Annotated in this window: 50 protein-coding genes and 1 tRNA gene (2 of these 51 running past the window's edge); 26 read left to right on the top strand and 25 right to left on the bottom strand. The window is 58.7% G+C overall.

The annotated features are described in order from the left end of the window. The 3 genes in view from AC0IYH_RS07560 to AC0IYH_RS07570 are tightly spaced (at most 23 nt apart) and all read left to right on the top strand, a layout consistent with a single transcriptional unit that may run on beyond the window. Positions 1-431, top strand: the final stretch of a protein-coding gene (locus tag AC0IYH_RS07560; protein WP_471833674.1) for a vWA domain-containing protein. It extends 1,216 nt beyond the left edge of the window; 431 of the gene's 1,647 nt are visible here — the last part of the coding sequence; its start codon lies off the left edge, out of view; the stop codon is at positions 429-431. A 23-nt stretch (positions 432-454) separates the two neighbouring features. Next, a complete protein-coding gene (locus AC0IYH_RS07565) occupies positions 455-1,027 on the top strand; it encodes an RNA polymerase sigma factor (protein ID WP_471833676.1) in 573 nt (190 codons plus the stop codon). Further along, entirely contained in the window at positions 1,024-1,599 is a 576-nt protein-coding gene (locus AC0IYH_RS07570; RefSeq protein ID WP_471833678.1) for a hypothetical protein, read from the top strand. The genes AC0IYH_RS07565 and AC0IYH_RS07570 overlap by 4 nt, the downstream gene beginning before the upstream one ends. A 19-nt stretch (positions 1,600-1,618) precedes the next feature. On the opposite strand, the gene AC0IYH_RS07575 is transcribed toward AC0IYH_RS07570, so the two are convergent. From AC0IYH_RS07575 to AC0IYH_RS07595, 5 genes are all read right to left on the bottom strand, one after another. After that, complete coding sequence (locus AC0IYH_RS07575) at positions 1,619-2,383, bottom strand: fimbrial biogenesis chaperone (RefSeq protein ID WP_471833679.1); 765 nt, start codon at positions 2,381-2,383, stop codon at positions 1,619-1,621. Continuing rightward, entirely contained in the window at positions 2,380-3,693 is a 1,314-nt protein-coding gene (locus AC0IYH_RS07580) for a fimbrial protein (protein WP_122774983.1), read from the bottom strand. The genes AC0IYH_RS07575 and AC0IYH_RS07580 overlap by 4 nt, the downstream gene beginning before the upstream one ends. 24 nt (positions 3,694-3,717) lie before the next feature. Next, the gene (locus AC0IYH_RS07585; RefSeq protein WP_471833681.1) at positions 3,718-6,252 is read right to left on the bottom strand and encodes a fimbria/pilus outer membrane usher protein; all 2,535 of its coding nucleotides are present in this window, start codon (positions 6,250-6,252) and stop codon (positions 3,718-3,720) included. Between the two features lie 124 nt (positions 6,253-6,376). Then, positions 6,377-7,102 (bottom strand): fimbrial biogenesis chaperone, encoded by a 726-nt coding sequence (locus AC0IYH_RS07590; protein ID WP_471833683.1) that lies wholly within the window; start codon positions 7,100-7,102, stop codon positions 6,377-6,379. An 88-nt stretch (positions 7,103-7,190) separates the two neighbouring features. Then, entirely contained in the window at positions 7,191-7,718 is a 528-nt protein-coding gene (locus AC0IYH_RS07595) for a fimbrial protein (protein WP_116627628.1), read from the bottom strand. 247 nt (positions 7,719-7,965) lie between these two features. On the opposite strand from AC0IYH_RS07595, the gene AC0IYH_RS07600 reads away from it, so the two are divergent. From AC0IYH_RS07600 to AC0IYH_RS07615, 4 genes are all read left to right on the top strand, one after another. Continuing rightward, a complete protein-coding gene (locus tag AC0IYH_RS07600; RefSeq protein WP_116627627.1) occupies positions 7,966-10,773 on the top strand; it encodes an ATP-binding protein in 2,808 nt (935 codons plus the stop codon). Then, complete coding sequence (gene pvrR, locus AC0IYH_RS07605) at positions 10,770-11,966, top strand: response regulator cyclic di-GMP phosphodiesterase PvrR (protein WP_116627626.1); 1,197 nt, start codon at positions 10,770-10,772, stop codon at positions 11,964-11,966. The genes AC0IYH_RS07600 and pvrR overlap by 4 nt, the downstream gene beginning before the upstream one ends. A 91-nt stretch (positions 11,967-12,057) precedes the next feature. Beyond that, the gene (locus tag AC0IYH_RS07610; protein WP_471833685.1) at positions 12,058-15,303 is read left to right on the top strand and encodes a hybrid sensor histidine kinase/response regulator; all 3,246 of its coding nucleotides are present in this window, start codon (positions 12,058-12,060) and stop codon (positions 15,301-15,303) included. 2 nt (positions 15,304-15,305) lie between these two features. Further along, positions 15,306-15,953, top strand: a complete 648-nt coding sequence (locus AC0IYH_RS07615) for a response regulator (RefSeq protein ID WP_116627624.1) — start codon at positions 15,306-15,308, stop codon at positions 15,951-15,953. Between the two features lie 71 nt (positions 15,954-16,024). On the opposite strand, the gene AC0IYH_RS07620 is transcribed toward AC0IYH_RS07615, so the two are convergent. The 3 genes from AC0IYH_RS07620 to AC0IYH_RS07630 all read right to left on the bottom strand — a co-directional run bounded on the left by AC0IYH_RS07620 (position 16,025) and on the right by AC0IYH_RS07630 (position 17,824). Beyond that, complete coding sequence (locus tag AC0IYH_RS07620) at positions 16,025-16,273, bottom strand: hypothetical protein (RefSeq protein WP_471833687.1); 249 nt, start codon at positions 16,271-16,273, stop codon at positions 16,025-16,027. A 468-nt stretch (positions 16,274-16,741) separates the two neighbouring features. Beyond that, positions 16,742-16,963 carry a hypothetical protein gene (locus AC0IYH_RS07625; RefSeq protein ID WP_060767852.1) on the bottom strand — a complete coding sequence of 74 codons (222 nt, stop codon included), beginning with the start codon at positions 16,961-16,963 and terminating at the stop codon, positions 16,742-16,744. Positions 16,964-17,086: 123 nt separating this feature from the next. Further along, on the bottom strand, positions 17,087-17,824 hold the full coding sequence (locus AC0IYH_RS07630) for a hypothetical protein (RefSeq protein WP_457409260.1): 738 nt from the start codon (positions 17,822-17,824) through the stop codon (positions 17,087-17,089). A gap of 1,835 nt (positions 17,825-19,659) precedes the next feature. Here AC0IYH_RS07630 and AC0IYH_RS07635 point away from each other — a divergent pair. The 3 genes from AC0IYH_RS07635 to AC0IYH_RS07645 all read left to right on the top strand — a co-directional run bounded on the left by AC0IYH_RS07635 (position 19,660) and on the right by AC0IYH_RS07645 (position 23,820). Then, the gene (locus tag AC0IYH_RS07635) at positions 19,660-19,920 is read left to right on the top strand and encodes a DUF3630 family protein (RefSeq protein WP_471833689.1); all 261 of its coding nucleotides are present in this window, start codon (positions 19,660-19,662) and stop codon (positions 19,918-19,920) included. A 544-nt stretch (positions 19,921-20,464) separates the two neighbouring features. Continuing rightward, positions 20,465-21,565, top strand: coding sequence for a metallophosphoesterase family protein (locus tag AC0IYH_RS07640; RefSeq protein ID WP_457409257.1), 1,101 nt, complete (start codon positions 20,465-20,467; stop codon positions 21,563-21,565). A 101-nt stretch (positions 21,566-21,666) separates the two neighbouring features. Further along, entirely contained in the window at positions 21,667-23,820 is a 2,154-nt protein-coding gene (locus tag AC0IYH_RS07645) for a hypothetical protein (protein ID WP_457409254.1), read from the top strand. A gap of 351 nt (positions 23,821-24,171) precedes the next feature. Here AC0IYH_RS07645 and AC0IYH_RS07650 read toward each other — a convergent pair whose 3' ends face one another. The 11 genes from AC0IYH_RS07650 to AC0IYH_RS07700 form a co-directional block, all read right to left on the bottom strand. Next, entirely contained in the window at positions 24,172-25,911 is a 1,740-nt protein-coding gene (locus AC0IYH_RS07650) for an ATP-dependent nuclease (protein WP_471833691.1), read from the bottom strand. 462 nt (positions 25,912-26,373) lie between these two features. Further along, on the bottom strand, positions 26,374-26,553 hold the full coding sequence (locus AC0IYH_RS07655) for a hypothetical protein (RefSeq protein ID WP_457409318.1): 180 nt from the start codon (positions 26,551-26,553) through the stop codon (positions 26,374-26,376). 94 nt (positions 26,554-26,647) lie between these two features. Next, entirely contained in the window at positions 26,648-27,490 is an 843-nt protein-coding gene (locus AC0IYH_RS07660) for a coiled-coil domain-containing protein (RefSeq protein ID WP_457409249.1), read from the bottom strand. Positions 27,491-27,588: 98 nt separating this feature from the next. Beyond that, positions 27,589-30,477: a DUF927 domain-containing protein gene (locus tag AC0IYH_RS07665; RefSeq protein WP_471833693.1), complete on the bottom strand. Its 2,889-nt coding sequence runs from the start codon at positions 30,475-30,477 to the stop codon at positions 27,589-27,591. Next, the gene (locus AC0IYH_RS07670) at positions 30,474-30,746 is read right to left on the bottom strand and encodes a DUF3077 domain-containing protein (RefSeq protein ID WP_471833694.1); all 273 of its coding nucleotides are present in this window, start codon (positions 30,744-30,746) and stop codon (positions 30,474-30,476) included. Before AC0IYH_RS07670 ends, AC0IYH_RS07665 begins: the two co-directional genes overlap by 4 nt. After that, positions 30,743-31,027 (bottom strand): hypothetical protein, encoded by a 285-nt coding sequence (locus tag AC0IYH_RS07675; protein ID WP_471833696.1) that lies wholly within the window; start codon positions 31,025-31,027, stop codon positions 30,743-30,745. The genes AC0IYH_RS07670 and AC0IYH_RS07675 overlap by 4 nt, the downstream gene beginning before the upstream one ends. Positions 31,028-31,554: 527 nt before the next feature. After that, positions 31,555-31,860: a hypothetical protein gene (locus AC0IYH_RS07680; protein WP_457409245.1), complete on the bottom strand. Its 306-nt coding sequence runs from the start codon at positions 31,858-31,860 to the stop codon at positions 31,555-31,557. Beyond that, positions 31,857-32,117 (bottom strand): helix-turn-helix transcriptional regulator, encoded by a 261-nt coding sequence (locus AC0IYH_RS07685; RefSeq protein WP_457409242.1) that lies wholly within the window; start codon positions 32,115-32,117, stop codon positions 31,857-31,859. The genes AC0IYH_RS07680 and AC0IYH_RS07685 overlap by 4 nt, the downstream gene beginning before the upstream one ends. A 92-nt stretch (positions 32,118-32,209) precedes the next feature. Next, positions 32,210-32,458, bottom strand: a complete 249-nt coding sequence (locus AC0IYH_RS07690; RefSeq protein ID WP_116079674.1) for a helix-turn-helix domain-containing protein — start codon at positions 32,456-32,458, stop codon at positions 32,210-32,212. Between the two features lie 490 nt (positions 32,459-32,948). After that, positions 32,949-34,184, bottom strand: coding sequence for a tyrosine-type recombinase/integrase (locus AC0IYH_RS07695; protein ID WP_122737031.1), 1,236 nt, complete (start codon positions 34,182-34,184; stop codon positions 32,949-32,951). Positions 34,185-34,351: 167 nt separating this feature from the next. Beyond that, a tRNA-Arg gene (locus AC0IYH_RS07700) sits at positions 34,352-34,428 on the bottom strand. Between the two features lie 371 nt (positions 34,429-34,799). Between AC0IYH_RS07700 and gabD the strand changes: the two genes are divergently transcribed. From gabD to AC0IYH_RS07715, 3 genes are all read left to right on the top strand, one after another. Continuing rightward, the gene (gabD, locus tag AC0IYH_RS07705; protein WP_122757712.1) at positions 34,800-36,242 is read left to right on the top strand and encodes an NADP-dependent succinate-semialdehyde dehydrogenase; all 1,443 of its coding nucleotides are present in this window, start codon (positions 34,800-34,802) and stop codon (positions 36,240-36,242) included. A 182-nt stretch (positions 36,243-36,424) separates the two neighbouring features. Beyond that, a complete protein-coding gene (gene gabT, locus AC0IYH_RS07710; protein WP_471833699.1) occupies positions 36,425-37,702 on the top strand; it encodes a 4-aminobutyrate--2-oxoglutarate transaminase in 1,278 nt (425 codons plus the stop codon). Between the two features lie 139 nt (positions 37,703-37,841). Continuing rightward, complete coding sequence (locus AC0IYH_RS07715) at positions 37,842-39,050, top strand: HDOD domain-containing protein (protein ID WP_471833701.1); 1,209 nt, start codon at positions 37,842-37,844, stop codon at positions 39,048-39,050. A 39-nt stretch (positions 39,051-39,089) separates the two neighbouring features. On the opposite strand, the gene AC0IYH_RS07720 is transcribed toward AC0IYH_RS07715, so the two are convergent. After that, positions 39,090-40,091, bottom strand: coding sequence for a sensor domain-containing diguanylate cyclase (locus tag AC0IYH_RS07720; protein WP_471833703.1), 1,002 nt, complete (start codon positions 40,089-40,091; stop codon positions 39,090-39,092). 188 nt (positions 40,092-40,279) lie between these two features. Beyond that, the gene (gene desA, locus AC0IYH_RS07725; RefSeq protein WP_116627618.1) at positions 40,280-41,464 is read right to left on the bottom strand and encodes a delta-9 fatty acid desaturase DesA; all 1,185 of its coding nucleotides are present in this window, start codon (positions 41,462-41,464) and stop codon (positions 40,280-40,282) included. Positions 41,465-41,630: 166 nt separating this feature from the next. Between desA and dibA the strand changes: the two genes are divergently transcribed. The 6 genes from dibA (at position 41,631) to AC0IYH_RS07755 (ending at position 47,817) form a co-directional block, all read left to right on the top strand. Next, positions 41,631-43,544 (top strand): phosphodiesterase DibA, encoded by a 1,914-nt coding sequence (gene dibA / locus AC0IYH_RS07730; RefSeq protein ID WP_471833705.1) that lies wholly within the window; start codon positions 41,631-41,633, stop codon positions 43,542-43,544. 238 nt (positions 43,545-43,782) lie between these two features. Next, entirely contained in the window at positions 43,783-43,965 is a 183-nt protein-coding gene (gene oscA / locus AC0IYH_RS07735; RefSeq protein ID WP_010565387.1) for a sulfur starvation response protein OscA, read from the top strand. Between the two features lie 76 nt (positions 43,966-44,041). After that, a complete protein-coding gene (locus AC0IYH_RS07740; protein ID WP_053137687.1) occupies positions 44,042-45,052 on the top strand; it encodes a sulfate ABC transporter substrate-binding protein in 1,011 nt (336 codons plus the stop codon). Between the two features lie 76 nt (positions 45,053-45,128). Continuing rightward, a complete protein-coding gene (gene cysT / locus AC0IYH_RS07745) occupies positions 45,129-45,947 on the top strand; it encodes a sulfate ABC transporter permease subunit CysT (protein ID WP_064450147.1) in 819 nt (272 codons plus the stop codon). 13 nt (positions 45,948-45,960) lie between these two features. Further along, positions 45,961-46,833, top strand: a complete 873-nt coding sequence (gene cysW, locus AC0IYH_RS07750; protein ID WP_116627616.1) for a sulfate ABC transporter permease subunit CysW — start codon at positions 45,961-45,963, stop codon at positions 46,831-46,833. A gap of 3 nt (positions 46,834-46,836) precedes the next feature. After that, positions 46,837-47,817: a sulfate ABC transporter ATP-binding protein gene (locus AC0IYH_RS07755; protein ID WP_116627615.1), complete on the top strand. Its 981-nt coding sequence runs from the start codon at positions 46,837-46,839 to the stop codon at positions 47,815-47,817. A 64-nt stretch (positions 47,818-47,881) separates the two neighbouring features. Here the strand turns inward: AC0IYH_RS07755 and AC0IYH_RS07760 are convergent, their stop codons facing one another. Next, complete coding sequence (locus AC0IYH_RS07760; RefSeq protein ID WP_471833709.1) at positions 47,882-48,409, bottom strand: Mpo1 family 2-hydroxy fatty acid dioxygenase; 528 nt, start codon at positions 48,407-48,409, stop codon at positions 47,882-47,884. 83 nt (positions 48,410-48,492) lie between these two features. Here AC0IYH_RS07760 and AC0IYH_RS07765 point away from each other — a divergent pair, with 83 nt between their 5' ends. Beyond that, the gene (locus AC0IYH_RS07765; RefSeq protein ID WP_471833711.1) at positions 48,493-49,179 is read left to right on the top strand and encodes a Crp/Fnr family transcriptional regulator; all 687 of its coding nucleotides are present in this window, start codon (positions 48,493-48,495) and stop codon (positions 49,177-49,179) included. Between the two features lie 38 nt (positions 49,180-49,217). Next, complete coding sequence (locus AC0IYH_RS07770; protein WP_116627612.1) at positions 49,218-49,583, top strand: response regulator; 366 nt, start codon at positions 49,218-49,220, stop codon at positions 49,581-49,583. Between the two features lie 116 nt (positions 49,584-49,699). Here AC0IYH_RS07770 and AC0IYH_RS07775 read toward each other — a convergent pair whose 3' ends face one another. Then, on the bottom strand, positions 49,700-50,704 hold the full coding sequence (locus AC0IYH_RS07775; protein ID WP_116627611.1) for an AraC family transcriptional regulator: 1,005 nt from the start codon (positions 50,702-50,704) through the stop codon (positions 49,700-49,702). A 100-nt stretch (positions 50,705-50,804) separates the two neighbouring features. On the opposite strand from AC0IYH_RS07775, the gene AC0IYH_RS07780 reads away from it, so the two are divergent. Beyond that, positions 50,805-51,899 carry a fatty acid desaturase gene (locus tag AC0IYH_RS07780; RefSeq protein WP_471833713.1) on the top strand — a complete coding sequence of 365 codons (1,095 nt, stop codon included), beginning with the start codon at positions 50,805-50,807 and terminating at the stop codon, positions 51,897-51,899. On the opposite strand, the gene AC0IYH_RS07785 is transcribed toward AC0IYH_RS07780, so the two are convergent. Beyond that, positions 51,790-52,725 (bottom strand): LysR family transcriptional regulator, encoded by a 936-nt coding sequence (locus AC0IYH_RS07785; RefSeq protein WP_471833715.1) that lies wholly within the window; start codon positions 52,723-52,725, stop codon positions 51,790-51,792. The genes AC0IYH_RS07780 and AC0IYH_RS07785 overlap by 110 nt on opposite strands. 97 nt (positions 52,726-52,822) lie before the next feature. Continuing rightward, on the bottom strand, positions 52,823-53,992 hold the full coding sequence (locus AC0IYH_RS07790) for a CynX/NimT family MFS transporter (RefSeq protein WP_471833717.1): 1,170 nt from the start codon (positions 53,990-53,992) through the stop codon (positions 52,823-52,825). 102 nt (positions 53,993-54,094) lie between these two features. Here AC0IYH_RS07790 and AC0IYH_RS07795 point away from each other — a divergent pair, with 102 nt between their 5' ends. The 4 genes from AC0IYH_RS07795 to AC0IYH_RS07810 form a co-directional block, all read left to right on the top strand. Then, positions 54,095-54,946, top strand: a complete 852-nt coding sequence (locus AC0IYH_RS07795) for a LysR family transcriptional regulator (RefSeq protein WP_116627607.1) — start codon at positions 54,095-54,097, stop codon at positions 54,944-54,946. A 240-nt stretch (positions 54,947-55,186) separates the two neighbouring features. Further along, on the top strand, positions 55,187-55,996 hold the full coding sequence (locus AC0IYH_RS07800; RefSeq protein WP_122774955.1) for an energy transducer TonB: 810 nt from the start codon (positions 55,187-55,189) through the stop codon (positions 55,994-55,996). A 52-nt stretch (positions 55,997-56,048) separates the two neighbouring features. Next, positions 56,049-56,768, top strand: coding sequence for a MotA/TolQ/ExbB proton channel family protein (locus AC0IYH_RS07805; RefSeq protein ID WP_122774954.1), 720 nt, complete (start codon positions 56,049-56,051; stop codon positions 56,766-56,768). A gap of 1 nt (position 56,769) precedes the next feature. Further along, positions 56,770-56,922, top strand: partial view of an ExbD/TolR family protein gene (locus AC0IYH_RS07810; protein WP_010565408.1) — the beginning only. Its footprint extends 249 nt past the window's final position; 153 of the gene's 402 nt are visible here — the first part of the coding sequence; it begins with the start codon at positions 56,770-56,772; its stop codon lies beyond the right edge, outside the window.

Genomic DNA, 56,922 nt, shown 5'->3' on the forward strand with positions numbered 1-56,922 from the left:
ACAAGGTCGACGCCGGTGAGATTGGCGCAGGACACACTGTGACCGCACTGTACGAAATTGTGCCCAAGGGCCAGAAAGGCTGGTTGGAGCCTTTGCGCTACGCCTCCGAACCTGCTTCGGGGAGTACGTCCTCGGAGCTGGCGATGTTACGCGTGCGCTACAAACCTGCGGCGGGCGGCGACAGCCAACTGATCGAGCGGCCCATCGGCAACCAGGCCACCAACGCCAGCGACGACCTGCGTTTCTCGGCCGCCGTGGCAGCCTTCGCCCAACAGCTCAAGGGGGATGGCCGCTACACTGGCAGCATGCGCTTGCAGGACACCGCCGCACTGGCCCGTTCGGCCCGAGGGGATGACCCGTTCGGCCTGCGCAATGAGTTTGTGCAACTGGTGGAGTTGGCACAGAGCCTCAAGGCGCCAACCCAACACTGAAATAAAGGGAGTTTGCCATCGACATGCCCGCTCCAAACGACCCACCCAGCGACGAAGCGCTGCTGACCCGCTACCGCACCGGCGACGCAGCCGCGTTCGAAGCCCTGTACGCGCGCCATCGCCAAGGCCTTTACCGGTTCCTGGTAGCCCTGAGCAACAAGGCCGAACTGGCCGAGGAAATCTACCAGGAGACCTGGCTCAGCCTGATCCGCAGCAGCACCCAGCCACAGGGGCGGGCGAGTTTTCGTACGTGGCTGTTCCAGATTGCCCGCAATCGTCTGATCGACTACTGGCGCAAGCACGGCATCCACAACCCGTTGCACGACAGCTACGACGAGCAACTGCACGCCCAGCCCGACGATAGTGCCGGCCCCGAGCAACAACTGAGCCTGAGCCGCGACCAGGCGCGCCTCGACGCCGCGTTGCAAGGCTTGCCCGAAGACCAGCGCGAAGTCTTCCTGCTGCGCCTGCACGGCGACCTCGAGGTGCCGCAAATCGCCGCCCTCACCGGCGCCCCGCTGGAAACCGTAAAAAGCCGCCTGCGTTACGCCCAGCAGAAACTGCGCCGCCTGCTGGCCGAGGAGATCCCCGTATGACCGATTCCCGACATACCCCCGACGACGACCTGCTCCAGCATTTGCGTCAACACAGCACCGGCGAACCGCCGGCGTCTCTGGACGCCTTCATCCTCAACACCGCCCGCCGCGAAGCCCCGGCGCCGCAGCCGAGCCTGTTGCAGCGCTGGCTGCACGCCTGCCAACAACCACGCTGGCAAATGGCATTCGCCACCGTCGCCGGTGTAGCGCTGATGATCGGCGTGGTCATGCGTGAGCCTGTGCCGCAGCAAGAGATATCCACGGCGACCTTCTCTGCGGCCCCACCGCCGCAAGCGTTTTCCGCACCCGCCCCGGCGCCCATGGCCAGGATGGCTGTTGCGCCCAAGGCAGACCGTGCGCCGCTACAAGCTGAGATGGCCGATACTTCCGCGGCGAAACTGAGCAAGCGCGCGCCGGTGGCGTTGCCTTCGTTGGAGGAGGGGTTGCAGGAGATTCTCGACCTGCGTGCAGCGGGTCAAACCCAAGCCGCCGACGAGAAGCTGCTGGCGCTGTATAAACGCTTTCCCAACGACGATTTGCCGGCAAGGTTGGAGGCGTTGCACAAGCGCTGATGCGCACCCACGCTGCTTATTACGGCAGCTGATGCACGGCGGCGGTGGCGCGGCCATCGAGGTAGTGGCCGCCGTCGTCGATCAGCGTATAGCTGACGGGGATATTGGCGTCGGCGCCGAGGCTGAAATTGCCCAGCGGGTAGGCTTTTTCGCTGAGGGGCGGGGCCATCATGTCGAGGGTCTTAGCAACGGCTCGTTCACGCCCTTGAGCACCCACGCGCAAAGAAGAAAAAGACGCGTGATAGGGGCTAGGGTTATGGCACACCAGTACCCAGGTGCCTGCCTGCCGTTCGATGCGAAAGGTCAGGGCGCCGGCCATTTCCTCGGGCGCGCTGGGCAGGTGAGCGGGGCGGTAGAAGATTTTCATCTGGGTGTTCATGGCCACCGCGACGCGCGTCGAAAGCGCTGGCGCATCGGCTTTGGCGGGCGGGATCTCGTACAAGTTCAGCCAACTCACGGACTCGCGGTCCTTGGGCAGCGCACTGCCGTCGTAAACAATGCGCAGGCCCTGCAACGCCTGGGGTTGCAGGCGAAATACCGAGGGCAGGGCGATCATCGCCGAGGCTGAGTTTTCCGGCGCGCGGTTGCCTTCACCGTTGTCGACCCAGGTTTGTACCACTACGGGGTAGGGGTTGGTGTTGGCCAGCATCAGCGAGCGTTGGGCCTGGCCCTCGTGGAAGATCAAGCGGGTCTGTTCGGGCATTAGCCCGGCGCGGGCAATCGAAGACGCGCTCATCGCCGCGCACACCCACACCATCACCGAGTAGAAAGCCAGCCGGATCATTGGACTTTCACCAGTACGTAGGCGGTGGCGTTGACCTTGCCCGGCGTGGCGGTTTTGCCCGGCAGGGTGCTGAGGGTCGCGGTAATCGTCTGCAGGTAGCTGGTGTAGCCGGACGCGTTGCTGCCGGCGCTGCTGGCACCTGCCAGTACCGGGTACCAGCCGCCGGTGGCGCCCGTGCCGCTGCCTGACCATCCCAGAAAATTCATGGCGCTGCCGTTGCTGGCGTTACGCAAGCTGATACCGACGCCCGTGGCCACCGAAGGGTCGCTGCCGTAGCCGTTGGACACCAGGTACGACACCCCGCCGCCACTGGTCAACAGGCCCAGGGACTGCGCTTGGGTATACGCGCTGTAGGCCACCTGAATACCCAGCGCGGTCTGGTTGCTGGCGGTGCCAGAGTTGGCGGTGTTGCTGCATTCCAGCCCGATGGTGAAGTCACTGCTGCGCGTCATGCCCTGGTTGAGCTCACTGGCGGTAATCGGCAGGAAACTCACCACTGGCGTGACGTTGCGGGCCACGCAGGTGGCGGTGTAACTGATAGACGCCGCCGAGCGCATGCCGAACGCAATGCCGTTGCCCGCGCCCCAGAAGTTGTAGTGGGTATTGGAGTCCGTGCCCACCGCGTCCGAGGCGATACCCCCGCCGCGAAACTGCACATAGGCATTGGGCTGGGTGCAGGTATAGCTGTAGGTGCCACTGCCGCTGGAGGCTGCCTGGCCCCCGCAATAGTTACTGCCCGAGCCCGACGTGGGCGGGAGGCTGGACACGCGAGCGAGGTCGCCCTGGATCATGCTCAAGTGTTTGGCCTTGATCTGGATCTTGCTGCCGACCGTGTCGTATTGGGTGATTTTGGCGTCCTGCCAATAGCGTGTGAGCACTTTGCCGGAGTTCAGGTGCGTCAATTTGATCCCGACATAGGGGAACCACGTGGCGTAGTAACCGGGCAAGCCATCGTTGACCGAGGCCCCTGAACCGTTGCCGATTTCCCAATACCCACCGACACGGTCGTCACCGTTGGTGGCGAACACCTCGTAAATACTGTCCGCGTCGCTCAGGTCGCATTGCCACAGCACGGTCTCGCTGGTGAGCCCGGGCGCCGTTGCGGGCGAGACCACCACGGAGCCCAAATGCGTACCCACCGGTTGCAGGTAGGTCGAGGTCAGGTTAACCCGGCCAAATGTCAGTTGTGCCGAGTTGCCGTCATACACTTGACTGCCGTTGTAGACGCGCGTGCAGGTGGCCTGGGCATCCGCAGCAACACCGACGCCGAGGCTCAGTAGCAGTGTGAAGAGAGGGCGAAAAAACGTCATGGTGAGCTCCGTTATGAAAAGGGTTCAGGGGCGGCGGCAGGCGCTGTTGAGTTTGATCAGCGCCTGGCTGACATCCTGTTGCGTCAGGTCGAACTGCATCGCGCACTGCTCGTCTGCGCCTTCGCCCCAACGGACGGTCAGGCGGCCCTTGAGTTTCTCGGTGCGCAGGTAAGCCTGGCTGCCTTGGCCGACCATCCCGATGACACTGGCGTTTTCGTCCAGTACATCAGCGCCCATGGGGACCGCTTCGCCGCCGGGGCGCACGGCTTTGACCAGGATGGCGTTGCCGACACGGGTCTTGAATTCAACCTTCACGGCCGCGCCGGCATAGGGCGCGACGCGGCGCTGGCCGTCGTCGAGTTCGGCCTTTTCACTCATGCCCTCAGGGTTGATGGCCACCGTGTTATAGCGGTAAGGCGTCAGTGACGGCACCAGCGCGTAGCCGTCGCTGTCGATGGTTGCGCCCATGCCGTTCATGACTTTCGCACCGCTGGCGCCCTTGGCTTCAATCAGGGCGAAGGTGTCGCCCAGGTAAGGCCCGAACGTTACGCCGCCGCCGTGCACGGCCAAGGCCCCGCGAGCGCTGCCGGAGGCTTGCCAGTAATCCTGCCCTTTGGACGCGCTGGCGCTGACCGAGGCGCTGGGCAGGTATTTCTGCAGGTTGGCGCTCCACACGTTCTGTTTCTGTTCGGCGTCGCGGGACACGTCAAGGCTGTAGCTCAAGGTCTGATCAGCCCCCTGGGTGCCCGACAGCGAGGTTTGATACAGGTCGCCGGAGGTCGAGCTGTGCGTCACCGAGCTGCTCAGCGACGGCACATTCGGGCTGGCCGGGCTGCCCAGTGGGAACGACACCGAGAGCAGCGTGACGGTTTCCTGGGTGCCGGCACTGCGCGTGGTGCCGACGCCGTTGTCGGAAACGGTGTTGCCCAGTTGGTCGTTGTAATTGCCGCTTCGCCGGTTCAGGTAACTGCCGGTGCTCTGGCGCGATACCGAGAGGTTGACGCTGACGTTGTTGCGCAAGGTGTTGGCCCAGCCAAATTGCAACTGTGTGTCGCGTTCGCGGCCGCTGCGGTAGTCCTGGGTCGAACCGGATAAAAACACGCTGCCGTAGTCATTGAGGTTTTGATTGATCGACACCTCGAAGCGCGAGCGTTGCATATAGCTCGTCGACTCCCAGGTTTGCCGGTTGCGGATCGACTCGCGCACGCCGAGCACGTCGCCGAGGTCGCGATAGCCTTCGGTTGAGTAGCGATAGCCGGCAATCGACAACGTGGTGTTGGTCGGCTGGAACGTGCGGCTGTAGGACAGGCGCGCCATCCAGCCATCGAGCTGGCCTTCGTTCGGCAGGTTGGCGCGCGAGTAAGTGGTGTCCAGCCCGAATGCGCCGAGCGTGCTGGCGTAGACGCCGCCGAGCACCAGCGCCTGGTAGCCCTCGGCAACCCGCAAGCCACTGTTGGCGGTCACGCTGTTGGTCAGGCCACGCTGGTAGGTCATCTCGCTGAACGGGTCGTGGTCGCCGAAGTCACGGCTGCGGCCCAGCGCCATGCTGTAGCGCGACAGCCCGGGGCGCAACGACTCGGGCACCGCCGAAAACGGTACGGTGAAGCGGCTGACGCTGCCGTCGGCCTCGACCACCGAGACATCAAGGTCGCCGTTGTAGCTGGTGGAGTAGAGGTCGCTGATTTCAAATGGCCCCGGCGCGACGGTGGTCTGATAGATGTCATTGCCGTTCTGGCGCACGATCACCTGCGCGTTGGTTTTGGCAATGCCGCGCACGGTCGGTGCATAACCGCGCACTGACTCCGGCAGCATGCGGTCGTCCGAGGCAATCTCCAGGCCGGTGTAGCTCATGCCGGAAAAAAACCGGCCTGCAGTAAACCCCTGGCCCACGGTCATTTCGCCCTGTAAACCGGGCAGGGCGCGTTGGGCGTAAGTGCGGGTGGTGTTCCAGTGGCTGCCGTTATCGTTGTCATAACGCCAATTGCCTTGTTGGCGCAGGCGCCAAAGACCGATGTTCATCCCGCTGTTGAGGGCCAGGTAGCTTGAGTCGGAACTGGCGCTGTAGTTGCCTGTGCGTGAGACGTGATATTGGCTGGCGCTGTAGTTGACGAAACCGATGGTGTTGCCGCCGTCCAGGTTTTGCGGCGCGACATAGCCGCGCGGGGTTTTCAGCATCAGGCTCTGGGGCACGCTGAGGTCCAGACGCATGCGCCCGAAATCGAAGGCGGTCGACGCGCCATGCACGGCGTTGGCGAGCACCAGGCACTGGTCCGTGCCGGCGTGCGGGAGCGCGCTTTTGAGCACACCGCTCCGTTCCAGTAGCGCAGCGGGCAGGCAGGGCTGCACATCGCCTTCACCCTGGTCGGCGAAGCGCAGGTCAACGCGCTCGACAAAGCGGCCGTTGGTAAACACGTCGACCCGGTATTGCCCGGGTTCAATGGCGTTGACCTGGTTGAAACGCGCCAGTGAACCGCCGCCAAACAGCAGGTTGTCGTCGAAGACATAAGCGTCGCTGGACGCGGGCACGGTGCCTTGCGCGAGGGCGATCGTCGGGCTCATCAGGCTGATCGTGCTGAGCAGGGCGGATTGCACCAAACCGCGTAACCCGCGGTGCGGTTCGAATAAAGGATTCATCGTGAAGGCTGATACGCGATAGGTAGGCATGACGATCACCCCAGGCCGATCAAAGAAGGGGCAGGTCAGTGACGACATCAGCACCGAAATCGTTGACCAATGTCAGGCGCACGGTGTCTCCCGCAGCGGCCGAGGCACCCGCGGGCAACGCCCAGTTGGCCTGGCTCAACGGGGCGATCATCGATGCCTGGGCAAGGGCGTAGGACGTGCCTCGGCTGACGACGTCGGCCCGGCGCACGGTGGCGAAGTAGCCGCTGTCATTGCTGGCGACCACGGCTTTGCCCTGAAGCTTGAAATGCAGGGATTGGCTCAGCGCGTCGGGGTTTCCGGCCAACGCTTGCGGGCGGTAAAACACCTTCATGCGGCTGCTGACCGTGAGCAGCAACTTGTTGGCTTGCAACTCGCTGGCCTTCATGGCCGGCATCTGCACGAAATTGAGGTAGAACAGCGATTCGCGGTCCTTGGCCAGGTCCTTGCCGGTGAAGACCAGGCGCACGACCTGGCCGGCATTGGGATTCATGCGAAACACCTGCGGGCTGGCGATAAACGGCGCGTCTGCTGTCTGCGGCGTGAGGTTTGGGTTGCCCGTGTCGAGCCACAGTTGGACCAGGTAGGGATGGGTGTCCTGATTGCTCAGTTGCACCATTTTTTCCTGGGCCTGGGCTGGGTAGATCACACGGGTGCCGGTCATTACAACGCTGGCGTGGGCATAGGCGGTGATGGCTGTGCCGAGTGCCAGCGCCAGGGCGAGTGTGGTTTTCTTCAGGCGAGTCATAGTGTTCTCCGTCCAACAGGCGCAGAGCGGGTGAAGAATGAGGGGGTGGGTAAACATGCCGGGCACGGGGCCCGGCAGGTACCTGGGATTACAGGTAGTCCAGGGCGTATTGCGCGGTGGCGGACACAGTACCGGCCGTGGCGGCGCCGGCTTCGCTGATGTAGCGAACAGCGAAATCGTGGCTGGCGCTGGTGGCGCCGGAGGCCAGGGTCAAGCCTGGAACCGAGGTAATCCCGTTGAGTACAACGGCTGAACCACCTGCTTCGCTGAGCAGTTGCACTTGTACGTTGGTGGCCGTGCCCGCGTTGGCAAGGTTGCCGGCGCTGGTCACGTTGCTGCCCTGGAAAGCGGTCTTGATGGCAAGGCTCGAAGACGGTGCGGTGCAGCCGCTCACGCTGATGGTGAAGGGCGTTTCGCCGGCGGTGCTGCCCACTGCGTTCAGGGCGGCGGCGCTGACGGTAGGCATCAGGATCACCGGATTCGCTGCGTTGCCGTTGACCGCTACAGCACAGGTCTGATCCGACACCTGGCCGGTGAATGTGATGGTGTTCGCGGCGGCCGCGAAGGTCAGGGCTGGCGCGGCGGTCATGGCCAGGATCAAGGCAATGCGCTTCATGGTGGAACTCCTCATTAAAGATGGTTAGGGCTGTGCGTGGACGCCGTCCGTTTTTCGCCAAAGGGCGTAGGGGGGCTGTCCAGGCGCCGCAATCTTATGGAGATGAGGCGTTGGGTTTAATCAGGCGATTCTTAAAAGCTGCGTCATGGCAATGCCTGGCGAGCGTTTAGAGAAACCTGGTGAAAGCGACGGGTACTTTGAGGATCGTCTTATTCCGGCGCCAAGGCCGGTGGATTAACGTTCGCTCATGAAACTACGCCAATCCCTACCTCCGCTCGACACGTCGTTCTCAACGCCCGCGGCGGCGAGAAAGCTGCTGCGCCTGTTGGTCATCGCTCTGGTGCTGGGGTTTTACGCCGGGGTCTACAGTTATCTGAGCGCGACACTGAGCCAGGAGATATCCCAGCGACGCAGTTATATGAATGCGGCGATATCCGATGCGCAGAATTTTTTCGTCAGCCGCCAGACATTGCTCAAGACGTTGCGGCTGGCAGCGGTGCGCAGCGTTACGGCGCCGGTAGCCAGCGCGAACGTGGTCGCGGGCGAAGAGGTGCATATCGGCCTTGGGACGGACAAACAGGCCTGGAGCCTGTGGTTGACCCACCGCATGCTCGACTACCTGCGCCTCAACCGGGTGAACCTGCTGTACGCCGCGACCGGCACTCAGGCCGAGGTGGTTCGCCTGTTCAGTGCTCGCGAACCGGTGCAGCTGATTGCCCCGCATTTGCTGGCGCGGCTCAACGCGGAATATGACAGCGGCGTCGACGAACTCTGGCTCACCGACCCTGAGCGAGAGGATTCCCCGCTGTACATATTCACCCGTCTGGATGACCGTAGCCCTCAATCCGGCTGGCTGGGGTTGGAGGTCGAATCGCCCGATCTGCTGAGCGCCCTGCAAAACAAAAACGCCGGTCAGTTCATCTTGCTCGACGCCAGCGGCCAGCTGATTTTTGATAGCGCGCAAGGGCAGTCGTTACGCCTGGAATTAAGCCAGATGCCGGCGACCCAGTCGTTCGGCTTTGTCGGCGGTCAGTGGCTGCCGGATCATCTGGCGATTCGCAAACAATTGGGGTTTTCGAACTGGCAAATCGTCTACGCCCTCGACATGCACTCACTGCTGACGGTGCTGATAACGCCGGTGGTAATCAGCCTGTTGCTCTGCGTGCTGGTCACTTGGCTGATGATCTGGCTGATGCGGCGTATCGATCAGCGCCTGATCGTACCGGCCGGCAACCGCATTGAGGCGCTGGTGGAGAGCGAAGCCTTCAGCCGGGCGGTGATCCGCATTGCGCCCGTGGCGCTGTGCGTGCTGCGCCGCCAGGACGGCGAGGTGGTTCTGGATAACCCGCTGTATACGCAGTGGATCGGCGACAGCCAGGAGCGCCAGCAACGCAGTGCCGACTGGATACGTCGCGGTTTTGATGACGGCGAACACACCACAGTCGATGAGTTGCAGCTGGCGGATGGTCGCCACCTGTACCTGAGCTTCGCGCGCACGCGGTATAAGCGCGAAGACGTGTTGATTTGTGCGTTCAGCGACATCAGCGCGCGCATGCAGGTAGAGGTCGCCCTGGACCGGGCGCGGCGCATGGCGGACGCTGCCAACGAAGCCAAGACTTTGTTCCTCGCCACTATGAGCCATGAAATTCGCACGCCGCTTTACGGCGTGCTGGGCACCCTGGAGCTATTGGCGCGCACTGAGTTGAGCGATCAGCAAAAAAGCTACCTGCAGGCAATCGAGGGCTCATCCGCCAACCTGCTGCAACTGATCAGCGATGTGTTGGATGTGTCGCGTATCGAGGCGGGGCAATTGCAACTGGAGTGCAACCGGTTCTCACCGCTGGAATTGATCGAGGAAGTGATTCACGCCTATGCCGCCGCAGCTCAACGCAAGGGCCTGCAGTTGTTCGCCTGTGTCGACCCGCAATTGCCGGACTGGCTGAAGGGTGACGTCAGCCGCATTCGGCAGATCCTGAGTAACTTGCTCAACAATGCGCTGAAATTTACCGACAGCGGTCGGATCATCCTGCGCGTCAGGCTAGACAGCCGCGACGGTGAGCGTGTGATGCTGCACTGGCAGGTCTGCGACACCGGCAAAGGTATCTCCCACGAAGACCAGCAACATCTTTTCGAGCCGTTCTACCAGGCCGACGGCAATACCCACGTGGTGGCGGGAACCGGCTTGGGCCTGTCCATTTGCAAACGCCTGATGCACTTGATGAACGGCAGCATGCGTGTGGTGAGCGAGCCTGGCCTGGGCAGCAGCTTTACCTTGCACTTGCCCCTTGAACAGCTGTCGGCAATGGAGCCGTCGCCGGGCGCTGACGAGTTGTTGCCGGAACTGGTCTGCGTGGTCTCGCCGATACGCGAGTTGGCCGTCAGTATCTGTGGCTGGTTGTGCCGTTGGGGCGCGCGCGCCCAAGTCGGCCTGCCCAAGGCCCATGACCATACGGAAGGTGCGGTACTGCTTGAACTGCATCCTGGCCGGCCCGGCGAAACATTGGCCGCGCACTGGGAGGGCCCACGCGTGCTGGCGGCCAGTGACCTGCATGATGATGCACTGAACGACTCGACCGGCATGGTCAGTTTCAACAGCTTGAAAGCCCTGCGCATGGCGGTCGGGGCCGCTCAAGGGCAACTCATGCGCGGCGCCACGGCAACCGCGCAGCGCTACCCGGTATTCAACCTGGGTATGCATGTGCTGGTGGCCGAAGATAACGTCATTAATCAGCTGATTCTGCGCGACCAGCTCGAAGAGCTGGGCTGTACGGTCGAGTTGGCCGGTGATGGGCTGACGGCGCTGGAGATGTGGCGCCACAGCGCGTTCGATCTGATCCTCACCGACATCAATATGCCGCACATGAACGGCTACGAATTGACCGCCAAATTGCGCAGCCTCGACTGCCACTTGCCAATCATCGGCGCTACCGCGAATGCAATGAGCGAGGAGGGTGAGCGCTGCCTGGAAGCAGGCATGAACCGCTGCCTGGTCAAGCCGTTTGCCTTGCGCACGCTTTACGCCTGCCTGGAACCTTACCGAAGGAGTGGCAATTGAAACCCTATCGGGTGCTGATTGTTGAAGATCACCCCTTCCAGCATGAGTTTTTGCGCAACCTGTTCAGCACCCTGGGTGGGTTCAGTGTAGAGGCGGTGTGGGATGGTGCTACGGCGCTGCAGCGCCTGAACACTCACTCCTACGATATGGTCGTGACTGACCTGTTCATGCCGGTGATGGATGGCGTGCAACTGATCCAGAGCATTGCCAGGCTTGGCAAGCCGCCTGCCCTGGCGCTCATGAGTGTGGCATCCAGGCGTATGTTGGTGAGTGCCGGGCTGGTAGCAAAGAACTTGGACCTGGACGTGCTGGGGCTTATTTCCAAACCGGTGGATGCGTGCGACATCATGCGCTTGCGCGATAGCCTCAATAAGCGCCGCAGTGACTTGGATGCTTCCCACCGTCATCCGACGCAACCCGCGCGCCAGTGCCTGCTGGCAGCCATGGAGCGCGGAGAAATACAGGCGTGGTTTCAACCGAAAAAATCCTTGCGTGATGGCCGGGTGTGCAGCGCCGAAGCGTTGGTGCGTTGGCGACACCCACAGCAGGGCACGTTGCTGCCCCGGGACTTTCTCCCCGCACTTCAACGTTTCGGCCTGGAAGATCAGTTGCTGTGGCTGATGCTGGAGCAGACCATCGAGGCGCAGGCGTACTGGCGCCGTCGCGGCTGCGAAGTGCCGGTGTCGATCAACTTGCCGACCCACTTGCTTGACCGCCACGACCTTGCCGACCGTTTGCATGATCGCGTGTTGGCCCTGGGGGCCGAACCCGCCTCGATCGGGTTCGAGTTGATGGAGACATCCACCACCGAGTCGCTCAGCGATTATTACGCAGGCGCCTGTCGCTTGCGCATGAAAGGCTTCGGGTTGGCGCAGGACGACTTCGGCAAAGGCTTCAGTTCGTATTTCAATCTGATTTCCACGCCCTTCAGCGAACTAAAGATTGACCGCTCGCTGGTCCACGGTTGTGTCGACAACGAAAGTCTCGCCACAGCGTTACACAGCCTTGTCGAACTGAGCCGCAAGTTGGGCCTGACGGTGACGGCTGAAGGCGTGGAAACCCAGGACGAGCTAGAGTTCCTACGCAAGATCCAATGTGATCAGGCGCAGGGCTTTTTAATCTGCGCCGCTGTGCCGGCGGAGCGGTTTTTCGAGCTGTTGCGCGAAGATGGCCTTAAGCCAGCACTAAATTGAGATCAAATGGTCTACCTGTAGCGCGCCATGGAATGGCAGCAATGGCGGAGAAGCTCCCCGCCGTCTCATTCCAAGACCCGGGGCGTCGGCGATGAAAAATGCAAGCCTGAAGTTCGGCGTGTTCGCCTTGAGCTCTCAACGAATCAACAAGCTGTTGCTGGTGCTCGCCGGCCTGACGGTGCTGCTGGTCAGCATGTGTTACTGGGCAGTTGAACGGGTATTGGACGAAGAACGGATCAAGGTCGACTTCCATTTTTCGGGTTTGATCGAGAGCATCCACGAATACGACACGTTTTTGCGCAGTGTCGCCAGTGCCTATGACCGCACCAACCAGAATACGCTGCTCAATATTCGCCCGGTTTCGCGCGTTGAGATTTTGCAAAAAGGCCAGGAGCGGGTGTTCCAGAATCACGGCCTGGCCCTGTCTCAGCCTTTTACCCTGAGCGAGCGCAAGCGCTATGACCCTGAGCAATTGCAGGGCGGCTATTCGCTGGGCGTGCAAATGACCGATTTCTACAGCGCATTCTGGGCCAGCTCTTTCTATTCGGCGCCCCAGATATTCCTGTTTTCGCCCAGTGACCAGTTCAACATCGCGATTCCCGGCGTCGATGGCACACGCAAGCAATCGATCTTGCTCAAGAGCAACTTCTTTGACGTAACAGCGGACTTGTACCAGGGACTGCTCGCCCGGCATCCGCAACTCAATAATCGGCGCGTGAGCTGGATGCGTGCGCCCCGGGGATTGTTGCCGGGCACCGAGACGATCGTGGCGTTTATCGGCCTGGACCTGAACCCGGCGGTCATGCCCGAACGTCGGGATGAGGGGTTGCTGACGGTTGCAGCATTGTTGGACGCCGGGCAAATCAACGACCTGGACCGCTTGTTGATCCGACCGATTGACCATCGCGTCACGCTGATCTCTCCGGCAGGTGATGTGCTGCTGGGCGATGCCCAGGATTCTGCGTCATTGCCGGTGGGCATGAGCCTGGGCGCCGAAGGCTTGCGCTTCAAGGTGGTTTCCACCGGCAAGGACCAATGGATCGGCTTGTACACCATCAGCTATGAAAACTTCTTTCGCTTCGCCAAATGGTCATTGCTGGGCACAGGCGCCGTGTTTTTGCTCGCCGTGTTTTTGGGCTGGCGGGTCAATCGCTGGTACCGCGCCGGCATTGTCGAGCCTGCGTTGCGAGCGACGCGTTTGCTGACTGAAAGCGAAGAGTTCAACCGCGCCATGCTCCAAAGCGCGCCGGTGGGCCTGTGTGTGGTTCAACGCAACAACAACCAGGTGCTGCTGGAAAATCAGCGCGCCCAGGAGTGGCAGGGCACCACCGAGCTGATCGGCTTGCTCAACCGCGACTATCAAGACGAAGAGCCGCGCGAGATGCAGATCGAGGTGGCGGGGCGGCATTTGCTGGTTTCGTTCAGGTTCAGTCGCTATCAGGATGAGGACGTGGTGCTCTGTGGGTTCAATGACATCACCCGCCATGTTGATGATGCCCTGCTGATGGAGCAGGCCAAGCGTTCCGCTGACGAGGCGAGTGCCGCCAAGACGTTGTTCCTGGCGACCATGAGCCATGAAATTCGCACGCCGCTTTATGGCGTGCTGGGCAACCTTGAGCTGCTGGGGCTGACCCAGTTGGACGCTCGCCAACAGGATTATCTGCAGACCATCGAGCGTTCGTCGGCGGTGTTGTTCCAGCTGATCAGCGATGTACTGGACGTGTCGAAAATCGAATCCGGCCAAATGGCACTTGAGACCGTGACCTTCAGCCCGCTGGATGTCTTCGAAGATGCCGTCAACAGCTATGCCGCAGCAGGCCTCAACAAGGGGCTGCAGGTCTTTGCGTGTGTGGATTCGACATTGCCTGCGCTGATGAGCGGTGACCCTGGCCGCATTCGGCAAATCGTGAATAACCTGCTGAGTAATGCGATCAAGTTCACTGATTCCGGGCGGGTCATCGTGCGTCTCAAGGTGACAGACCTGGAAACGACCCACGCCACGTTGCAATGGCAGGTTTCCGACACGGGCGCCGGCATCAGCGAAAAGCAACTAGGACAATTATTCAAACCGTTCTCACAGCTGGCCGGCAGCCAGCAGGCTGGCGGCGCGGGCCTTGGCTTGTCGATCTGCTCACGCTTGAGTGAATTGATGGGCGCACAATTGCGAGTGGTCAGCGAGCCGGGGCTGGGCAGCAGTTTTTCCCTTCATCAGCGCCTGCCTATCGTCCCAGGCCCACTGCCGGACTGTTCGGCGATTGAGCTGCAAGGGGTGACGGTGTACGTGCGCGCCCCGTTCAAGGAGCTTGAGCAATCGCTGATTGATTGGCTCAACCGCTGGGGCGCGCGTGCGGCTGCGTTGCCGCCGGGTTACCAGGGAGAGCAACATGAGTTGCTGCTGGACCGGGTGACCGGGGCTGGCCAGCAAAGCGATTGGAGGGGGGTGTGCATCACGGCGACTGAGCTCGCTGCACCCCAGACCGAAGCGTTCAGGCATGCGTGGACGGTCAACGCCTACGACATTCGCGGTATCGCCCGAACGCTGTCGCAGGCGCACCCAGGCGGGGTCAAACCGCCAGGGCCCACCGAACGCATGAGTGACCAGCGTTTGGGGTTGAGGGTGTTGGTGGCCGAGGACAACCCGATCAATCGCGCCATTTTGCAGGAGCAGCTCGAGGCGCTGGGCGCGTGGGTGGTCGCCGCTGAAGATGGTGAGGAAGCGCTGCAACGCTGGTCGCCTGGCACCTTTGATCTGGTCATCACCGATATCAATATGCCCCGGCTTGACGGTTATGGCCTGACCCGTGCCCTGCGCGAGCGTGATCGACAAACGCCGATCATTGGCGTCACTGCAAACGCCCTGCGCGAAGAGGGTGAGCAGTGCCTGGCGGCGGGCATGGACACCTGGGTGGTCAAACCCTTGAGCCTGGACGCGTTGCGCAAAACGCTGCTGCGCTATGGCGGCGAGCGCGTGGATAGACAGCGGGCAGGTTCGACCTTGCAGCCGGGCGATATGGACGGGTGGATCCAGTTTTCCGCAAGCATGCACCGGCTGTTCATCACCACCCTGCAGGACGACGTCCGCCTGACTCGGCAGGGCCTCGACAGCGGTGACAAAGAACAGGTGGTGCGCCACTTGCACCGCATGAATGGGTCCCTCGCATCGATTCGTGCCTTGCGTTTGAGTGCTGCCTGCAACGCACTGGAAGAGTCGCTGCACAAGGGCTCACTGAACCCGAGCCTGGCGACTCAGGTACGCACCCTGTTACAGCGCCTGGAAGCGGTCATGGACGCCATGGCGTCCAACCCAGGCGCTCAAGGCCAACCATCGGACAGGTAGACATGAAAAAAATCAAGGTAGTGATTGCGGACGATCATCCCATCGTGCTGCTCGGCGTGCGTGAAGTTATCCAGCGCGATGCTCGTTTTGAAGTGGTGGGTGAAGCGACCAGTTCCAGCCAATTGATCGACAGGCTGCAGAGCGAAAAACCGGACGTGGTCATTACCGATTTTCACATGCCCGGCGATTCGACATTCGGTGATGGCCTCAAACTGATCGAGTACCTCACCCGAAGGTTTGTCGACACACAGATCCTGGTGCTGACCATGATGTCGAACAATTTGATCGTGTCACGCCTGCATGAATTGGGGGTGATGGGGGTCATTCAAAAAAACCACTTGCACGAAGAAATTGAAAACGCCCTGAACGCCCTGGCCTTGCGCCGCAATTACCAGAGCCCTGTGCAGGAAGCCACTTCGGTTATCCACAATCAGCAGCAGATCAACGAGCGCTTTGCCAGCTTGTCCCTGCGAGAGATGGAAGTGCTGCGCCTGTTCGTGGCCGGCCACAGCGTCACAGACATTGCGCGCATGGTTAATCGCAGCAGCAAGACCGTCAGCGCGCAAAAGGTCTCAGCGATGCGCAAGCTTGAGGTAAGTACCGACCAGGCCCTGGTGACTTACTGTGTAAATGCGGGGAAGTTTCAATAAGACACTTCAACTTTTAAGAACTGCCTGATGGCCGGCGGCAAGCGCACCTTCGATCATGCCCTCATTTAGGGCTATGGATCGTCAATATGAGCGGCAAGAGGGTCAAGCAGAAAAACATCATGGTGCTGTGCCGCCACGCCGGTGTCCTGCTCAACTACAGTGCGTTGTTGAATGAAGCCGGGTATTTCCGGATCGGCTTGTGCGCATCCATGAACGAAGTACTGAACGCCATGGCCAAAACCAAAAGGATCGATTGCTTTATTGTCGATGGTTTCAAGATAAGCACCGCCGATAAACGCCACCTCAAAAGCTTGAATCAAGGCTGCCTGATAAAGCGCTTTTTACTATTGGGCGACTTTGCGTTCGCCGACCAACCGCGCGTATTTGCCTGGGCCAAGGCCCACCGCATCCCATTGCTGGGGATGGCCAGGCAACCCGTGAGCGCGGGGGATCTGGGGCGGTATTTGCAAGTGTTGTAGCGGGCGAGCGCTGGGTGGGATGGGTTGTGCGGTAGATGTGTGCCACCAGTGGGTTGCGGGGCTGTGGCGCAAACAAACGAAAAAGCCCCAGGTCTTTCGACCTGGGGCTTTTTTATCTGTATCTGGTGCCCGGCGTCGTTTGAACTGGGCAGTCATGGGCCCGTATCTATTGGGTCTATTTGGTGGTTGGCCGGTTAGGCATACACGTGGGCATACACGGTGCTTCTTTCTGGCCACAGCTTTCGTGGTATCCCCGCAGGGTCAAGCAACACCAAGTCGCTAGTGGTGTGTTGCCATCCAGCTGGATAGTTATTTCTTTGTCCGACCTTCTGCCGACAGTGAGGCGAGGGCAAGGGTGATGAATCCTGCGTTCCCATCCAGAGTGTCCAGCGTCCCTCGAATGTTCTGTGCGACTTCTGTCGATCCTCTTTGCTCAACCCAGTTCGACAGCTCCTCGATAGCAGCCCCTAACGCCAGCTGGTTTTCGTTCATGCGCTTTAGCAATGATGCGAGCAGCGAGATATCCTCCATGAGCGTTCTCCAAGGCAGGGGCATTTGAAGCGATATCCACATACCCCATAAATGCTGGTGACGTGTACCAGATGATCCTCAAGGGGGGGCACGAGAATCCTTGTCCATACACGGGGATCTAATTCACTTGTTCGATTTCGTTTTTGGCTCTTCGGCACGCAGGTCCGTCTCGCGAATGACTCGACCAGTGCTTCCATCGATTTTGAAGACCGTGCCGTTAACAAGCAGAAAGGTGTTTTTGGTATCTGCCAGAATCAGGTGGCCTGTGAGCTTCTGACCCTTGTCCGTCGTAACGCTATGGATAGTCTCCAATGCCGTAGGTACTGGTTGCCCTGCGTACTCACCGAATTTTTCCAAGCCCATATTCACGCCTTTCTTAACACCAGCTGCTGGGGCGAGAAAAACTACAAACATAGAAAAGCCGATCCAGGTCGAAAGGCCAATAATCACCTGTGCCTTCAGTCGTTTTGTGATGAGCCCGATGAAGATCGCAGCAACGCCAATAAACAATAGCGCAAGAAGGGCAGGTCCAAAGATGGGGATTCGACTTGCTGCGGTCAAAGCCCCGGTGAAAATATTCACGTAGCCGTAGAGCAGCAGGGTGGGTGTACTCAGTGTGAGTTCGTTTGTATCGATGCCGAATTGCTCGTAGTAAGCCAGTAGTACCGAATATCCAGTGACTACGAGAGCCGACTGTAAGAACACAGCACCGTAGACGACCAGCTTGAAGGCTAGGTCTGTATTTGTTTTTACCTCTTGGGGATCGGCTGGCACCTCACGAACGGGATGCAACGGAGGGATAGAAATGTTGATCGGTGTCGTCAACTCTACCTTGACTCTTTTTTCTCTATTCCAGAACACGGCACTTCCTTGTGAGCTATCGAGAGGGAAACATACTCAGTCAAGGCGTTTCTAGCTAGGGGGATCAAATGAAAAGCTGCCGGGGACCCTGGGAAGGTGACGCTGGTACGGGGCATGAAACCCGCGGGATCGAGTTAGTGGGAGGTGCCGGAAGTTACTGAAATTTCAATCGTTGAAATTGAAAGGATCTTGAAGGAAAAGGGCCATCGTTACAGCTTCGGTAAAGGTGGCTGTATCTGTTGCTGATAGTGAACACCTGCGTGGCGTCAACCATGGTGATGGGTGTCAACCACGTCAACCTGTCAACCAACTTAAAAAATCCAGCTGCTAACACGAACGCGCGGGTTTTCTACCCCGTACCTTCAAGAATGCTCCAGGGTCCCCACTATCGAACCAAAGCCAAGAGCATGACCCATCTCGCTTCGCTGGAGGAGCAATACTAATGGGGCTAGGGGATACCCTAATAAAACCGTGTTACGGGTGTTACGCGTGTTACGGAAATATATAAGTATATGATTTTAAATGATTTATATGGCGTTACACAGCTGTCATTGGTTTGTCGACATGCGTGTTACATGGCAAATAGGTGTTACAGCAATAAATGCTCTGGGAGGAGCGGTTTGTGATGATCAAGGCGAGTGTTATCGAACTATGGGCTTTCGCTTAGAAGGGCGGCTACCGGCCGATTCTGTTGAAAAAGTCGGCTTCGAATTCCACGCCAAAAAGGTACGCGCCTGAGATTGAAATCTGAATTTTTGGCAGTATGTTCAGGACTCGGATTTCACGTAGCAGCGTGCAACAGAGGTGTTTTCATCCGTCAATATTCGAGTGTTTTGGGAAAACCGACTTTTCAACACAATCGACCCAAAGCAGCCATCCATGACAGGGTGCTTTCGGCCAGAAGCAGCCGATAGGATTAGACTACATCGAAGTCTTGTCAGAGATTATTTGTATGCTGATTGAGTGCCAAAGGTGCAGCCAAGGTTACGTTCGAGCAATGCGGGTGCGCTCCACAAATATTTTGCTGTGGGTGTGCGAAGAGTGTGAAGCAACGTGGACGAGCCAGGATGAGGTGAGTGCCAGTAATTTTGAAGACTACGGTACGTTAATGGCCGGCATTGGGCGCAGTTGTTTATGGTCAGAATTGGAGCCACAGTGAAAAATTCGTTACCGCTTACATTTCTGTCAAATGTCCGCTTTGGGTCGATCGCAGCTCTGTCTGCCAGGTTGCTATCGGCCAATAGCGGACGTTAGATCACCACAGGAATCGGCATGATCGACCATCCCTATAGAAAAGATGCGATCCGTGAATTGTCAGACACCGCATAGGCTTGCGACTGGAGCCCTTGGCATAGCCTGGAAAGCAACGCTAAGAACTCACCTTTGGCTGATTCAGACCAGTCATTGCCAAACCTGAGAGTCAGATGTATGGAAGTCACTGGATCTCCGCTCAGAGCTGACTCAACGAAGTAACAATCACCCGCGGCAAATGCACCTTGAGTCCCCCCTGGGAATACTAAATCCACAGAAGTGCTGACAGAGGCTGGAGACCCAATATCCTCCACACTCTCTACGGCAGCCAAGTCGTTTATGCTCAGGTCTGTAGGTCTCAAAATAATAATGTCGAAGCTCATGCGACTCTCCGTTTCTCTAATTTGGGCGAGGCATTCTATCAGTGACATGGCACTGCGCTTGAATCTTAGGGTATTTGGGCATCAACCCAACCGTGAGAAAAAGGTGAGCGTAGGTAACCCTGTCGACCGTGCTCTTTCGACCCATTGCGACCATTCGCAGGAGCCACCAGAATCGGGGGACTTCTGGTGGTGAGGTGACGCATGGTGAGGATTGAAGTATCAGAAGCAGCCGACTGGACGCTTTTCGAGGACGTGGCCCGGGTTCTTGAGCAAGGGCTGGGAGGTTGCTGGAAAGAGAGGCTCGATGGTCAAGACCAGCGCTACTGGGATCTGTTGGTAGATGAACACACGCTCACCCTGCACCTTGAACACTATTTAGGCATTTCAGTGGACATTCCCGATGGCACAGATGACATCGCTCGAAGAGTATGTGCGTTGCTCAAGCAGCCTCTTTGCGGGTAAGCCCGCTCCAACAAAGATCACATCTGATCTAGACGGCAGCAGTGGGTCGATTTCTGCCTGTAGCCACCGTCAGCTTTTGGCCGATCGCTGCCAGTCGCCACCGGCTGCGATCGGCCAGTAGCGCCCGTTCTCGGAGGACAGCTACCGGCCATAACAAGGTATTTAACAACCGTTACCCCAAGCTTCCGCCAAGGCCTCGCCGCAAGTGTTAGGTAGATAAACGAGCATGGAGAGATGCTAAGCCTGGTTGAATCTCGGAGTATCACGTGTATCAGGCGCCACCCTTTCACATAAGCTTCTGGGAGACAAAACGCATCCTTCAATTTTTCACAATGCTTTTCTGAGGCTTGGCAGACAGACCGTCCCCTAGCGCCCACCGACTCTCCACAGCGCGCTCTGAACAACGATGGCAATCAGGCATCATGAGCGATACTATGCCAAGCCTCAATTCGATTGAATTTTGCGTTATATGCCCGAAACCTACGACAGTTACGGACTGAGCGAAGGCAAGTAACAAGGAAATGTTTTTTTTAGGGGTGAGCTTATGGATACTGTTGCCACGTTCAGTTGGCTTCACGTTAGTGATCTACACGCAGGAATGAAGGATGCATCCCATCTCTGGCCGCAGATAAGAACGCAAATTCTAAAAGATTTAAGACGCCATCTCGTTGAACACGGAGCTATTGATTTAGTTGTGTTTTCCGGCGACTTGACCCAGATGGCGAAGGAAGAAGAGTTTGCAGCTGTTCTTAGCGATCTAAGGGAGTTTTGGGCGGTATTTTCTGAATATGAAACGTGCCCAAAACTGGTCGTCGTTCCCGGTAATCATGACCTGACTCGCCCCGCCGCAGACTGCTCCCTTCTAATGGCGGTCGAAAACTTTAGAAAAAGATCTAGTGTTAGGGATTCTCTAACAAAAGATGATGGCAGCGAATATAGAAAAGAACTGAATGCCGCTTTTTCTAACTATGAGAATTTCATCACTAGTCTAGAGAATAGTGAGATACCCCTTGCTGCAACTAGCAGAGGCATATTTCCGGGCGACTGCGCTGGCGTCATAGAAGTAAATGGGCTACGGGTTGGTATAGTTGGTTTAAGTAGTGCTTGGTCTCATCTAGAACAAGGCGATTTCAAAGGAAAACTAGAATTTTCCGACCTACAAGTCAACGCCGCTGTTGGTGGAGACATTGAGAAGTGGTCGTACGCGAACCATATCAATTTACTGGTTACCCATCATCCAAAAGATTGGCTAAATCCAGATGCTCTCAAAGACTTCCAGAATGAGATTAGTCCCTTAGGCCGTTTTGATGCTCACTTGTTCGGTCACATGCATGAATTGAGCACGAGGAGTTACGGATTCGGCGGCCAACAAGTGAAGCGAGAATACCAAGCAGCCTCGCTCTTTGGCTCCGAACGGGATTCTAACGGGACAATCACACGCCGGCATGGATTCTCTATCGCAAAGATTGACGCCGAAAGGGGATATTTGAGCGTCTGGCCACGAAAAGTTGATCGGATCAGTGCTGGTGGGTGGCGGGTAAATATTGACTTTGTCGAACTACCTGATGGCGGTGATGTAGCGGAAAGTCCAATCAAGCTCAGAGAGCTTGCCTTTAGCTCCAAAAAAAAAACTTTCAACGTCTGAGCAGTCGGCAATACGCTCTGGCTCCTGCTGCTCCACCGAACGAGTTCAGTACCAGTCGCTGGAGGAGCAAGCGCCATAAGCTTCCTATCCCCAAGCCTCATATGGAACTTGCTTTCCCTAAAACTGACTTTGATAACTTTGGTTGCATAGCCAAGAACGACAAGCTTACCTGGCTAGTCTCACCATGGGATATTGATGGGGAGGCATTTCTTTCCTGCGCTCAAAAGCAAAATCTGATTCCAGAACATTGCTACAGGATCGACTGTCATAAGCTAAACGACTTTCCATCCTTCATAGAGGCACTGCAAGCAGAGCTTGGGCTATCTGAATCCGAGCTACATTATTTACTTGCTCAAGAGCAAGAAACCGCCATAATTTTCGACCATATACAGTCCGGTAAATATTCCAGTGGTCTGAGCATATTTAGTGAGATTAGGAATTTTAGCGAAGCACTAGTTAAGCGTTGCTCAACTATTTCAGTTGTACTTAAAACGTCGCACGATATAGCGAATGCTGGACTAGAGCCAATAATATTAAAACCCATGGATGAAGTGGATTGTGGTCGCTATGTGCTCTCGCACCCACTCAGCTACCGAGTAAATGAGATCGATCTCGCCAGCGGCGAAATTTATCTCGTCACTAAAGGCTCATCGCTGGCTATTGATAGACTTCTAGATAAACTTGAGTACATGAACCTCACGGACATGGCAACGGAGACGTCTGAAGCTGCGTTAAATGATGTTTCGATTGAGGATATTCCGGAAGTCCTGGTACATCAGATGAGTCAGTTTGAGGGGCGCGAAGGCGACTACAGTATTGACCTGCTTAAGTGCCTAACAATTTTTCCATTCGGCGAAGATATTTCAAACCTAAAATATTTTTACAAAGATAAAGCAATTTATCCAAGAGTTGGTGGGCCTTTAGTAAAAGCTGGACTATCCGAAGGCCTCCGCTTCTTTATTTTTCGCAACGAACCAGCAGTGCTGCCTAAAGTAATCGTAGCAAAAAGTTTAGTCCAAGATTATCTAAGGCTACACATGACCAAAGAGGAATACGAAGGGCTTACCACTAACGCTCTCAATCTATACTTTGGCTCCGACTGGTCTATGGGGAAGCCTAAGCTAAACAGCAATTTCAATCTAGATAACTCTAACTATTCGACATATGCCATACGGAATGCAAACTGCCTACTTCGCAGGGTCTACAATGATGCAATTGCAGCTAAAATCCCTCGAAAAATCCAAGACAGCCTTACTTTGTTAAGTTATTACGTGCGACGATTAATTTCAGCCCATCAATACCGACACGTGATATCCCTGTGTCATGCTTTATATAAAAAATTACATTCTCAACGTGACAGCCACTTTGTAAAAGATATTCTTTATGCCTATGGTAAAAGCCTACGCATGGTGCGCGAGTTTCAACGATCCATTGAGGTTATGACCGAACTTCTGATGGCCAAAGTGCTGACCATTGAATTTGAAGCGAAGATCTACTCGGACATAGCCTTAAACTATGATGAGCAAAATGATAAGCTCAATGCATTAAGCGCAGCAAAAAAAGCTTTGGAATATAGAGATGAGGGGTCAATTTATTTTCACGCGCAAACTATCATTATCTGTAACAGCGACAAAGGAAATAAAGAGAAAAAGCTAAAAGACTTGAAAGCTAAAAGCAAAAACAAGCGTTGCTTCGTTGCTTCGAATAATATATCAATGCGTATACAGAGCATGTTCGGCGTCGATAATGACGCGCGAGAGACATTCATGTCAATTGCTGAGGCAGCAAAAAAAACAGGGGATATTTACAATTTTATTCGCGCAACAATTCGCTATTCGGCTGCAACTACCGCGGAGCATATTGCTCTATCCGAAAAGGAAATGAGTAACCTGTTCTTTGCATATCATGTGGTTTTCAGTCAGAGGCTCATTACTCTATTCAATGCCAGCCATGCAGCACTTTGGTCTGAATACGAAAGGCAGGGTGAAATACCTATGCTGATTTCCCTATTTAAACAGGGGTCATTTATATTTAGAGGGAATATCGACGAAGGGCGAGAAAGAGCGTATCTTTCTCGCTTATTAAACGGAGAACTAATACCCATGCAAGTACTTTTTTCCAATATAACGAGAGAGGACCGTGATTTCTTAATTGAGCGGGTTCGAGCTTTAAGGCTAGGTCGAGTAACAGAGAGCGGCGGAGCCTTTTCATTAATTCGAGAGGAAGTTGGAAGTCCGAAATTAGTTTTGACGTAACGCTTCGGCGGGGATATGTGCGATTCAGAGCTTTATGCAAAGAATACTGGAGCTGTCTGACCGAGTAAAACGGCCGCTCCTATCTACTCGATAAGTGTCTCATCATGCTGCGTGTTTACGTTAAATCTGAAATTTATTTGCCCGTCAGCAGATGTGGATTTCCATAGAAGCGCGATTTCTAGTCCGGTTTTAAGTAACTGTCGCGCTGAAAAACGTTTTTACACAGCCTCGGCCGATTGCTGCCTGTCGTGAGGGGCAGCAAGCGCCCAATAGCTGCCAGTCTAAGTCAACATGCGCTCGTGTAAATTACCCCTACCCATCGAGGAAGTTCATGGGTAAGGGCAGAGTACCTTACGCTACTAAGTCTTCGACTTTTTTCCATTCAATACAATTCTCTGGCTTTGGCTTGCCAGGATCCAAGAGGAAATCCAAAAGCTCCTTAACTTTGGCCGCCGCTTTGGGATCGTTTTGAATTTTCACGAACGCTCGATACGGCTTTTCGTCTTTTTCTTCACGTCCAAAAAGTGCTGTCTCAAAGCAGGTTTTACAAGCGATTAGTCGAATTTTTCCCTGCGCATGTTCCAGATCAAAAACCGATTGGATAGTTCTATTCATCCCCCAGGCAGGGTTAGCCTTTCCTTTGGCTGTCTCAGGTGCATCGGTGTCGTGCAAAATAGTGAACTGTTTAGAAAACTGAAGCAGCACTTTCGCGACTGAAGGGATAATACCCTTGCCGCGAGCGCGAATGATTTGCACATCCTTGTACTCATCGATATACATATCTCTTATTATAGAGAAAGCTGTATATTCAGTATCGCCTTCAACAATTACTTGTCGACCACCAAAGAAAAACTCATTAAGGTAAGGGTCGCAGATATTAAGCATCTTCAGATTTTTCTTGTCATCATTGTCCAGCTTTGCTCTCTCCGGGCGAAATAACGTGGTGCTTTCCACATTTTCATTCTCACCACGGAACACCCTAACTATTGTCGTGTTATCTCGAGATAGATCGATAAATATTGGCGAATGAGATGTAATCATTACCTGCCAATTACCGCTTTGCGGTAGGTCGTAAAGTACTGCGCGGGCCTCTCGAATAGCTGAAGGGTGCAAACAGATCTCTGGCTCGTCCATAAGCAAAACGTGTGGCCGAGCACCTTCGCCGTCATTTACTTCTGAAAGATACTTCAATGCCGCCCATAGTAGTGTTCGCCGGGCTCCGCTTCCCTGATTTGCGATGCCCGATAAGTATCCATCCTTTGGCCCCATTAACAGATCTGTAGTGGCCTTAAAGGGCGTATAAGCCTTTTCGATATCCATTTCAGGTTTAGCGTCAAACATGACATGATGATTGGGGAATAACTTGTCTAGATACTTGGAGATCTCGGCCTCAATTACTTTGACCTCCTTATCTGTCGCTGCCACTGCTTTTGTTTGCAAGTCTTTGATTTTTTCAATTACTAGTTCATAGTCGGATTTTTCTTGCTCAGGGTTGCTTTTTATTTTTATTAATTTATCTTTTAATAATGAAGTTATCAGTTTTGAAATTTCAGTGGCTTGGTCATCGGGAGAAGCGAAAGCATCAATCCTATGAGGTCTTGGCCTTTTTGAGTTGGCTATATTAGGCGCCCCCCAAGGGACTTGTTTATCCCAACTTCCTTTCTGGACGTCCCACCCTTGGCGAATAGGATCTTTGCCAGGGTTTTCCCAAGTCCATTGTTCCCGGACTAAATACTCGTTATTTGGCAGCAATCCTAGCCAGCGGTCTCCAGGGGCTTTATCAAAAACTATCGTCTGCAGTTCAATATTAGGAAGCTCTTTCACATCAACCATGCCGCTCGGAAAATCTTGAATAGTCAACTTTCCGTCGTTTGATCCATGAGACATAACTTTTTCATACGCTTTCAGAATGCTACTTTTTCCAGCATTGTTTGCACCAACGAGTACAACTATATCGTCAAGTTCTATTTCGACAGGTTCAGAGCCGATAGACCTGAAGTTTCTAATTATTAGTTTGTGTAGGCGTGGACGAGGAGAATCTGGTGTTGTTAAAGAAACTGCTTCCAAAACAGCTGCTTGTTGTTTTGCCATTTTGCAATCCTCAGATACGGTAGTGATCCAAGGCCACGTCTACGCTCCCTGTAGATCAACAGCGATCGTGGCTCCCCAGTCATCAATATGTCAATTTAATATCATTCACTGACCTTCCCATCCGTCGGGTAGGGCTTAGGAATCACGCCACATATTTTCGAGCTCGTGGTATGTCAGCTTTTGGCCTAGGCTGTGTAAAAAGGTTTTTGATCATGTCAGGTGCTCAAAACCGGACTGGAAATCGTGTTTCTACGCGAAATCCACATCTGCAGACGTGCCGATAAATTTCAGATTTAACGTAGACGCGGACACTTCAATTTTGGCGAAGCGCTTTTACACATTCTGGGCCGTCAGCGGTAATAGGCCCATAGCCTCCACAGATCAGACGCCGAGAAATCTGAAGCCTTGTTTGTAATGGGAGGATCTAGCGAAGCGAAAGCTGTTTAGGCTTCCGCTTTTTTATTATCCCTCCTTTCTTTTAAGCTGAAGATCAATGAAATCAAGTTCTGCCTTGATTGCATCAATCGTGAGCATCTCAACTTTAGTTTCTTTGATTCCTTTTGCGTTGAGCTTTTTCATTCCGGCCATGCCGACAATTATTCCGTTCAAATGCAGCTTTCGGGCCTTTAGGTAATCAGGCATCTGAGCACTGTTCAGTGGTGGTTTATTCATGGTTGGGCCGATGGTAGGACCGAAACAGCCTGCCTTTCTCAGGCTGCTTCGGGGAGGGATCAGGTTAGGCCGCCAGCAGGTCAAGCAGGCTGTGTTGGTGTGATCGTTCTGCAACTTCTCCGAAGGTCCAGCTTCCGAAGTTTTCACCTTGCTCAGGGATTTCCAGTTTCAGCAGCGCAACCGGATCACGATTAATCAGTTTGCGCGCAGCCCACAACTTGCCCCCGGTCTCTAACAGTGCTTTGGCGGCCTCATTCCATTGTTCTTCCAGAACAGTATTCGCCAGGTGAGCCGCTTTGTTCTCGATTTTGGTGCGTTCTTTTTGTGCCTCCGTGATGTGCAGGTCAATCGTCACCAACTCTTGCTCCAGAGCCGTGATGAGCAGCTGTTGGCGGCGGTGATGCTCAACCGCCGCCGTAAGGTTTTTTGCTGCCTTTTGAGCTTCGGCGTTAGCGGCTTTCTCGCCTTCCACATCGCCCCAGGCGACAGCCTGCGCATAAGCGGTGGCTGCGTCCGTTTCAGCTTGTCGAGCCTTTGCCATGTCTTCCTGATCGTTCTGGCGGACTTGCTGCAACCTGGTCTCGATGCTGCTTCGCTTTTCGTAAAGCTCCATCTCGTCGGCTTTCCAGTTCGCAATGCCGCTGAGGTAACCCGCAGCCAGGCTCTCACGGTTCGCCAGAGCCTCGAGGCGATCGATTTTTTGATTCAGGCGATAGATCTCATGATCTCGTGAGTCGATGCGTCTTTTGTGATCGTTGATTTCATCTTGCACTGCCCGTTGACGGCCCTGCTGAATAACCTCCGGGCTTTCCAGCGCCTCTTCGAAGGGAGCCAGGTCACCCTGAATGCTCTCCACTTCGAGGGACAGTTGGTCGCGGCGGTCTTTCAATTCTTGGATAGTGTTCATCTGTATTGTCTCTGGGTACTGCGGTTAAAAGGGATGGTTGTCGAGTGGCTGGCGAGGCCGGTAATGAGCCGGCGCTACCTCTATCAGCAGGCATGCCGTCAGGCGGCCTTGGCCTCGCCTTCATCCGTTCCTGGAACGGTCCTCACCACGTAGCAGCGTTGAGGCCCTAATCCGGGCAGGCGAATCAAGCTGTACGCCTTTCCGTCGGTTCCCGGCTCGAGCACGCCCCGTTGCAGCAGCTCCTTGTTCACCGCACTGATATTCATGCCCTTGAAGATTTCGGCCCTCCAGGCTTCTGGCAGCACGTAGTAGGTGTTGGTGGTGTGTAGGGCGTCGCCCATGCCGTGTTCCAGGGTCTTGCGAAAGCCCAACCGATCAATCGTGCGTGGGCCGTGTTCATCGATCTTGGCGGCGGCAGATTCCCAACGGGTAAAGCGGCTTTCTCCAAATCGCTCGATGACCTGACGTAAACGCGCCAAAATTGCATCGCCCTCGAAGTTACCGGCGCCGCCGCGTTCGGCCAGCCATGCATGCAGACATACCCGTGCGGCGGTCGTGGCAGTGCCATCCGGCCAGCCGGTGACGCCGAAGGCGGTGGCCAACTCTCCGGCCGCTGCAGCGAGGCCAAAGCGAAGGGCGGCACGCTGGGCCTGACCACTGGCCGAGGCGGGCAGGTTTTGGGTGATGAACTGCTCCACCGTGCGGCGAACGATCACCGACCACCTGAGCATTTCTCCAGGCGCACACAGTGCTTGCAGGAAGGCGGTGAGGGGCGTGCCGTAGTATTTGGCGACACGGGCCTTGAGCGCATCGGAGAGGGCAGCAGCATCCTCAAAACCATTCAGCACATCGAACATGCCGAGACCTTTACTAGCATCCGCTGGCACGGCGAGCATGCGCACCTCCATACCGGCTTTCAGCTCCTTGTTTGCGTCTGCCATGTGCTGCGCCAGCGTCTTCTCGCCGGTCGAGAGAAACAGCAAGCGCCACTCCTGCACCTGTCGGCCCGCTTGCCCTCGATCATTCGCCCGGGCCTTGCCGGTGCCGTTGCCGAGCATGTAGACCGTCTCGCCAATAATGCGCGGGTCGCACATGCCGATTTCATCCAGCACCAGGAGGCCGTCTGAGTGTGCAGCGGCGATTGACTCCAGGGCGTTATCGGTCGAGCGCCACGAACGCACCAGGCGCGGCCCTCCATAGACCGAAGCAGCGACCTGCAAGTGGGTCGTTTTGCCGCCGGAACTGTCGCCGTACAGGTGGAAACCGCCCGACTCATGTCCGAGCAGGTTCAGCAACGGCCCTGCAAAGGCCACAGAGACGACAAACGCCAAGCGGTGGTTGCCAACGCACAGTGCGCCTATTTGCTGCTGCCACTGCTCCAGAGAGCCCGCTTCGCTGATCGGTGGCAACTGCGCACCGGCTTCATAAAAATGCAGGTGTTCGGCGTGCGAGCCTATCTGTTGTTCGGGCAATAGAAACGCATTGTCATGCCAGCCCAAGCGCGTCACCAAGCGTGCGCGTTGGGCGCTATCGAAGCCGCCGAGGTAACTCTGCAGGTCATTGCGTGCGTTGCGTCCTGATCGGCTTCCCGCGAGGCGTAGGCCCATGTCGACCAGTGGACCGAGTACGTCCTTGCCGAAGTCGCCAGTCATGGTTCGGGCCGGAATGTTCCAGCGCTTTTTGGCGCCATCTGGGTCGTCGAACTCGACCAACAAACCCCAGTTGTGGCCCTTGTCGTCGCGAGTGCGTGCGATGATTTCCAGAGGCGAACACACAGGGCGCGCCTCACCATCATCACCGGAATAAAACACCCCTTCAGGCGTCAGGCGAAAGCCGCCCGGCAACAGATCATTTTTCGATTTCGCAGGTCGTTTGGCTTGTGCCTTAGCCTTCGGTTCTTTTGGTTCAGTGGGCTCAGCGACAGTGCCGAAGAACTCACCGCTGCGCACCAGCTCGGCGACGTGGGCAGCGGTCCAGCCTTTGGCTATCGCATCCGCTGCATCGTCACCGTCCGCCCATTTTCCACCCTTGATGAGCGTCGGCTTGCCGCCTTTGCTGCTGGGCTTGAGCTTGAACACGTCGAGCAAAATTCGTTGTATTGAGGCGACGCCCAGCTCAATCACCTTGAGCTCGATGGCGTCCATGCAGGCCTTGCCGCTGGCATCGTTATCCGGCCACAGCACAACGCTTCGCCCTTTGAGTGGTGTCAGATCGGCCTTGTGCCAAGAGTTGGAGCCGTTCGGCCAGCAGGTGGCTACATACTCCGGCATCAGTTCAGCAGCGGCGTCAGCAGCCTTTTCGCCTTCACACAGCACCACAGGCACGTCGGTACGCTGTGCCAGCTCATCCAGGCGCAGCAATGGCCGAGGTTCCGGCAACCCTTGCCAGCGCCATTGTGTGGTTTGCCCATCGGAGCGCTTGCACCAGGTCAGCGGTGCAAAGACCTTCCTCGGTTTGCCGTCTTCATCTGGGGCCAGGTCGAAGCGATACAGCGCCATGACCGGCTGACCCTGCGCGTCGCGATAGATCCACACCTTGGACGGAACACCGTGTTGCCGGTGTCTGGTTGGGCACTTGTTCATGGCCTCGGCCGGGATCGGTTGAATCGCGATCCACTCCGACGTTGCGTTCTTGGCCGGTGCGCTTTTGGTTGTCGCTAAACCAGCGGAAACGCTGAGCAGATCCGCCAGTTTTTTGCAGGCCTCAACGTCTGTGCCGCCATCGATGTAGCGCACGAGGTCTATCAGGTCACCGCCCTTATCGCCGGTGGCAAAATCCGCCCAGGTGCCTTTGCTCAAATTGACCTTGAGTGAGCCTGCTCGTTTATCTGTGCGCGTCGGGTTCGGTGCTGTGTATTCCTTGCCGCCATCAACGCGTTTGCCGTTCGGTAGCCAGTGAGCAAGCACACGGTCGATGTTCTTCAGGGCTGCGCCTTTTACGTCGGCAAAGCTCGGACGTTTTGAGGTGTTGCCGGTGCGCTGAGTCATGGTGCGATCCTCGACTCAAGCAACGCCTCGTTCACGTCGTCGATCAGTGCCTTTGCCATTTCGCCGAGGTAGAACGCAGGCCAACTAAAACGCTCGCTTGCATCGCTGATGGCAGCGTCGAGGATCAGTTGATTAGCGTGGTGCAGAATCTGAGAGACGGCTTCAAGTGCGTCTTCCAACGGGATACCGGCATTCACCCGAAACAGGTTCTGGCCGTTACCGTTGGCAGGGGAAAACTCGGAGCGTCCAAGTGTGCTGGAGTGGGTCACAGAGCACCGCCTTTCTGGCCCATCGGCACAGAGGAGGCATCACCGTACATGGTGAGTGTTTTGATCAAGCCCAAGGTGCCACGCACGTCCCAAATAACGGATGACAGCACGCGGTTGGAGAGCAGAGGTTTATCGCCGTCTAAGTGGTCCTCCAGCAGCATGAGAACGGAGTCGGCACGGTCGAGCGCACAGGTGATGGCGTCGATAGGCAGACCGGCTTCGGCGTCCGGGTTTACGCAGAGTAGATCCTCGGGCAGTGCAAAGCCTGGGAGCATGCTCATTGGGCACCCCCTGCGGCTTCCAGGGCGCGAGCCTTGGACATATGGGCGTTGTAACGGGAAAGGCGTGTAGCGAGGCTGGAGTTGGCGTGTAAAGCGGCGAGAGCCATTGCTCGATGAGCGGCGGCGCGAATTTTGGACGGATTGAGGGCAGGCATAGGTGACACTCCAAGTTTGAAGATGGAGCTGCCACTGATCGTCGCCAAACGAATTAGGGTGGCAGCTGTGCGCAGGTTGGCGAACCGGGAACTTGGAACCCGGCAGACCCGAAGGTCTCCCACGCACAGCTGCCATAACACGAAACGGCAGGCACAAAAAAAGCGCCTGCTGTCGGATGGGGCGCCTGTGCGCCAAGTAACTCGGGTCGCCAAACCCGGTCGCTGAATTTGCAGCGACGAGCAGAGGGTAACGTCCGTTTTTTGAAAGTGCAACTGTGCATATGGCTTGCGGATTTTTTCGATGCGGCATAAATTGATCAGGCATGTAGATTTACCTCAACGCCTCCGGTTGCCGCCGGGGGCGTTTTCGTTTCAGGCATTTGCTTGCCAGCGCAGGGAGAGCAGTGGGAGGAAGTCGCCGTCGAGGCAAGATCGTGCATCTTCGTAAGCGTCGATTTGTTGCCCTTCATCTACGATCACTGCACGCGGGGCTTCGTTGGGTACTGACAGTGCGCACCAGGTGCCGTCAGCCCATCGCATGACTAGAACTACTCGATTCAAGCGTTTTTGTTGCGTTCTGTGACGCTCAAAACGTTGCATCCACCGCGACGAGAAACCGACTTTTCTGAGTACAGAGAAGGGCTGCAAAATGGCCTTGTTAGCGACACGATTCGTCATGCCGCCACCCGGTCGCGGGCCGCGATACGCGCCCGTGTCCAATTCAAAATTTCGGCTAATACCCAAGCGACCGGAGCCCCACGCGCATTGCTGTCGGTGAGCTTCACCGCTTGCGGAAAGCCGCTCTCTGGCTGGTTCATAAGTTTGTAAACCGTTGCGCGGCCGATACCTGTCAGGGCTATAACTTGATTGATGCGTATCAGCGTGGCGGCCGGATCGAACTGTCCCAGTTCCGTATGAGGCGCGTTGAACGGCAAGCATGCGGATCCGCTAGGGGCCTTTTGGTGACTTTCTCGTGGAGTGGAGGGGGCAAGCCCCGCAACTTTTGCAGATTGCTTTGGGGCGCTCATCAGGTCCTGTCTCCAGCGGTTTTTGCAGGTGAGCGCAGTTGGGTTTCAAGCCACGCGACCACGTCTTGGGAGCGATAACGAACCCGAGACCCGGTTTTGATATAGGGAAGTGAGTTGCTGCGAGAACTTCGCCAGGCGGCAAGCGTTCGGCTGGACAGACCTAGTGCATTCGCGACTTGGTCGGTAGTGAGCAAACAAGCAGGGGTGAGAGAGGTGGTGGAGTGGTGTGAGGTGTCGTGAGGCTGCATAGCGCGTTTCCTGTCGTAGTTCGTACAGGCCCCAGCTATGTAAACGATTTTCTATTTTTTAAAAGTTTTATTTTTATAGCTTTCGGCGCGGGTTTTATGGATAAGGCAATTTAATTGAGCAAGATCGCAGCAAAGTTTCAGTTTTTTTCGGGGCTGTCCTACCTTGCCCTACTGGTTTTCTATACAGTTAAAAAACGGAAAGTGAGAAATGAAACCCAGTGAAGTCCCGACGAACGGTAGTCCCCTGATCCCCTTCTGGTAGTCCGATAACAGCGGCCCCTCCTCAGTGTGAGGCGACCAATAAGAGATGGCCGCCAGAGGTTTTGGGCGCCTTAGACGTAACACACTTTTGACGCGTAACACATGGTGTACGGATCTCTTTTAATACGTGTTACGCAATAAATATTCAATAAAATCAATTGGTTGGTCGGATGCGTAACGTGCGTAACACAAGTAACACCGATTTTTGATGGGTGTGGGGTTGGCGTATTCAGCCCGCCTTTCCAAACTGTCCCTGAATAATGTTGCCATCTACTAGCTCATCCAGATGATCTGCGTACCACTGCATCATCACTCTGCGCTGAGGCAGGTAAACCGCCTTGTTGTACACCCCTGCAATTCCTTCCTTTGCATGAGAGAGCTGAGCCTCAATGTGATTCTCGTCGAAACCCTGCTCATTAAGTATGGTGCTGGCGATATGGCGAAAGCCGTGGCCTGTTTGTCGACCGGCATATCCCAGTCTGCGGAGCGCCATTAGAAAGACGGTGTTACTCCGGGGGATTGTCCTGTCTTTCCTGCCTGGAAATAGGAGAGGGTATGCACCTGTCAGTGTTCGTAACTCAGTGAGCGCTTCGATGGCCTGTCGAGAGAGAGGCACCACATGTTCGCGACGACGTTTCATTCGCTCGGCTGGGATTGTCCATAGCTTTTTGGAGAGATCGATTTCTGACCAGCGCGCTTCTCGGATCTCGCTCGGGCGCGAGGCTAATAAGGAAAGCAAGCGAAGCCCTATACGAACGTCCTTTGCGTGAGGGTAGGAGTTGATCGCTCGAAGTAGCGCAGGCAGTTCTTCAATCGAAACGTGTGCATAGTTTTCAGCGCTACGTGATTGCAGGAATTTGCTGAGACCTTCAAGGGGGTTGTGGACGGCTCGTCCTGTTACGCGGGCCAGGTCATAGATCTCTTTGCAAAAGGCACGAACTCGGCCCATTTGTTCAATGATCCCCTTCTGCTCCATGCCACGTAGAAACTCCATCCATTCCAGGGGCAATATTTCTGTGTACACGCGCTTGCCGAAGACAGGGAACACATGAAGCTCCAGGGCTCCCAGTACTCGTCGGGACGTACCTGCTTCCCAGCTTGTGCGTCTGGCTTCAAACCACTCACGGCCTAACGCCTCAAAAGTGTTGTTGGCAGCAACCTGGTCGGCAACCTTGCGAGCTTGCTTGCTCACCAATGGATTTTTGCCGGTCGATGCGTCTTCCCGCAGTTGAGCTGCTTTCTGTCTCGCCAATGACCCACTGATATCGGGGTAGCCGCCGAGGCCCAGCCACGACCATTTCCCGTCTGGCTTTTTGTAGCGTAGCTCCCAGGATTTTTGCCCGTTAGGTTTCACCCGGAAGTACAGGCCATTCCCGTCCTGTTCACGATACGTAGCGTTCTCAGGCTCCAGGCCTGCAAGGGTGGTGTCTGCTAAGGGGCGGCGTTTGATTTCAGTGCGCTTCACTTCCTGTATGCCTCCAGTTATAGGAATCTCAAAGCATACACGTGGGCATACACGGCGGGAAGTTATAGGGGTAGACAGGGATGGATAGCCAGAAACAAGAAAGCCCGCACGGGGCGGGCTTCTTGGGGTGTTTCGTAGACTGTCTGAGACAGTCCTAGACTGCTATATGGTGCACCCGGCGGGATTCGAACCCACGACCCCTGCCTTCGGAGGGCAGTACTCTATCCAGCTGAGCTACGGATGCTTGTGCGGGCGACATCATACCCATGTCGACCTTGGGCGTCCATGCTGGTCTTTGGCCCTTTATAAGTAGGAATTTGCCCCACAGAGGCCCTGCGTCGGGCGCCGGTGAGCGATACGTTGGAACCCTGCCGAAACACGCTGATCCGAAAAATCCGGCAAATGCGCCGTTTTCGTTCTTTTTTTCGAACAGACTATTGCCCTGTACCCCCATTGATCCTAGGATTCGTTTGAGATTTCAAACGCTCTGTCTCCCGCGTGCTTATTCATTTCTCGCGCGCGCTGGGGCTGATTTCCCTGACGGCAGCCCACAAGGCGCCTTTCAACAACTCTAATTCGCTCCGCGTGCGCGCGGTGCTGTTAAGGAAAGCCGACATGCAGCTCAAAGATTCCCAGTTGTTCCGCCAACAAGCCTTTATCGATGGCGCTTGGGTCGATGCGGACAACGGCCAGACCATCAAGGTCAACAACCCTGCCACGGGCGAGATTCTCGGCACCGTGCCAAAGATGGGCGCCGCTGAAACCCGCCGCGCCATCGAAGCTGCCGACAAGGCCCTGCCGGCCTGGCGTGCACTCACCGCCAAGGAGCGCGCCAACAAGCTGCGCCGCTGGTTCGAGCTGCTGATCGAAAACCAGGACGACCTCGGTCGCCTGATGACCCTGGAGCAAGGCAAGCCGCTGGCCGAAGCCAAGGGCGAAATCGTTTACGCGGCCTCCTTTATCGAATGGTTCGCCGAAGAAGCCAAACGCATCTACGGTGATGTGATCCCCGGCCACCAGCCTGACAAGCGCCTGATCGTGATCAAGCAGCCAATCGGCGTGACCGCTGCAATCACCCCGTGGAATTTCCCGGCCGCCATGATCACCCGTAAAGCCGGCCCGGCCCTGGCCGCCGGTTGCACCATGGTGATCAAGCCCGCCTCGCAAACCCCGTTCTCGGCCCTGGCCCTGGTTGAGCTGGCGCACCGTGCCGGTATCCCGAAAGGCGTGTTGAGCGTGGTCACCGGCAGCGCCGGCGACATCGGAGGCGAGCTGACCAGCAACCCGATCGTGCGTAAATTGTCCTTCACCGGCTCGACCGAAATCGGTCGCCAGCTGATGGCCGAATGCGCCAAGGACATCAAGAAAGTCTCGCTGGAGCTGGGCGGCAACGCGCCGTTCATCGTGTTCGACGACGCGGATCTGGATAAGGCCGTCGAAGGCGCGATCATCTCCAAGTACCGCAACAACGGCCAGACCTGCGTGTGCGCCAACCGCCTGTACATTCAGGATTCGGTGTACGACGCGTTCGCCGAGAAACTCAAGGTGGCCGTGGCCAAGCTCAAGATCGGCAACGGTCTGGAAGACGGCACCACCACCGGCCCGCTGATCGACGAAAAAGCCGTGGCCAAGGTGCAGGAACACATCGCGGATGCCCTGAGCAAAGGTGCCAAGCTGTTGGCCGGTGGCAAGGTGATGGAAGGCAACTTCTTCGAGCCTACAATCCTGGTCGACGTGCCGAAAAATGCCGCAGTGGCGAAGGAAGAAACCTTCGGCCCATTGGCGCCGCTGTTCCGCTTCAAAGACGAAGCCGAAGTGATCGCGATGTCCAACGACACCGAGTTCGGCCTGGCGTCCTACTTCTACGCCCGCGACCTGGGCCGTGTGTTCCGTGTGGCCGAAGCCCTGGAATACGGCATGGTTGGCGTCAACACCGGGTTGATCTCCAACGAAGTGGCGCCGTTCGGCGGCATCAAGGCCTCGGGCCTGGGCCGTGAAGGCTCCAAGTACGGGATCGAGGATTACCTGGAAATCAAATACCTCTGCCTGGGCATCTAAGCTCGGCGCGGGATTGCAGCAAACGCAGAGGGCACGAGAGCGCTGTCCCTTTGCGTGTTTCAAGACGTTATTCGTAGTGGCCGGGAAAGCTGTGGCAGTCGATCATCGCATGCTGCCGTAGTTGCCTCCCCGCCACGTATTCCTTGGACCACGCCACCCGATGAGTGGCGAATGAGGACTTTATGAGCAAGACCAACGCATCCCTGATGAAACGCCGCGAAGCCGCTGTACCGCGCGGTGTTGGCCAGATCCACCCGATCTTCGCCGAGTCGGCCAAGAACGCCACCGTGACCGACGTTGAAGGTCGCGAGTTCATCGACTTCGCCGGCGGTATCGCCGTGTTGAACACCGGCCACGTGCACCCGAAAATCATTGCCGCCGTGACCGCGCAACTGAACAAGCTGACTCACACCTGCTTCCAGGTGCTGGCCTACGAGCCGTACGTGGAACTGTGCGAAAAAATCAACGCCAAAGTCCCAGGTGATTTCGCCAAGAAAACCCTGCTGGTCACCACCGGTTCCGAAGCCGTCGAAAACGCCGTGAAAATCGCCCGTGCCGCCACTGGCCGTGCCGGCGTGATCGCCTTCACCGGCGCCTACCACGGCCGCACCATGATGACCCTGGGCCTCACCGGCAAAGTCGTGCCTTACTCGGCCGGCATGGGCCTGATGCCAGGCGGCGTGTTCCGCGCGCTGTTCCCCAACGAACTGCACGGTGTGAGCGACGACGATTCCATCGCCAGCATCGAACGCATCTTCAAGAACGATGCCGAGCCGCGTGATATCGCTGCGATCATCATCGAGCCGGTGCAGGGCGAAGGCGGTTTCTACGTCGCGCCTAAATCCTTCATGAAGCGCCTGCGCGAACTGTGCGACAAGCACGGCATCCTGCTGATCGCCGACGAAGTGCAAACCGGTGCCGGCCGTACCGGTACCTTCTTCGCCATGGAACAGATGGGCGTTGCTGCCGACCTGACCACCTTCGCCAAATCCATCGCCGGCGGTTTCCCGCTGGCTGGTGTGTGCGGCAAGGCCGAATACATGGACGCCATCGCCCCAGGCGGCTTGGGCGGCACCTACGCCGGTAGCCCGATTGCCTGCGCGGCTGCGCTGGCGGTAATGGAAGTGTTCGAAGAAGAGCGCCTGCTGGACCGCTGCAAGGCTGTCGGCGAGCGCTTGGTGACTGGCCTGAAAGCCATTCAAGCCAAATACCCGGTGATCGGCGAAGTGCGTGCGCTGGGCGCGATGATCGCGGTCGAGCTGTTCGAAGGTGGCGACAGCCACAAGCCGAACGCCGCAGCCGTGGCTGCCGTGGTGGCCAAGGCGCGTGACAAGGGCCTGATCCTGCTGTCTTGCGGTACCTACGGCAACGTGTTGCGCGTACTGGTCCCGCTGACCTCGCCGGACGAGCAACTGGACAAAGGCTTGGCGATCATTGAAGAGTGCTTCTCCGAGCTGTAATCGGAAGCTGATCTGATCGACAGAAAAAACCCGCTTCGGCGGGTTTTTTTGTGCCCATTGCCGCACATTCAGGTGTTGTTCATTGTACGTAGGCGCCGCCATTGTCTATGGTGCAAAGATTGCCGATGGAGCGTGCTGGATGACTGCTGTTGATTTGCCGGCTGTACCCCGAGTATTGATTGCCGAGGCGGACCCTTGGTCGCGGGACCTGCTCAAGCAAGTGCTGTTGAATGTGCGCTGCGATGCGCGGCTGGATGTGTGTGCCGACGGTCAGCAAGCCGCCACGCTGCTGCGCGAAAAAACCTACGACCTGATCCTGGCGGATTGGGAGTTGCCGGGCATCGATGGCCTGAGCCTGCTGCGCAACGTGCGCCAGACGCGTCGCTCGCCGTTGCTGCCGTTCATTCTGCTGAGCAGTCGCAATGACAGCGCCAGCGTGCGCGAAGCCTTGCCCCTGGCGCCCACCGCGTACCTGACCAAACCCCTGAACATGGAAAGCCTGACCCAGCGCTTGCAAGACTTGCTGCTGAACGAAGGCGAAAACGTGTATTGCGAGATTCCGCCGCTGGCGCCGGGCATGACCTTGCCGGTGTTCCTGGAGCGCCGCCGCGATGCCTGCGACGGTGCGCCGTTGCGGGTCGACGTGAAAGCCGCCGTGCAATACAGCCTCGGACCCGAGGGCTTGGACCTCAAGCGCCTGGAAGACCGCGTGCGCATGGACCCGCAAATTACTGCCGTATTGATCGCCGCCGCCAACAGCGCCGGTCACCATGGCTCTCCGGTGCAGACGCTGCCTGCGGCGCTGCACAAGCTGGCCGCCGGGCAAAGCATGAACCTGATCCTCGGCCTGGCCCTCAAGCACAATGTGGTGCTGGGCGATCCGGGGCTGGTGGCGTATGCCGAGCGTTACTGGCAGTTGTCCCAGGACACCGCCGACTACGCTCGCCGCCTGGCGCGCATGCTGGAGCTGGACCACGAGCGCTGCTACAGCGCCGGCATCCTGCATCGGTTGGGTGATCTGGCCTTGCTGCGTTGCCTGGAAGACTGGCGCCAGGGTGGCGGGGCGCTGGATGACGAAGCGATCGGCGAGTCGCTCTCCACCTTTGGCGCCGCCTACGGCTCGGCGCTGCGCGCGCGCTGGCGTTTGCCGTTGGAGCTGCGCCAGTTGATCGCGGCGATTTATTCCCTGGAGGGCGGGGTGTATGCGCGGGATGCTCTGGTGGTGAATTTGGCGGCGCAGATGGCGCGGTTGACCGAGCACGAAGGCCTGGAGGCGCTGGCGGCGGGCAAGACTGCGCGGTTGCTCAAGGTTGGGTTGGCGGAGCTGACGCGGGTGCGCAAGGCCTAGAAAACACCGCCCCTCCCACATTTGCCCGGTGTATAGCCTTTAGCCCGCAACTACCCGGTTCTTGCCCAGCCGCTTGGCCTCGTACATCGCGGCATCGGCCCGCGCAAACAGGCTGTCCAGGGTCGAGTCGGCTTCGGTGAGGCTGGCCAGGCCCTGGCTGATGGTCACGCTGAATGCCTGGCCTTCAAAGCTGAAGCTCAGCTCCTGAATCTCCTTGCCCAGGCGCTCGGCCACTTGCAGCGCCATCTCGGGCGCACAGCCCGGCAGTACCGCAGCAAACTCTTCGCCGCCAATGCGCCCGAACAGGTCGCCACGGCGCAGTACGCCCCGACCGCTCTCGGCGATGCGCCGCAGCACCTGGTCGCCCTCCAGGTGGCCGTAGGTGTCGTTGACGTCCTTGAAGTCATCGATGTCCAGCAGCAGGAAGGCCAGCGGCGCGCCTTGGGCACACGCGGTGTCGAACGCCTGGTTGGCGCATTCGAAGAAGTGCCGGCGGTTGCTGCTCTGGGTCAGCACGTCGGTGGTCGCGAGGCGATGCAGCTCCAGCTCCAACTGCTTTTTTTCGGTGATGTCCTCGGCCATACCGACGACGATCAACGGCTCGCCGGGTTCGACCTGCTGGTTGATGTAGCACTTGTCGCTCAGCCAGCGGATCTGCCCGTCGGCGGTGATGATGCGGTACTCGCGGTCTTCCACCGAGCCTTGCTCCAGCACGCGGGCCAGGCTGTGTTCGGCGTAGTCGAGGTCTTCGGGGTGAATGCTGTTGCGCCATTCCCGATGGTCGGCCAGCAGCAGGCCGGCGGAACGGCCGAATATTCGCTCGTAGGCCGGGCTCACATACAGCACGCGGCGCGTTTGCCAATCGATGGCCCAGAGCACCGCATTCACGCTGACCAGCAACGAACTCAGCAGTTGCTCACGCTCGCTCAACCGCTCGACTTCACCTTGTGCATGCACCAGCGCCAGCAGGGTTGCAGCCGCAGCCGGACGCTGGTTTTCAGCGACAGGGGGATCGGGCGAGTAGGGATTTTCGTGAACCATCGGCACAACTCTCTCTGGGCGGGCCGCAGGATGGAGCAGCGGTCACTACAAGGGGCCACCATGATGGCGAAGTGTTCATTGAGAGAGGCGAATTGCAGTGAAGTTCCGTCAACGGTACCGATTGGCGGTGCCCGGTAAATGACGTCAAAAAGCCGCTGGGTGGGAGGGCGAGCCCTCCCACGGCAGGGTCAGACCGCTGCAGGACGCAGGGAATAGGTCTTCAATTGGTGGGCAAAATCCCGCAAGGACTGGATGCCGCTGGCCTCCGCCTCGTGCACCCATTCCTTGATGGCCGCCAGCATATCGTGGCCATTGGTGCTGGTCTTGAGCCAGATCTGCTGCAGCGCCAGGCGCTTCTCGTAGATCACTTTCAGGGCCTGGCTGTGTTCCAGCATGCTTTGGATGCGCAGGTGATGGCGGTCATCCAGCAGGCTGGTTTCACGCGACAGCAGGCGCTTGGCACGGTGGAACTGGTGACGCACCGAGTGATCGACCTTTTCCAGCTCCTGCTTGACCAGCGGGCCGATCACCAGCTTGCGATACTGGGCCATGATCTGGAAGCGATTGTTGAGGATCGCCATGGCGGTGTCCATGTCCAGGTGGCCCTTGCCCTCGACGCGGTGGGCAATCGGTGCGACGCGCTGCACCTTGGCCAGGCGCAGGAAGCTGAACACCTTGATCCACGCCCAACCCAGGTCGAACTCCCACTTTTTCACCGACAGCTTGGCCGAGTTGGGGTAGGTGTGGTGGTTGTTGTGCAGCTCTTCGCCGCCGACGATGATGCCCCACGGCACGAGGTTGGTGGCGGCGTCGCGGCATTCGAAGTTGCGATAGCCCACGGCATGCCCCAGGCCATTGATCACGCCGGCGGCCCAGAACGGGATCCACATCATCTGGATCGCCCAGATGGTGATGCCGATGGTGCCGAACAGCAGCAGGTCGATCACGCCCATGATCGCCACGCCCAGCAGCGGGTAGGGGGTGTAGAGCTTGCGTTCGATCCAGTCGTCCGGGCAGTTCTTGCCGTAGATGCGCAGGGTCTCAGGGTTCTCTGCTTCGGCGCGGTACAGCTCGGCACCTTTGCGCAGCACCGTGGACAGGCCCTTGATCACCGGGCTGTGCGGGTCATCGACGGTTTCGCATTTTGCGTGGTGCTTGCGGTGGATGGCGGTCCACTCGCGGGTGTTCTGCGCCGTGGTCAACCACAGCCAGAAGCGGAAGAAGTGTTTCAGGCCGGCATTCAACTCCAGGGAGCGATGGGCTGAATAGCGATGCAGATAAACCGTGACCCCAACGATGGTCACGTGGGTCATCAACAGAGTGACCGCCACCAGTTGCCAGGCTGACAGGTCAAGAAAACCGTTGTACCACATAGGCTGTATGGCCCTCAGATAAAGAAAAGAACAGCTCACGCATTATCACTAAGCCTACACAGAAAACCAGCCGCCCTTTCAGATAGGAGTGACGGGATGTTTCTTATTCTATAATCCTCAGCCTTTGTAGGGCGATCGTGTTTTTTGGTTAAGGATTACTGAGCTTATGGCGTTTTCATACCGAGGTGCCCTGCGTGCGGGGCTGGTATACCTGCTGGTTTCGATTGTGTGGCTCAGGCTCAGCAACCATTTATTGATCAACTTTCTCGATGACCCGCGGGAGTTGGGGCACTGGCTGCAGGTGCGCGGGTACGTTTGGGTGGCCTTCAGCGCGTTGGCGATTTACCTGATGGGCGTGCGTTTTGCCCGCGCCCACCAGCTGCAGCAACCGCTCAAGGAGAACCGCGAGCGCCTGCGCCAGGCGGCTGCGGTGTTCGACAGCACCCGCGAAGGCGTGCTGGTCACCGATGCCCAGGGGCTGATCGTGCACGTGAACCGGGCGTTTATGGCGATCACCGGTTATCAGCGCGAGGATGTCATGGGCCAGCAGCCCAGCCTATTCAAGTCCGGGCGCCATTCGTCGAATTTTTACCAACAGATGTTCCAGAGCCTGGAGCGCACCGGCGAATGGAGCGGGGAAATCTGGAACCGGCGCAAAAGCGGTGAAATTTACCCACAGTGGCAAACCATCCGTGTGATCCAGGATGACCAGGGCCACGTCAGCCACTACGTCGCGGTGTTTTCCGATATCACCGCGATCAAGAATTCCGAGCACGAACTGGCCCACCTGGCCCATCACGACCCCCTGACCGACCTGCCCAACCGCCTGCTGTTCAGCGACCGTGCCGAGCAGGCGCTGGCTTCGGCGCAACACCACAAGCGCGGCTGCGCCCTGTTGTTGCTGGACCTGGACCATTTCAAGATCATCAACGACAGCCTCGGCCATAACGTCGGCGACCAGTTGCTCAAGCTGGTGGGCGAGCGGCTCAAGGGCTTGCTCGGCCCCGGCGTGACCCTGGCGCGGCTGGGTGGAGATGAGTTCGCGGTGCTGGCGGAAAGTTGTCCACAGGTAGGGCAGGCGGCGGCCTTGGCGCAACGCATGCTGGAGGCGATGAAGCAGCCGTTCATTTTTGACGGTCACCAACTGTTTATCAGCGCCAGCATCGGCATCAGCCTGTTCCCCAATGACGCCTTGAGCGCCGAGCAACTGCTGCGCAACGCCGATTCCGCGCTGTTCAAGGCCAAGAGCGCGGGCCGCGAGGGCTACGCCCTGTACACCGAAGAACTCACCGCCCACGCGCAGAACCGCGTGGAAATCGCCAGCGAGCTGCGCCGCGCCCTCGACCAGCAGGAATTGCGCGTCTTCTACCAACCTGTGCACGACCTGCACACCAGCCGCCTGGTCGGCGTCGAAGCGTTGGTGCGCTGGCAGCACCCGGAGCGTGGGCTGGTGCCTCCGGGCGAATTTATCCCCATCGCCGAGCGCACCGGCTTGATCGCCGATATCGATGGCTGGGTGATGGACCACGCCTGCCGGCAGATGTGCCAGTGGCTGGCCGATGGCGCGCCGTTGGGTTTTATTGCGATCAACGTATCCAGCCGCCTGTTTGCCCGGCGCGAACTCTACGAGCAAGTCGCCCAGGTGCTGCACGACACCGGCCTGGACCCAGCCTTCCTGGAGTTGGAAGTCACCGAAAGCGCGGTGATGGACGACCCGGAAGTGGCCCTGGAGCAACTGCACCGCCTGCGCGAACTGGGCTTGCGCCTGGCCATCGACGATTTCGGCACCGGCTATTCCTCGTTGCTACGCCTCAAGCGCTTGCCGGTGCAGAAACTCAAGATCGACCAGGGCTTCGTCGCCGGCCTGCCGTGGGACGAAGACGACGCGGCGATCGTGCGGGTGGTGATCGCGTTGGCCAAAAGCATGGGCATGCAGGTGCATGCCGAGGGGATCGAGCAGGTGGAGCAGGCGCGGTTTCTGCTGGAGCAGGAGTGCGATCTGGGGCAGGGGTATTGGTTTGGGCGGCCGATGCCGGCAAATGAATTGGATTGGTCACGGGCGCCCACAATCCAGACCTGAAATGAAGGCAAATGTGGGAGGGGGCTTGCCCCCTCCCACATTTGAAATTCACAGGGCTTTATTTCGTTGCCCGAGCACGAAACCCGCGCGCAACCCCACGTCCCACCAGAAAATTCTTTCTGGTTATATAAACATTCTTAAATAGTATTTTTAAGAATATCCGCGCTTATCTACTATCGCCCTCACGCCGCAAGCAGTGCCGCCACTGCGAGGCACTATTCATTTCAGGAGCGAGACCATGAGCGCATCTCTACGTAGCGTCGACGGCCAGGACGAAGCAGCCATTTTGCGTGAGATCCAGAGCGCCCTGCGCGATCTGCGGTTTGGCGCGGTGGAAATCACTGTGCATAACGCGCAAGTGGTACAGATCGAACGCAAAGAAAAATTCCGTTTGCAGAACCCGGGCAACAAACCGGCGTAAGCACCAACGGCGATTCGCATGCTAGACCCGCAACTATAAGAAAAAGCCAACACCCCAGAATTCTCAGGAGCCTTCTATGTCGTCGATTCGCCGTTATGCCCTGGCCGCCCTGGCCAGTGCCGTGTTTGCAGGTTCCGCCGTTGCCAAGGACTACGAGTTGCTCAACGTCTCGTACGACCCTACCCGTGAGCTGTACCAGGACTACAACGCTGAGTTCACCAATTTCTGGAAGCAGTCCCACCCGGGCGACAACGTCAAGATCCAGCAATCCCACGGCGGTTCGGGCAAACAAGGTCGGGCTGTGATCGACGGCCTGCGCGCCGACGTCGTGACCCTGGCCCTGGCCGGCGACATCGACGAAATCGCCAAGCTGGGCAAGACCCTGCCGGAGAACTGGCAGACCCGCCTGCCGGATGCGAGCACTCCGTACACCTCGACCATCGTGTTCCTGGTGCGCAAGGGCAACCCTAAAGGCATCAAGGACTGGGGCGACCTGATCAAGAAAGACGTGTCGGTGATCACGCCAAACCCGAAAACCTCCGGCGGTGCACGTTGGAACTTCCTCGCCGCGTGGGCCTACGGCCTCAAATCCGGCGGCAGCGAAGCCAAGGCCCAGGAATACGTGAAAGAGCTGTTCAAGCACGTGCCGATCCTCGACACCGGTGCACGCGGTTCGACCATCACCTTCGTCAACAACGGTCAGGGTGACGTGTTGCTGGCCTGGGAAAACGAGGCGTTCCTGGCCCTGAAAGAAGACGGCGGCGCCGACAAGTTCGATATCGTCGTACCGTCCCTGTCGATCCTCGCCGAGCCGCCGGTTGCCGTGGTCGACAAGAACGCCGAGAAAAAGGGCAACACCGAAATCGCCACCGAATACCTGAAACACCTGTACAGCCCGGCTGGCCAGGAGATTGCGGCGAAAAACTTCTACCGCCCACGCGATGCGAAAGTAGCCGCCAAATACGCCCAGCAGTTCCCGAAACTGGACCTGGTGACTATCGACAAAGACTTCGGCGGCTGGAAAACTGCCCAACCGAAATTCTTTAACGACGGTGGCGTGTTCGACCAGATCTACACGGCGCAGTAAGCCGAGAAACACACACCCACAGAGCCCGCATTCACCTGCGGGTTTTGTGTGTCAGTTCCGCTAACCAAGGACTCTTATGTCGCGTCGTATTTCCCCCGTCATACCCGGCTTCGGGCTGACGCTGGGCTACACCGTGGTGTACCTCAGCCTGATCGTACTCATCCCCCTCGCGGCGATGTTTGTACACGCCGCTCAACTCACTTGGGATCAGTTCTGGGCCATTATTTCCGCACCGCGCGTGCTGGCGGCGTTGAAACTGAGCTTCAGCACCGCGTTGTACGCCGCGCTGATCAACGGCGTGATCGGCACGCTGCTGGCCTGGGTGCTGGTGCGCTACACCTTCCCCGGCCGCAAGATCATCGATGCGATGATCGACCTGCCGTTCGCCCTGCCCACTGCTGTGGCCGGTATCGCGCTGACCGCGCTGTACACGCCCACCGGTCTGGTTGGCCAGTTTGCCGCTGACCTGGGCTTCAAGATCGCCTACTCGCCGCTGGGCATCACCCTGGCGCTGACCTTTGTCACGCTGCCATTCGTGGTGCGTACGGTGCAGCCGGTGCTGGCCGATATCCCCCGGGAAATCGAAGAAGCCGCCGCCTGCCTGGGCGCCAAGCCGTTGCAGGTGTTCCGCTACATCCTCGTGCCCGCGTTGCTGCCGGCTTGGCTGACCGGCTTCGCGTTGGCTTTTGCCCGTGGCGTCGGCGAGTACGGCTCGGTGATTTTCATCGCCGGCAACATGCCGATGAAAACCGAGATTTTGCCGTTGCTGATCATGGTGAAGCTCGACCAGTACGACTACCGCGGTGCCACCTCCATTGGTGTGCTGATGCTGGTGGTTTCCTTTGTCTTGCTGCTGCTGATCAACTTGTTGCAGCGGCGCATCGAACGTCCATAAGGAGGCGCGGAACATGTCCCAATCGTCTATTTCCGCCGCGTCCTCGGCCAACGCTGCCCGCCGTGGCAGCGCAGTGTCGCGACGTATCCTGATCAGCCTCGGCTGGCTGGTATTCTTCCTGTTCCTGCTGCTGCCGCTGTTTATCGTGGTGTCCCAGGGCCTGAAGAATGGCCTCGGCGCGTTCTTCACCGCGATCCTCGAACCCGACGCGCTGTCGGCCTTGAAACTCACGGTGATCGCCGTGGCGATTTCGGTGCCACTCAACGTGGTGTTCGGCGTCAGCGCCGCGTGGTGCGTGAGCAAGTACTCGTTTCGTGGCAAAAGCATCCTGGTGACGCTGATCGACTTGCCGTTCTCGGTCTCGCCGGTGATCGCGGGTCTGGTCTACGTGTTGATGTTCGGCGCCCAAGGCTTCTTTGGCCCGTGGTTGCAGGACCATGACATCCAGATCGTCTTCGCCCTGCCGGGTATCGTGCTCGCTACCATCTTCGTCACCGTGCCCTTCGTGGCCCGTGAACTGATCCCGCTGATGCAGGAGCAGGGCACCCAGGAAGAAGAGGCCGCGCGCCTGCTGGGCGCCAATGGCTGGCAGATGTTCTGGCATGTGACCGTACCGAACATCAAGTGGGGCCTGATCTACGGCGTGGTGCTCTGTACCGCGCGGGCCATGGGTGAATTCGGCGCAGTGTCGGTGGTGTCCGGCCACATTCGCGGCGTGACCAACACCTTGCCGCTGCACGTCGAGATCCTCTACAACGAATACAACCACGTTGCCGCGTTTGCCGTCGCGAGCCTGTTGCTGATCCTGGCGCTCTTCATCCTGCTGCTCAAGCAGTGGAGCGAGAACCGTATCAACCGCCTGCGCAAAAGCGCCGGTGAGGAATAAGTCATGTCGATCGAAGTCCGTAATGTCAGCAAGAATTTCAACGCCTTCAAGGCCCTGAACAGCATCAATCTGGATATCCAGAGTGGCGAGCTGGTGGCGTTGCTGGGCCCGTCCGGCTGCGGCAAGACTACCTTGCTGCGCATCATCGCCGGCCTGGAAACCCCGGATGACGGCAGCATCGTGTTCCACGGTGAAGACGTGTCCGGCCACGACGTGCGCGATCGCAACGTCGGCTTCGTGTTCCAGCACTACGCGCTGTTCCGCCATATGACCGTGTTCGACAACGTTGCCTTCGGCCTGCGCATGAAGCCGAAAAACCAGCGCCCGAGCGAAACCCAGATCGCGGCCAAGGTGCACGAGCTGCTGAACATGGTGCAGCTGGATTGGTTGTCGGATCGCTACCCGGAGCAGCTGTCCGGTGGCCAGCGCCAGCGTATCGCCCTGGCCCGTGCCCTGGCGGTGGAGCCCAAGGTGCTGCTGCTGGATGAGCCCTTCGGCGCCCTCGACGCCAAGGTCCGTAAAGAACTGCGCCGCTGGCTGGCGCGCCTGCACGAAGACATCAACCTCACCTCGGTATTCGTGACCCACGACCAGGAAGAGGCCATGGAAGTCGCCGACCGTATCGTGGTGATGAATAAAGGCGTGATCGAGCAGATCGGCTCACCGGGTGAAGTCTACGAAAACCCGGCCAGCGACTTTGTTTACCACTTCCTCGGCGACTCCAACCGCCTGCATTTGGGCGAGGACAAGCACGTGCTGTTCCGGCCGCACGAAGTGTCGCTGTCGCGCCATGAGCTGGAAGACCACCACGCGGCGGAAGTGCGCGATATCCGCCCATTGGGCGCTACCACGCGGGTGACGTTGAAGGTTGAGGGCCAGACTGACCTGATCGAGGCTGAAGTGGTGAAAGACCATGACAGCCTCACCGGATTGGCGCGCGGCGAGACCCTGTTCTTCAAGCCAAAAGTCTGGCAAAAAGCCTAGGCACACCGCAAAACCAACTGTTGAAACAGAACCAATGTGGGAGGGGGCAAGCCCCCTCCCACATTCAGATCTGACCAGGCGTTAGGTCGCGGCGCGCTACTGGCCCCGAGCGCTCTTCAATCTGCTGTTTAAGGTCGTGCCGCAACCCCACCAGAAACGCCAACTCCGCCACCACAAACAACGGCCCCACAATCAACCCCGACACGTCATCCACAAACGCCGGCTTCTTGCCTTCGTAGTAATGCCCGACAAACTGAATCACCCAGCCCACCACAAACATCCCAATCCCGCTACTCAGCCACACCAGCGTGCTCTGCGCCGCCAGCACGTGCCCGGCCCACACCGACAAGCCCATCAGCACCGTCATCAGCACGCCCAAAGCCAGCTCCAGGCGCAGGTAAAACCACGCTGACAACAGCGCGACAATCACCGCCGGTGAAATCCACAGGCCGCCCACCGCCCATTCCGGGCGTGACAGCAGCACCGCCACCGCCACCACAATCAACGGGATGCCAATAAAGTGGCTGGCGATATTGCGCGGGTCGCGGTGGTAGGCGGCGTATTGACTGAGGTGGTCGACGAGGCTTTTCATTGTTGTTCCTCCTGTAGGATGGTGGATCATGCCCTGTCAGCCCGCGACCAACTGTCAGCTGGGCGACAATCTTCGGAGTTCGCATGGATGTAGAGCAATGGCGCGCCCGCTTGGCCACCGGGCACTGGTTCAGCCACCTGCCCACCGCGTTTCAGCATAGCCTGCTGGCCCACGCGCGGCTGCGGCAGCTGACGGCGGGGCAATACCTGTTCAAACGCGGTGACCCGCCCTGTGGCCTGTACGCGGTGCTCGACGGTGCATTGCGGGTGAGTGCGGTGAGCGAGCAGGGCAAGGAGGCCGTGCTGAGCCTGGTGGAACCGCCCTTCTGGTTCGGCGAAATCTGCCTGTTCGACGGCCTGCCGCGCACCCATGACGCCTGCGCCGTCGGGCCGTGCACCTTGTTGCAAGTACCGCAGCAGGCACTGCTGAAAATGCTCGACCAAGCCCCGCAGTACTGGCGCGACCTGGCGTTGTTGATGAGCCAGAAGTTGCGCCTGAGTTTTATCGGCCTCGAACAATTGAGCCTGATGCCCGCCTCGGTGCGCCTGGCCCACCGGCTGTTGATGATCATTGACGGCTACGGCGACATGGACCACGCAAAGCGCGTGCTGCAATTGCCCCAGGAAGACCTGGCGGCGATGCTGAGCCTGTCGCGCCAGACCACCAACGCCTTGCTCAAGGACCTGCAAGCCCAAGGCATCGTGCGCCTGGGCTACGGCGAGATCGAAATCCTCGACCCACAGCGCCTGCGCGAGGCAGCGCACACCTGAGGGTGGTAGCCTGCACGTCTGATCAATCGAGGTGTGTTATGCGCGTGCTGCTAGTGGAACATGAAACCGACGAGGCACAGCGGATGGCCCAGGGCTTGAACGAGGCCGGCTATACCGTGGAAGTCGCGGCCAATGGCATGGCGGCGCAGCGCTTTGTCGAAAGCAGCGAGTACGACCTGGTGATCCTGGACGTGATGCTGCCCGGGCTGAATGCCTGGAAATTGCAGCAGGCGGTGAGGCTGAAGGGTGCCACGCCGCTGCTGTTTTTGACCACGCCGGGCGGGATTGAAGACCGGTTGCGTGGGTTGGAGCTGCATGAGGATGATTATTTGCTCAAGCCGTTTGAGGCCAAGGCGTTGGTGATGCGGGTGAAGAAGGTGCTGCGGCGGGATCGGAGGCTGTAGTGCCTGGACCACTGCCATCGGGGGCAAGCCCCCTCCCACATTTGGATTTGTGAATACATTCAAAGGTGGGAGGGGGCTTGCCCCCGATGAGGCCATAAAATCCACCACAAATCCCTCTACCGCAACCCATCCCGAAACTGCCCCGGCGTCATCCCCGTCCAACGCTTGAACGCCCGATTAAAGCTGCTGGTATCCGCAAACCCCAACAGATGACTGATCTCCGCCAACGAACACTGCAGATCCCGCAGGTGCAGCAACGCCAGGTTCTGCCTGCACTCATTGAGCAACGCATCAAACCGACACCCCTCATCCGCCAGATGTCGCTGCAAGCTGCGCAGGCTCAGGTGCAACGCCTGGGCAACCCGTTCCGCACTTGGCTCGCCGTCAGGCAATTGCGCCTCGATAACACCGCGCACCTTGCGCTCCCAGGTCAGCGGTTGCAGCTGGGCCAGGGTGCGCTTGAGCACGGTTTCGTTGTGCTCGGCCAGCTCGGGGTTGGCGTCGTCGAGGTGGCTGTCGAAATCCTCAGTGGCGAACTCCAGGCGGTCTTCCTCGGCGCCAAAAAACACCGGCGCGCGAAACACCGTGTGCCACGGCGTAGGGTCGGCCGGTGGCGGGCGGCGCAGGTACACCGCCAGTGGCGCGTACTCGCGGCCCAGGCGGTTGCGGCAGGTGCGCACATAGATCGCGGCAAATGCGTCGATGGCCTCCAGCGCCGGCGCCGGGCTGCCCGGCGGTTGCAGCAGGCGGAAACGGTAGCGTTCGCCCTCGCGGGTCAGCTCCAGCGCCAGCGCATCGCTGACCACCTGGTGATAACGCACGATGCGCTCGAACACCTCGCGCAGGCTGCCGCTGGCCACCAACGCATACCCCAGCGCATGAAAAGTCGTGGGGCTGACAAAGCGCGACACCCGCAAGCCAATCGCCGGGTCGCCGCTGGCCTGCACTGCCAGCTCCCACAGGCGTGTGGTGGCCGACAGCGGGTAGCGCGCATTCGGGTCGTCCATCTGCTGCGGGTCCAGCCCGGCCTCGGCGCACAGCGCGGCGCTGTCGAGGCCGAGGGCGTCGAGTTGCTTGCGCAGGGCGCGGGTCCAGCTGGCGAGTGAGGTGGGTTCGGTCATGACGATTGGCGCTTGCGGTCAACAGGTTGGCGTGTGGGGCTAGCACGCTGCACGGGGGCCTGGTGCAGGATGGAAGCCTCGATAACCAGAGGATGGAAGCATGGACGGTACTTGTGCAAGTCCCCGGCAGATGAACGCGCAACAGCGTTCGGCGCATATCCGTGAAGTGGTGCTGGCCGAGGGCGTGCGCCTGCGCCAGCAGCACCCCTGGCTGCTGCATCAGGACGCCCTCGGCGCGGGCATCCTGGCCGTTGCCCTGCTGGGCATGCTCGGCTCGGCGGCGCTGTACATCAGCGGCCACATGGCCTGGTGGGTGTGCCTGCTGCTCAATGCCTTCTTCGCCTCGCTGACCCACGAGCTGGAACACGACCTGATCCACAGCATGTACTTTCGCAAGCAACGCCTGCCCCACAACCTGATGATGGGCCTGGTGTGGCTGGCGCGGCCGAGCACCATCAACCCGTGGATCCGCCGCCACCTGCACCTCAACCATCACAAGGTGTCGGGCACCGAAACCGATATGGAAGAGCGCGCCATCACCAATGGTGAACCCTGGGGTTTTGCGCGCTTGCTGATGGTCGGCGATAACGTGATGTCGGCGTTTATCCGCATGCTGCGCGCCAAGACCTGGGGCCACAAACTCAAGATCCTCAAGCGCTCGCTATTGGTGTACGCGCCGCTGGCGCTGCTGCATTGGGGCGCGTGGTACATCTTCCTCGGCTTTCATGCCGCCAACGGCATCGCCTGCCTGATGGGCGCGCCCATCGAGTGGTCAGCCGGCACCCTGCAGATGATGCAGGTCATCGACATCGCCGCCGTGGTCATCATCGGCCCCAACGTGTTGCGCACCTTTTGCCTGCACTTTGTCAGCTCCAACATGCACTACTACGGCGACGTGGAACTGGGCAATGTGATCCAGCAAACCCAAGTGCTCAACCCCTGGTGGATGTGGCCGTTGCAGGCATTCTGCTTCAACTTCGGCAGCACCCATGGCATCCATCACTTTGTGGTGAAGGAACCGTTCTACATCCGCCAGATGACCGCCAACGTGGCGCACAAGGTCATGGCCGAGATGGGCGTGCGTTTCAATGATTTCGGGACGTTTGCGCGGGCCAATCGGCTGGGTTTTCCACCGCCTGCAGGGTCTCTATCAGTGCCTTCGCCGCAGGCGACAGGCGCACCCCAGCGCGGCTGATCACCCCGCAGCGGTTGTTCAGGCTGTCCAGGGCGGGGGGCAGGTTGCGCCAGTGCAGCACCTGCAACTCACCGCTGGCGAAGGCGTCGACGAAGGCCTCTTCGGCGCCCAGGCCGATGGCGTTGGACTGACGCACGATGGTCGCCAGCGCGGCAAACTGCTCAAGCTCGATGGAAGGCGCGAAGTCGATGCGCCCACTGAGGTTGGCCAGCAGTTTGCGAATGCCCGGTGCGATCAGTGGTGTAGCCAGCGGGTAGCCGAACAGGTCGTTGGTGGACAGGCTGTCCTTGGCCAACAGCGGGTGCCCGGCACGGCAGAAAAACACACTGCGCCGGGGCGTCAGGGCCTGGGTCTGGAAGTTCGGCTCGGCTTCGAAGTGGCGCACATCGGCGATAAAAAATTCGATCTCTTCGCGGCTCAGGCTGCGCCCCAGCCGTTCCCAGTTATCCACCTGCAGCGCACTGCGTACCTTCGGGTACGCGGTGATAAAGCGCGCCATGGCCTGGGGCACCAGGTTGACGGCGGCCACCGCATCGCTGCCAAAGCGTACTTCGCCGGCGTCGAGTTTGGTCATGCGCGTGACTTCATGGCTGAGCAGCGCCGCGCCCTGCACCAGGCTCAACGCGTGTTGCAGCACCACCTGACCTTCGGGGGTGGGGCGCAGGTCTTTATTCGCGCGGTCCACCAGCACACAGCCGAATTCCTGCTCCAGGCCCTGGATGCTGCGGCTGAATGCCGGCTGGGTGATGCCCATGGCGTCGGCGGCGCGCACGAAACTGCGGTGTTCGTTGAGCGCGATGAAGTAGCGCAGTTGGCGAAGGTCCATGGTGTGCCCGGCATCCTTTGGGAGAACCGGGATTTTAAGGCGCTTGCTTATTCCGTCAACGAAGCTTGATTGTTTTATCTAGATCTTAAATGCATATCTATAGAGCCGGCACCGTGCGGTAGGTCGCCGGGCTGAACACGCGCGTTACCAGCAGCATGGCCACCACCGTCACCGTCAGCACCACCCAGGCGCTGACAAAGCTGCCGGTCAGCTCACGCAGCCAGCCGGTCATCCACGGCGAAATCGCATTGATCAAGAAACCCACGCCCTGCACAAAGGCCGCCAGTTGCCCGGCTTGGCGCGGGTCGCGATGGTGGTCGAGGGTCAGCAGCAGGCTCAGGGCAAAACACGCGCCCAGGCCAAAGCCGCACAAGGCCACCCACAGGTGGGGAAACTCCTGCGGGGCGAGGATCAGGCCCAGGTAACCCACGGTTTGCGCCAGCAGGCTGATGCCGAGCAGGGGCCGGCGGTCGACGCCACGTTGCGCCAGCACCGGCATCAACAGCGCGGCAATCACCTGGAAGATGGTCATGAACGCCAGCAACGAACCGCTGGGCAACACGCCCCAGCCCAGTTGCTGATAGTAGGCAGGCAGCCACGCCACCATGCTCATGTAGCCGCAATTGACCAAACCGAAATACAGCGCCAGCAGCCACGCCCGGCGGTTGCGCAGGCCCTGGAACGCCGGCACCACCTGTGGATTCTTCGCCGCGCCCAACGGCAGCCAGGCCCACAGCAGCAACGCCCCCAGCGCCGGCAGCAACCACACGCCGAGCCCGGCCTGCCATTGCTGGAAATGCGTAGCCACCACCGGGCTGAGCAGCGCCGCCAAGCCGCCGCCGGCCATCAGCGAAGCCGAGTACACGCCCATCGCCACGGGTACGCGGTGATGAAACTCGCGCTTGATCATCGCCGGCACCAGCGCCTGGATCAGCGCCACCCCCGCGCCGCCAAGCAACGCCGTAACCAGCAACGCCGACGCCTGGCCCATCAGCCAACGCGCCAGGCACGCCAGCAGAATCATCATCAGGCCCAACGCGATACCCCGTCGCTCACCCAGACGCGCCTCCACCCGCACGCCCACCAGCGCCACCAGGCCCATGCACACCACCGGCAGGCTGGTGAGCAGGGCGCTGCTCTGGAAACTCAGGCCGGTGGCCTGGCGGATTTCGCCGAGCAAGGGGCTGATGGAGCTGAGGATCGGCCGCAGGTTGAGGCCAAGCACCACCAGCAGGCCCCAGCCGGCGAGGGATTTATTCAGGGTCATGCAGCGCCCTTGCGATAGATAAATGAGGCGTGAGTATGGGCAGCGGCAAAGGTATTCTGAAATTAAATATAAACATGCCAACCAGTGGTAAATGGAATGACTATGTTCGATCCGGTGTTGCTACGCAGCTTTGTCGCCGTAGTGGATTGCGGCAACTTCACCCGCGCCGCCGAGCGCCTGCACCTCACCCAATCCACCGTGAGCCAGCAGATCCGTCGTCTCGAAGACGCCGCCGCGTGCCAGTTGCTCGACCGCGACCAGCGCCATGTGGTGGCCACCGCCGAGGGTGAACGGCTGCTGGCTTATGCGCGACGCATCCTCGCGTTGCACGAAGAGGCCGCCGACGTGTTGATCAACCAGCAAAGCGACGGCGTGCTGCGCCTGGGCGTGCCGGAAGACTTTGCCGCCGAGCGCCTGATGCCGTTGCTGTCGGCGTTTGTGCTGGCGTTCCCACGGGTGCGTCTGGAGGTCACCAGCGGCCTGGGCCCCGAGTTGCAGCGCCAGTACCGGGCCGGCGAGTTTGATGTGTTGCTGGTCAAGCAAATGGGCGACAGCGCCGACTGCCTGGCGTCGTGGCCAGAGCCCTTGTGTTGGGTCGACAGCCGCAGCACCCCTTGCCTGGGGCGCGACCCGCTGCCCTTGGTGGCCTTCCCGGTAGGCGGTCTGTACCGCAATGAAATGCTCCAGCACCTGGAAGTGGCCGGCTGGCGCTGGCGTATCGGTTATTCCAGCGCGAGCCTAGCCAGTGTGTGCTCGGCGGTAGCGGCCGGGTTGGGCATCAGCCTGTTGCCGCGTCGGGTGGTGCAACCGGGGCATGTGGTGTTGGGTGAAGGCAGCGGTTTGCCGGCGGTGCAGGGCGTGCGGCTGGCGCTGTATGGCCGCAGTGGCCTGGGCGCGGCGGGGCAGAGTCTGCAGCGCCAATTGCTCGATTTATGCGCAAACAGCCCTGGCTGAGTCATGCCTTTTCTGAATATTTTTTATGCCTGCAAAGCATTCAAAACTGAGCGCGTGGCGCCAAGCCACGCCGCACAAGGCTTCGGCGTTTCCGAGTGTTTTGTTTATTCGGTTTAGGTCTATGTATAACTTTAAAGATTACTTTAAGAGATAAGCGTCTGGCCCCGATGATTCAGCCCTCGACGGCCTTCCATGCAGGCCTGTCGGTTTTTTTGTTTCAAAACCGTAGGGAGTGAATCAATGGGCAAAGTCCAGACCGCCGCCAGTGCACACGAGGCGCAATGGCGCCAGGCACCGAGTGGTGAGTTGGTCGACCTTGGCCGGCCGCACCGCGCGCCGTTGGGGCAGTTGCGAACGCAGAAGACTCCAAAGCGTTTCTCCAGCCGTCGCGAAGGGATTCTGCTGGGGCTGCTGGTGTTGGCGTTGCACGGTGCAGTGATTTATTGGGTAAGCCAGAAGGCCACGCCGGTGCTGCCGATCGTGCCGCCGGAAATCCCGCCGATGACCATCGAATTTTCCCAGCCGGCGCCGCCGGTGGTGGAACCGCCACCGCCTGCGCCGCCACCACCGCCGCCGCCTGTGGTCGAGCCACCGCCGCCGGTGGTGGATGAATTGGCCGCCAAGCCGGCGCCGAAAAAGATTCCACCGCCCAAGCCCGTGCCCAAACCGGTGCCCAAGCCTGTCGCCAAGCCGGTTGAGCAACCGCCCGCGCCACCGGTACCGGCGCCACCGGCGCCTGCTCCGGTCGCACCGCCGGCGCCGGCTCCGGTAACGCCTGCTTCGGCCAACGCCGCGTACCTGAAAAACCCGGCGCCGGAGTATCCGTCACTGGCCCAGCGTCGCGGTTGGGAAGGCACGGTGTTGTTGCGGGTGCAGGTACTGGCCAGCGGCAAGCCGGGCGAGATCCAGATCCAGAAAAGCAGCGGTCGCCAGCAACTCGACGACGCCGCACTGGCCGCCGTGAAGCGTTGGAGCTTCGTGCCGGCCAAGCAGGGCGATGTGGCCCAGAACGGCTGGGTCAGCGTACCGATCGACTTCAAGATTCACTAACTATTGCTGCGGGGTGTTGCACACACCGCGATCTGTTCAGAGGGAAAACACCATGGCATTAGCATCTCCACTTGAATCCATCGAAAGCGCGGTGATCTGGCTGCTGGTGGTCTTTTCGGTCGCCACCTGGGGCCTGGCCCTGCTCAAGGGCGTGCAGTTCGGTCGCCTCAAGGCCCAGGATCGCAAGTTCCATAAACAGTTCTGGGCGGCATCGAGCCTCGACTCCGCCGCCGAACTCGCCGAAACCCAACCGGGCGCTGCGGCCCGTGTGGCCCAGGCCGGTTATGCCGCGATCCAGGTCGGCGAGGCGCCCCACGCGGCCGACCTGAGCCAGGCCATCAACCACCAGGACCGCCTCGAACGCGCCCTGCGCCAGCAGATCGTGCGGGAACGCCGCTCGCTGGAAACCGGGCTCGCCGTGGTCGCCAGTATCGGCAGCACCTCGCCGTTTATCGGCCTGTTCGGCACCGTGTGGGGGATCATGGAAGCCCTCAAGGGCATCAGCGCCGCCGGTTCCGCCAGCCTCGAAACCGTGGCCGGCCCCATCGGTGCGGCGCTGGTCGCCACCGGCGTAGGGATCGCCGTCGCGGTGCCCGCGGTGCTGGTCTACAACTATTTCCTGCGCCGCCTGAAGCTTACGGCTGCCGACCTGGATGACTTTGCCCACGACTTCTACAGCCTGGCGCAGAAGAATTCCTTCCGCGTGCTGCTGCACCCGGCGTTGACCAAATCCAGCGCCGGCAACCCGCAAAAAGTGAAGGAGGCGTCCTGAGATGGCCTTCTCCACGCAAGACAGTGATGAGGTGCTGAGCGAGATCAACGTCACGCCGCTGGTAGACGTGATGCTGGTGCTGCTGGTGGTGTTTATCGTCACCGCGCCGCTGCTGACCAACGCGATCCCGATCAACCTGCCCAAGACCGAGGCC

This window comes from Pseudomonas sp. AC463 (assembly GCF_979253585.1).

Excerpts from the sequence above, each read along its gene's own strand:
- AC0IYH_RS07665 (WP_471833693.1), bottom strand. The coding sequence starts at position 30,477 with ATGACTCAGCGCACCGGCAACACCTCAAAACGTCCGAGCTTTGCCGAC.
- AC0IYH_RS07655 (WP_457409318.1), bottom strand. The coding sequence starts at position 26,553 with ATGCCTGATTACCTAAAGGCCCGAAAGCTGCATTTGAACGGAATAATT.
- AC0IYH_RS07740 (WP_053137687.1), top strand. The coding sequence starts at position 44,042 with ATGTCGTCGATTCGCCGTTATGCCCTGGCCGCCCTGGCCAGTGCCGTG.
- dibA (WP_471833705.1), top strand. The coding sequence starts at position 41,631 with ATGGCGTTTTCATACCGAGGTGCCCTGCGTGCGGGGCTGGTATACCTG.
- AC0IYH_RS07570 (WP_471833678.1), top strand. The coding sequence starts at position 1,024 with ATGACCGATTCCCGACATACCCCCGACGACGACCTGCTCCAGCATTTG.
- gabD (WP_122757712.1), top strand. The coding sequence starts at position 34,800 with ATGCAGCTCAAAGATTCCCAGTTGTTCCGCCAACAAGCCTTTATCGAT.
- AC0IYH_RS07610 (WP_471833685.1), top strand. The coding sequence starts at position 12,058 with ATGAAAAATGCAAGCCTGAAGTTCGGCGTGTTCGCCTTGAGCTCTCAA.
- AC0IYH_RS07590 (WP_471833683.1), bottom strand. The coding sequence starts at position 7,102 with ATGACTCGCCTGAAGAAAACCACACTCGCCCTGGCGCTGGCACTCGGC.
- AC0IYH_RS07765 (WP_471833711.1), top strand. The coding sequence starts at position 48,493 with ATGGATGTAGAGCAATGGCGCGCCCGCTTGGCCACCGGGCACTGGTTC.
- cysT (WP_064450147.1), top strand. The coding sequence starts at position 45,129 with ATGTCGCGTCGTATTTCCCCCGTCATACCCGGCTTCGGGCTGACGCTG.
- AC0IYH_RS07565 (WP_471833676.1), top strand. The coding sequence starts at position 455 with ATGCCCGCTCCAAACGACCCACCCAGCGACGAAGCGCTGCTGACCCGC.
- cysW (WP_116627616.1), top strand. The coding sequence starts at position 45,961 with ATGTCCCAATCGTCTATTTCCGCCGCGTCCTCGGCCAACGCTGCCCGC.
- AC0IYH_RS07675 (WP_471833696.1), bottom strand. The coding sequence starts at position 31,027 with ATGAGCATGCTCCCAGGCTTTGCACTGCCCGAGGATCTACTCTGCGTA.
- AC0IYH_RS07585 (WP_471833681.1), bottom strand. The coding sequence starts at position 6,252 with ATGAGCCCGACGATCGCCCTCGCGCAAGGCACCGTGCCCGCGTCCAGC.
- AC0IYH_RS07770 (WP_116627612.1), top strand. The coding sequence starts at position 49,218 with ATGCGCGTGCTGCTAGTGGAACATGAAACCGACGAGGCACAGCGGATG.
- AC0IYH_RS07690 (WP_116079674.1), bottom strand. The coding sequence starts at position 32,458 with ATGCAGCCTCACGACACCTCACACCACTCCACCACCTCTCTCACCCCT.
- AC0IYH_RS07600 (WP_116627627.1), top strand. The coding sequence starts at position 7,966 with ATGAAACTACGCCAATCCCTACCTCCGCTCGACACGTCGTTCTCAACG.
- AC0IYH_RS07800 (WP_122774955.1), top strand. The coding sequence starts at position 55,187 with ATGGGCAAAGTCCAGACCGCCGCCAGTGCACACGAGGCGCAATGGCGC.
- AC0IYH_RS07635 (WP_471833689.1), top strand. The coding sequence starts at position 19,660 with ATGGTGAGGATTGAAGTATCAGAAGCAGCCGACTGGACGCTTTTCGAG.
- AC0IYH_RS07575 (WP_471833679.1), bottom strand. The coding sequence starts at position 2,383 with ATGATCCGGCTGGCTTTCTACTCGGTGATGGTGTGGGTGTGCGCGGCG.
- AC0IYH_RS07720 (WP_471833703.1), bottom strand. The coding sequence starts at position 40,091 with ATGGTTCACGAAAATCCCTACTCGCCCGATCCCCCTGTCGCTGAAAAC.
- AC0IYH_RS07785 (WP_471833715.1), bottom strand. The coding sequence starts at position 52,725 with ATGGACCTTCGCCAACTGCGCTACTTCATCGCGCTCAACGAACACCGC.
- AC0IYH_RS07795 (WP_116627607.1), top strand. The coding sequence starts at position 54,095 with ATGTTCGATCCGGTGTTGCTACGCAGCTTTGTCGCCGTAGTGGATTGC.
- AC0IYH_RS07775 (WP_116627611.1), bottom strand. The coding sequence starts at position 50,704 with ATGACCGAACCCACCTCACTCGCCAGCTGGACCCGCGCCCTGCGCAAG.
- AC0IYH_RS07790 (WP_471833717.1), bottom strand. The coding sequence starts at position 53,992 with ATGACCCTGAATAAATCCCTCGCCGGCTGGGGCCTGCTGGTGGTGCTT.
- AC0IYH_RS07645 (WP_457409254.1), top strand. The coding sequence starts at position 21,667 with ATGGAACTTGCTTTCCCTAAAACTGACTTTGATAACTTTGGTTGCATA.
- AC0IYH_RS07755 (WP_116627615.1), top strand. The coding sequence starts at position 46,837 with ATGTCGATCGAAGTCCGTAATGTCAGCAAGAATTTCAACGCCTTCAAG.
- AC0IYH_RS07680 (WP_457409245.1), bottom strand. The coding sequence starts at position 31,860 with ATGACGAATCGTGTCGCTAACAAGGCCATTTTGCAGCCCTTCTCTGTA.
- gabT (WP_471833699.1), top strand. The coding sequence starts at position 36,425 with ATGAGCAAGACCAACGCATCCCTGATGAAACGCCGCGAAGCCGCTGTA.
- AC0IYH_RS07650 (WP_471833691.1), bottom strand. The coding sequence starts at position 25,911 with ATGGCAAAACAACAAGCAGCTGTTTTGGAAGCAGTTTCTTTAACAACA.
- oscA (WP_010565387.1), top strand. The coding sequence starts at position 43,783 with ATGAGCGCATCTCTACGTAGCGTCGACGGCCAGGACGAAGCAGCCATT.
- AC0IYH_RS07715 (WP_471833701.1), top strand. The coding sequence starts at position 37,842 with ATGACTGCTGTTGATTTGCCGGCTGTACCCCGAGTATTGATTGCCGAG.
- AC0IYH_RS07640 (WP_457409257.1), top strand. The coding sequence starts at position 20,465 with ATGGATACTGTTGCCACGTTCAGTTGGCTTCACGTTAGTGATCTACAC.
- AC0IYH_RS07660 (WP_457409249.1), bottom strand. The coding sequence starts at position 27,490 with ATGAACACTATCCAAGAATTGAAAGACCGCCGCGACCAACTGTCCCTC.
- AC0IYH_RS07625 (WP_060767852.1), bottom strand. The coding sequence starts at position 16,963 with ATGGAGGATATCTCGCTGCTCGCATCATTGCTAAAGCGCATGAACGAA.
- desA (WP_116627618.1), bottom strand. The coding sequence starts at position 41,464 with ATGTGGTACAACGGTTTTCTTGACCTGTCAGCCTGGCAACTGGTGGCG.
- AC0IYH_RS07595 (WP_116627628.1), bottom strand. The coding sequence starts at position 7,718 with ATGAAGCGCATTGCCTTGATCCTGGCCATGACCGCCGCGCCAGCCCTG.
- AC0IYH_RS07760 (WP_471833709.1), bottom strand. The coding sequence starts at position 48,409 with ATGAAAAGCCTCGTCGACCACCTCAGTCAATACGCCGCCTACCACCGC.
- AC0IYH_RS07805 (WP_122774954.1), top strand. The coding sequence starts at position 56,049 with ATGGCATTAGCATCTCCACTTGAATCCATCGAAAGCGCGGTGATCTGG.
- AC0IYH_RS07615 (WP_116627624.1), top strand. The coding sequence starts at position 15,306 with ATGAAAAAAATCAAGGTAGTGATTGCGGACGATCATCCCATCGTGCTG.
- AC0IYH_RS07780 (WP_471833713.1), top strand. The coding sequence starts at position 50,805 with ATGGACGGTACTTGTGCAAGTCCCCGGCAGATGAACGCGCAACAGCGT.
- AC0IYH_RS07580 (WP_122774983.1), bottom strand. The coding sequence starts at position 3,693 with ATGACGTTTTTTCGCCCTCTCTTCACACTGCTACTGAGCCTCGGCGTC.